Source organism: Roseovarius spongiae, assembly GCF_003651245.1.
In the GTDB taxonomy this organism is placed as follows: Bacteria; Pseudomonadota; Alphaproteobacteria; order Rhodobacterales; family Rhodobacteraceae; genus Roseovarius; species Roseovarius spongiae.
The window spans coordinates 170980-228650 of the sequence record NZ_RAPE01000004.1; the positions used below are offsets into that span (position 1 = coordinate 170980).

Below are 57671 nucleotides of genomic sequence, written 5' to 3' on the forward strand. Positions count from 1 at the left end.
TGCGGGATGTCTTTGACGTGCCCGACCTTGGGGTCACCAATGACGCGATCATCAACGGCACCGCCGGTCCGCAGCCCGACGGGACCGAGCCGCTCGGCCCGTTCACCGCGCAGCGCGTGGATTACTCGCTCGCGCGGTTGTCGCATTACACCGCGACGGATGCGCGGCATTTCCAGAACCACGTCCTGTTCACCAACTACCAGTTCTACGTGACCGAATTCGAGGCCTACGCCCGCGCGGCGCTGGCCGATCCGGACTCGGGCTACACCAGCCTTGTCGGCGTCGACAACGCCGAGATCACCGACCCCGGCGCGCCGTTCGAACAGCCGCTGAAACTGCCGCAGATGCCGACCTACCATCTCAAGCGGGCGGACGGGTCGGGGATCACGCTGGTCAATATCGGCGTCGGCCCGTCCAACGCCAAGACCGCGACCGATCATATCGCCGTGCTGCGCCCGCATGCCTGGATCATGGTCGGTCATTGCGCCGGGTTGCGCAATTCGCAGACGCTGGGCGACTACGTGCTGGCCCATGCCTATCTGCGCGAGGACGGCATACTTGACGCGGAACTGCCGACCTGGGTGCCGATCCCGGCGCTGGCCGAGATCCAGATCGCGCTTGAGCAGGCGGTGGCCGAGGTCACGCAGCTCACCGGCTACGATCTCAAGCGGGTGATGCGGACCGGCACCGTGGCCAGCGTCGACAACCGCAACTGGGAGCTGCGCGATTACCACTCGGGCCCGGTGCAGCACCTGTCGCTGTCCCGCGCCGTCGCGCTCGACATGGAGAGCGCGACAATCGCCGCGAACGGCTTTCGCTTCCGGGTGCCCTACGGCACGCTGCTCTGCGTCTCGGACAAGCCGCTGCAGGGCGAGTTGAAGCTGCCGGGCATGGCGTCGGAGTTCTACAACACGCAGGTCGCGCGCCACCTGATGATCGGGATCCGGGCGATGGAAATGATCGCGAGAGAGCCGCTCGAGCGCCTGCACAGCCGGAAATTACGCTCTTTCCAAGAGACGGCATTCCTGTAAAGGGGAAAAAAGCAGCGAAAAAGGCGTGTTTTCGCCAGTATCGCCGCCACTATTCGTTGTGTTACCCCACAAGATAGCGTTAAATCGCGCTCATGAGGCCCAAGTGACGGGCAGTTGAAGGAGACCATAAAATGGCAACCAAACCGATGACCAAGACCCAGCTCGTCGCGGCCCTGGCCGACGAAATGGACAGCGACAAGAAAACGGCGACCAACGCGCTGGATGCGATCATCAACGTGATCACCCGCGAAGTCAGCAACGGCGGCGCGGTCACCCTGCCCGGCGTCGGCAAGATCTACTGCCGCGAACGCCCCGAGCGCATGGTGCGCAACCCCGCCACCGGGGAGCAGATCAAGAAGGATGCCGACAAGGTCGTCAAGATGACGATCGCCAAGGCCCTCAAAGACAGCGTCAACGGCTGATCCCACACGGTTCACGAGTTTCGGAAAGGGTCGCCACGGGCGGCCCTTTTTGCATTTTGAAGGAACACGGCCGCAAGGGCCGGGCAAGGCTTGCGGGGAAGAATGGCGCGCCGGCGCGGCGCGCCGCGCCGTCCACCGCGGGAAACCGCGCGCGCCCGGCTTCCCTTTCCCGGGGTCATGTGACATTCGGGGCGGGTAGTCTCGCAGGTAGGGGCCTTTCGGGCATGGATATTCGCGCAATCGTCATGGGTCTTTCGTTCGCCTTCATGTGGTCGAGCGCGTTCACCTCGGCGCGGATCATCGTATCCGCCGCGCCCCCGGTGAGCGCGCTGGCCCTGCGGTTCCTGATCTCGGGGCTGCTGGGCATTCTCATCGCGCGCCTGCTGGGCCAGACGTGGCGGCTGACGCGCGGCCAATGGCGCGCGACGATCATCTTCGGAATCTGCCAGAATGCGCTTTATCTCGGGCTGAACTTCGTCGCGATGCAGACGGTCGAGGCGTCCCTGGCGGCAATCATCGCGTCGACTATGCCGCTGCTGGTGGCGCTGGCGGGCTGGCTGGTGTTTCGCGAACGCCTCGCGCCGCTGGCGGTCTGCGGGCTGATCGCGGGGGTCGTCGGGGTGGTGATCATCATGGGCAGCCGCATGTCGGGGGGCGTCGATCTCTATGGCGTGACGCTCTGCGTCATTGGGGCGATCGCGCTGACGGTGGCGACGCTGGCGGTGCGCGGCGCGACCTCGGGGGGAAATTTCCTGATGGTCGTGGGCTTGCAGATGCTGGTCGGCAGCGCGGCGCTGTCCGTGGTCGCCGTCGCGACCGAAACGATCCATATCGCCTGGAGCTGGGAGCTGATCGCCGCCTTCGCCTACACCACGCTGGTGCCGGGGCTGGCGGCGACGCTGGTGTGGTTCCTGCTGGTCGAGCGGATCGGCGCGACCCGCGCGGCGACGTTCCACTTTCTCAACCCGTTCTTCGGGGTCGCCGTCGCCGCGCTGATCCTGAGCGAACCCCTGCGTATCTACGACATCATCGGCGTGGCGGTGATCATGGCAGGCATCCTCGCGGTGCAGGTTTCCCGCCGGGATGTCGCGCGACGGGCGCGCGCGGGCTGAGAATGCGCGACGGGCGTGCGGGCTGGGATCAATCGCCCGCTTGCCGGGTCGAGCAGGACCGCATTTCCATCAGGTCGGTCGCCGGATCGAAACTGTCGGCCTGCGCCGCGGCCCACCAGTCGGCGTAGATCGTTTCCTGCGGCGCCTCGAGCAGCACGCCGCGCGGCAGGAACGGATGCAGCCGATCCAGCGTGCTGGCGTTTTCGGGGCCGGCGCGGTGCATCAGGTGGTGCGGGCCGATCTCGTTTGGATGGGTGAGCCCGGCGCTCGCCACCATGTCGACCAGCGCATCGATCGTCTTGGCCTGGAATCGCGCGGCGCGGGCGCCCTGCACCTCGGGGATAAGGCCGCGCTGGCGGCTGGCGTTCTGCGTCGTCACGCCGGTGGGGCAGGTGCCCAGATGGCAGCGTTGCGCCTGGATGCAGCCGATCGAGAACATGAAGGCCCGCGCCGCGTTGCACCAGTCGGCCCCGATGGCGATGTTTCGCGCGAGCCCCATGCCGGAGTAGACCTTGCCGCTGCCGACCAGGCGGATCCGGTCCTTGAGCCCGCACCCGACCAGCGCGTTGCGCATCAGGATCAGCCCCTCGGTCAGCGGCATGCCGACCCAGTCGGACAGTTCTACCGGCGCCGCGCCGGTGCCGCCCTCGCCGCCGTCGACGACGATGAATTCGGGGATGATCCCGGTCTTCATGATCGCCTTCATGATCGCGAAGACCTCGTAGGGTTGTCCGATGCAGAGCTTGATCCCCACCGGCTTGCCCCCTGACAGGTCACGCATCTTCGCGGCGAATTCCAGCATCCCGACCGGCGTCGAGAACGCGCTGTGGCTGCGTGGCGACAGGCAGTCCTCGTGCGCGGGTATCTTGCGTACGCGGGCGATTTCCTCGGTCACCTTGGCGCCGGGCAGAAGGCCGCCATGGCCCGGCTTGGCGCCCTGGCTCAGCTTGATCTCGGTCATCCTGACCGCATCGTGCTGCGCGCCGTCCGCAAAGGCGTCCGCATCGAAGCGTCCGTCGCGGTCGCGCGCGCCGAAATAGCCGCTGCCTAGTTCCCACACGAGGTCGCCGCCGTGCGCCAGGTGGTGTTCGCTCAATCCGCCTTCTCCGGTGTCGTGATAGAATCCGCCCTTTTTCGCCCCGATGTTCAGCGCCTTGATCGCGTTCGCGCTGAGCGAGCCGAAACTCATCGCCGAGATGTTCAGCACCGAGGCGGAATAAGGCTGCTTCGTCTGATCGTTGCCGACCTCGACGCGCGGCGCGGGATCGGGGTTCTCCGTCGCGGCGATCGAATGCATCACCCAGTGATAGGTCGCGTCGTTGGTGTCGCGCTCGGTGCCGAAGGGCTGCGTATCCGTCTCGCCGCGGGCGCGGGCATGCACGAGGCCGCGCGCGTCGAAGGAGAACGGCGTGCCGTTCAGGTCGTCCTCGACGATATAGCGGCGCAGATAGGGGCGCAGCAGGTAGAACAGCCAGCGGATGCGCCCGGCAACCGGGTAGTTGCGGGTGATCACCCAGGTGCGCTGATAATAATCCGCGATTCCCAGCATGGCCACCGGCAGCGTCGCCAACAGCAGCCAGAACCAGCCGGCATGGACCGCGACGCCCAGCACCAGCGCAAGAACCGAAAGGACGGCGGCGGTGACGGGAATGATCGCGCGTTTCAGGATATCGGCCATGTTTGTCCTTCGTGTTCTCGGTGGCGGCGCCAAGATAGGTAGCAGTTTGGCCGTGCTCCGCCACCGGTTTCCGCAATGATCCGCACTTCGCCTCGGTCGCACAACACGCCTGCGCGCCGGGTCGCCTCGGCAAAGACCGTGCTCGCCCGCGGGCCTTGTCTGCGCGGCGGCGGTGCGGTGGTCGTGGATGTCCGCGACGTAGAGGATCGTGTTGCGCGGGGTGAAGTCAGGCTTGGGCCGGCTCGGGTTCCGGGATCAATCGGGGCAGGTCGAGCAGCCGCGTCTCGCCCCCCAGCGACAGCGCCGCGGCGCAGATCAGACCGCGGGCGCGGAAGGCTTCGGCCTGACGCAGGCCGCGCGCGAGTGCGGCGGCGACTTCGACCGGGGTGAGCGGACCGACATCCACCGTCACCAGCCGCGCGCCAAGGTCGCTGTCCTCGAAAACCTCGCGGGCTGGGCGCCGCCGGATCGCTGGATGTCCCGGCAGGTCCACGGCGTTGGCGATCAGAGTGGCCGCGGCGTCGGCCATCGCGGCGTTGCGCGCAAGCACCGTCACCGACTCCGCGATTCCCAGAGACTGGCTGCGCCCGCGCCAGCCGGAGGTGGCGACCCCGCGCGCCGGGTCATCAAAGCCGATCCGCGCCCGTGCGGGCGGTTGCATGGCGATCGCGGCGGTCAGGCTCTGCCCCGGCCCGACGTGAAGCGCGCCGTCCCCGCCATTGTTGACATAGGCGGTGTCGATCCCGCCCGCGCCGACCAGCGCTGCCAGCACCGCGTCGGCCCCGGCCCCGGCGACGGCGGCCATCGGGGTGATGAATTCGTTGAACGGCGCGGTCGCCTTCACCATGGCCCGCGCGACCCGTCCATTGGGCGTCGGACCTGCCGGCGCGCGCAGGCGCGGCAATTCCGCCGCCAGCTCCGTCAGCAGCGTGTCGAACCGCGCGGCCGCGCGGCGCAGCCCCTCGGCGCGGCCCGGACCCGTGACGCCGACGATCATGTCGATCGGCCCGTGATGCAGGTGCAGCCGCCCACCGGGCAGCGCGGTGATCTGCGCGCCGCTCATCGCCGGTCCTTCGCGCGCACCGTGCGCAGGTCGCTGCCGTATTCGCCGCCCTTCTCGATGATGTCCGCCACGCTGCGCACCGCAGCGTCATGCCCGCCCAGGGCGCGATACTCGGCGCGCGGCAGGGTGAATTCCAGCGGCGCCACCAGCGCGGGGGTGGGGACGTAGCCGAACGACCCCTCTGGCATGGTCGAGACGTCCACCATGATCGTGATCCCGCCGCCGGGCCAGACATATGCGGGCGCGCCGCCGCAGGTCACGCGCGTCGCCCCGCCCTGCACCGAGCGGGTCAGCCGCACCGGATTGCGCGTCACGCCCGAGCGCAGCGATCCCCCCGCGCCGGCCTGGAACATCACCGTGCAGAGCGCGGGTTCGCAGTTCTCGGCGATCAGATCCACCGACGCCTGCAACGCCTCGGGCAAGGGTTCGGGCCGCGGCTGCAGCTCGTCATCGAGCACGTAATATCCGTGATGCTCGCCCGTGGTGGAAACCATCAGAAGCGTGAGACCGGGCCGCGCGCCCTTTTTCGCAAGCCAGGGGTTCAGGATGTCGAGCGGGTCATCAATGTCCGTGCCGCCCCAGCCGCGCCCCGGCTCGGCCACCTGGAAATAGCGCCCAGGGGTCGAGCGCCGCCCCTTGATGCGGATACCCGTGTCGGCCCAGCCAAGCACCTTGCCCGCCTGGTGTTCGCTCACCACGCCGGTAATGTGGTCGTCCACCACGACCACCTCGTCGACCAAGCCCTGCCATTGCGATGCGAACATCCCGATCGTGGCCGAGCCGCAGCCGACGCGCATCCGTTCCTCGCGCACGCCGTCCACGACGGGCGCGGCGCCGGCCTGCACCGTGACGGTCGCGCCGTCGTCTATGGTCAGCTCCACTGCCTCGCCGTTGCAGAGCCGCAGGAGCGCGTCGCAGGTCACGCGCCCCTCGGGCTTGGACCCGCCGGTGAGGTGCTCAACCCCGCCGAGCGATAGCATCGGGCTGCCGTATTCGGCGGTCGTGACATGGCCGATCGCCTCGCCCTCTGCGCGCACGATGGCGCGCTCTTCGCCAAGATGGCGGTCGGTGTCGATCTTCACCTTGACCCCGCAGTAGGAAAAGATCGCCTCGGTCACGACGGTGACGAAATCCGCGCCCGCGACCTCGCGGCTTACGATGAATGGCGCGGGCTTGTAATCCGGGTAGGTCGTGCCGGACCCGACGCCGCTGACGAAGACGTCCGCATCGCGCACGCGCTCTCCGTCCCAATTGGCGGTCAGGAACGGCTTGAGGTCGTCGCCCGCCGCAACCCTACGGTCCAGTAGGGTAAGCGGGTCGGTGCGCACGATCCGACCCTCCACATTGCCGTAGCGGTCGCACGCGCCAAGCCTGCCGGGCGCGATGTAGCACATGACCGGACAGGCGTCGCATCTGATCTTGTCGTTGCTCATCGCGCCGCCCGGATAGCCGCCAGCACGCGGTGTGGAAGCGCGGGCAGGGTGGTGATGCGCGCGCCCGTGGCGTGGCGGATGGCGTTCAGGATCGCGGGCGCGGTGGGGATCAGCACATGCTCGCCCAGCCCCTTCGCGCCAAGCGGCCCTTCGGGGTCCGGCTCCTCGATGAAGATGGTCTCGATCAAGGGCATGTCGCCGGTGGTCGGGATCAGGTAGTCGTGCAGGTTCTCGGTGCGCCCGGGAATGAACTCTTCCATCAGCGCCATGCCGAGCCCTTGGGCGATGCCGCCCTGCACCTGCCCCTCGGCCAGTTGCGGGTTGATGACGCGGCCCAGGTCATGCGCCGCCGTCATGCGGGTGACCTTCACCGTGCCGAGCGTCGCGTCGACCGCCACCTCGGCGATCTGCGCGCCGTAACCATAGACCGCGTATGGGATGCCCTGCCCGTCGGCGTCGAGCGGCGTGGTGGGTGGGTCATAGGTCTCTTCGGCGGCGATGGCGTATCCATTGGCGTCCGGTGCGATGTCGCGCAGGTCGACCCTGCGCTCGCCCGCGCCGTCGCGCATCAAAAGCGTGCTGCCTGCAAGCGTGATCCGCGCGTCCGGCCCCATGTTTCCAAGGGTCAGGATCGCAGCGCGTAGCGCCGCGCCCGCCTGCAACGCCGCCTTGCCGGTCACGTAGGTCTGGCGCGAGGCCGAGGTCTTGCCGCAATCGGGCGTCAGCGCGGTATCGGGGCCGATCAGACTGAACTGATCCACCGGCAGCCCCAGCGCCTCGGCGCAGATCTGGGTGATGACGGTATTGCTGCCCTGCCCGATATCGGTCGCGCCCTGGTGCAACCGCAGCGCGCCCTCGGGGGTGATCCCGACGCGGATGGTCGACGGGTTCGGTAACCCGGTGTTGCCGCAGCCATACCAGCAGGACGCGACCCCGACGCCATGCCGCCACGCGCCGCCCCCGGCATTGGCGGCCTCGGCGCGCGCCAGCGCGTCGGCCCACGGACGGGTGAGCGCATCGAGACAGGCGGAGATCCCGACGCCCTGCACTTCCTGCCCGCAAACGGTGGCCTGCCCGCTTTGCAGCGCGTTGAGCCGGCGAAACTTCAGCCGGTCGATGCCGCATTGCTGCGCGAGATCGTCGAACAGCGTTTCCTGAAGGATCGCCGCCTGTGGCACGCCAAAGCCGCGAAACGCGCCGGATATGGCGGAATGACTGTGCCGCGCATCGGCCTCGGCGTGGTAGTGCGGAATGAAATACGGCCCAGACGCATGGACAGGCACGCGCCCCGCGACGGTCGGCCCCCAGCTTGCATACGCTCCCGTATTGAACGCGCCCTGAAAACGCATTCCGGTGATGCGGCCCGTCTCATCCGCGCCGATGGCGGCGCGCATCTTCGCCGGGTGCCGCTTGGTGGTCGAGGCCATGCTCTCACCGCGGGAGTAGATCATCCGCGCGGGCCGCCCGGTGCTCAGCGTCACCAGCCCGATCAGCGGTTGCAGCGACAGGTCGAGCTTGGAACCGAACCCGCCACCGGCCGCAGCCGGGATGATGCGAACCCGCTCGCGCGGCAGCCCCAGCACGGCTGCCGTCGAGTCCCGATCCATGACCGGCGCCTGCGTGCAAGCCTGAATGACGAGCGTGTCGCCCTCCATCCACGCCGCGCCGGCCTCGGGCTCAATATAGGCGTGCTCTATGTAAGGGGTTTCGGCGCTGCCCTCGACCACGTGAGCGGCGCTTTCCAGCGCAGCGTCCGCATCACCGCGCCGCACCCTGCCGATTATCAGCAGGTTGTCGGGGCGCGGGGCGTGCACATCGCATTCGGACATCAACGCCCACTCCACCGGAAAGCGGTCGAGGTCGAGCGATTCGATCACGCTTGCCTCGCCCGCCACCAGCGCCACGGCCTCGCCGCGCAGGCGGGCGTGGCGTTCTGCGAGCGCGGGTTGATCGGCAAAGGAGGGAATGACGCCAAAGCGGTTCTCGCCGGGAATGTCGGCGGCGGTAAAGACCTGTACGCCCTCTCGTGCGGCCCAACCGGCCAGATCGCCGAAGGTAAACCATACGGGTGCGTCTGGCGCGCGGATCGCCCGGACCAGAAACGCACCTTCGGGGCAGTGATCCGCGCCGAACACCTCGGCCCCCGTGACCTTGGGTAGCCCGTCGAGCCGCGGGAGGGGCGCGCCCACCGCGCCCACCGCGCCGGCGGGCGCTGGCGCGTCGTCGCCGTTCACGTCGCAGACCGCGTCGATGATCCGCGTATAGCCGGTGCAGCGGCAGAGCACGCCGCCCAGCGCCGCCGCCGCCTCGGCGCGCGTGGGATGCGGATTGCGCGCCAGCAGCGCCCGCGCGGTCATCAGCATCCCCGGCGTGCAGATCCCGCATTGCGCAGCGCCATGCCGCAGGAAGGCGCGCTGCAAGGCGTCCGGTTCCCGCGTCGCCTCGATCGTGGTGACCGCGCGCCCCGCCACCTGCGCCACCGGCGTGAGGCACGCGCAGACCGGCGCCCCGTCGAGCAACACGGTGCAGGCTCCGCAATCGCCCGCGTCGCAGCCGACCTTGGTTCCGCGCAGGCCGAGATCCTCGCGCAGCACTTCGGACAGCCGCCGACCGGGGGCAACCGGCAGCGCATGGGCGGCGCCGTTGACGCTGAGCGTGAGCGTGGTCAGCGCGCGGTTCATGACCCGGCCACCAATTCGGCCAGCGCGCGGCGCACCAGTTCGGCGGCCGCGTCCATGCGATAGGCGGCGTCGGCGCGGATATCGTCGATGGGGGCAAGTGCGGGGCGTATCAGGGCGTCCGTGACGACAGCCGCAAGGCGCGCATCCGCGGGCGCGCCGATCAGCGCCGCCTCCAGCGCCGTCAGCCGCACCGCGACCGCGCTGCACGCGCCCACGGCGATCGCGGCCCCGGCGATGCGCCCCTGCTCGATCACCAGCCGCGCGGCGACCATCGCGATGGAAATCACCAGGTACCGCCGCGCGCCCAGCTTCTCGAAGCGGGATATGCCGCGCGTCGCGTCCGCGGGAACGTGCAGGCCCGTCACCATCTCGCCGGGGGCGAGCGCGGTTTGACGCGGGCCGGTCACGAACGCCGCCAGCGGCATCCGGCGCGCCCCCGATGCGGAGGCAAGTTCCACCTCAGCGTCAAGCGCCAGCAGACAGGGCGCTCCGTCGGCGGCAGGGGAGGCGTTGCAGATATTGCCCGCCAGCGTGGCGGCGTTCTGTATCTGAAGAGATCCGACCTCGACCGCCGCCTGTTTCAGCATGTCGAAGGCGGGGGGCAGGTCGGCCGCGACAAGGTCGCTCCATGTCGTTGCGGCCCCGATATGCACGCCGTCCGCGTCCCGCGTCGCGCAGCGCAGCGCATCAACCCCGGTGATGTCCAGAACCGGTCCCGGCAGCGCGCGCGCGCCGGTCGCGGCGAAGAGGTCCGTGCAGCCCGCGGCGAGCGTGACCGGGCCGCGGGCAAGGATGTCCAGCGCCTCGGTCATCGTTTCCGGTCGGTAATAGCCTGGCGTCTGCACGCATGCCCCCAACGGTATGGTACCGTGATCGTGCGCGCGGGGGGTGCGGGCTGTCAACTCCGCCCGGGTGTCCGGCGCGCGAAACGATCCGGTTCAGGCAAGCGCGGGTCTGGGCGCGCGCGGGTGGCGGGTGCGCAGCAGGATCGTCAGGATAATCGCGATATTGAGGAAGTTCCACGCGATGCCGTTCAGGAACGCCGCCTGATAGCTGCCGGTGATGTCGTAGATCCAGCCCGACATCCAGCCGCCCAGCGCCATGCCAAGCACCGTCGACATCATCACGAAACCGACCTGGCGGCCCGCCTCGCGGCCGGGCATGTATTCTCGCACCACCACCGCGTAGCTCGGGACGATCCCGCCCTGCGCCAGCCCGAAGATGGCCGAGACCACGTAAAGCGACACCAGCCCGTCGAAGGGCAGGTAGAAGAACAGCGCAACGCACTGCAGCGCAGAGCCGATCAGCAGCGTGCGCACCCCGCCAAGCCAGTCGGCTAGCAGCCCCGACGTGAGCCGCGACACAACCCCGCCCAGCAGCATCAGCGACAGCATCTGCCCGCCGACCATCGCGCCGAAGCCCAGATCAACGCAGAGCGCCACGATATGCACCTGCGGCATCGCCATCGCCATGCAGCAGCCGATTCCGGCCAGCGCCAGCAGATATTGCAGCGTGCGCGGGCTCATCCCCGCGCTGCCGGCGCGCTCGCGCGAAATCGCGTCCGAGCGCAGCGTCGCCGCCTCGGGCACCCGCCGGCGCAGCAGCAGCGACAGCGGAATCACCGCCGCCGGAATAGCGACCGCCAGCAGCAGGTAAACCGCGCGCCAGCCATCGTCCGCCAGCACGTTGCTCAGGATCAAGGGCCAGATCGCGCCGGACAGGTAGTTGCCGCTGGCGGTGATCGCCACGGCGATGCCGCGCCGCTTGAGGAACCAATGCGACACGTCGGCGATGAGCGGGCCAAAATTCGCCGCCGTGCCAAGACCGATCGCGACATGCAGAAGCGACAGCACGGTCGCCGAAGGGGTGGCCGCCGCGAGCGCCATGCTGACCGCGATCAGCGCCGCCGTTCCCGACAATGCGAGGGTGACGCCGAACCGGTCCACCATCCGCCCGATCAGCAGGTTGCCCAGCGCGTAACCCACCATCAGCATGGTGTAGGGTAGCGACGCCTCGGCCCGGTCCAGCCCGAATTCGGCCTGCACCGCAGGCATGACGATGACGATCGCCCACATGCCGACATTGCCCACCGTCGCGATCAGCAACGATATGGCGAGACGCAGCCAGGAATAGCGGCTGTCAAGGATGTCGGCGTCCGTCATGGCCGGACGTTAGGCCGGGGCCGCGACAGTGTCGAGAGGCGGAATGCCGAGCGGCGCGTCGCCGATCCGGGCCCCCTTCGCTCAGGTCTTCGCGTCAGGCATGAACCCCTTGCGGCCCACAGGTTCATAGGCCTCGAACCCCGCGCGGCGCGCGTCCTTCGGCGAATAGATGTTGCGCAAATCGGCCATGCGGGGATGGGCCATCTTTTTGGCGATGCGTTTCAGATCAAGCGCGCGAAACTCGTTCCACTCGGTCAGCAGAACGATCAGGTCGGCGTTGTTCGCCGCCTTGTAGGGATCGTCGAGCCAGCTGACGCCGGGCAGCAGCGCCTCGCCCTCGCGTTTGCCCTGCGGGTCGACCACGCGCACCTTGGCCCCGCCGCCCACCAGCGCGGGCACGATGGTCAGGCTGGGCGCGTCGCGCATGTCGTCGGTGTTAGGTTTGAACGTGACGCCGAGAACCGCGACCGTCTTGCCGTTGAAGCTGCCGTCGCAGAGGTCGAGCAGCTTGTCGGTCATGCGGCGCTTGACCTCCTCGTTGACGCTGACGACCTTCTCGGTGATCTGCATGGGCAGGCCGTGGTCCTGCCCGATCCGCGCCAGGGCCTTGGTGTCCTTGGGGAAACAGCTTCCGCCATAGCCCGGACCCGCGTGCAGGAACTTGTTGCCGATCCGCCCGTCAAGGCCGATCCCGTGGCTCACCCGCTTCACGTCCGCGCCGGTGCGTTCGCAAAGGGCGGCGATTTCGTTGATGAAGGTGATCTTGGTCGCCAGGAACGCGTTGGCGGCGTACTTGATCATCTCCGCGGACTCCAGATCGGTCGTCAGGATCGGGAAATCGCGCAGATACAGCGGGCGGTAGATCTCTTCCATCACCTCGCCCGCGCGCTCGGACTGCACGCCGACGACGACCCGGTCGGGCTTCATGAAATCGTCGATCGCCGCGCCTTCGCGCAGGAACTCGGGGTTGCTCGCCACGTCAAAATCCAGGTCGGGCCGCGCCTTTTTCACGACCTGTTTCACCAGCCGGTTGGTCCCGACGGGCACGGTGGACTTGGTCACGATCACCACGTAATCGGTCGCCGCCTTCGCGATCTCCTCGGCGGCGGCCATCACGTAGGTCAGGTCCGCATGCCCGTCGCCGCGCCGCGTGGGCGTGCCCACGGCGATGAACACCGCCTCGGCCCCGTCGACCGCCGCTTGCAGATCGGTGGTGAACGAGAGCCGCCCGGCCTCCACGTTCCTGGCCATGAGCGTGTCGAGCCCCGGTTCGAAGATCGGCACCTCGCCACGTTCGAGCATCTCGATCTTGGCCGGATCACGGTCGACGCAGACCACGTCATGTCCGAAGTCGGAAAAGCACACGCCGGAGACGAGGCCGACATAACCGGTTCCGATCATCGCGATTTTCATGCACTGCCCTCACGCCGATTTTTGTGCAACCTTGTGCGTCAGGGCCGGTTTCGAGTCAACGGTCGCGGCCGGGCAAGATTATTCGCCGAATAACCTTATCCGAAAAAATTCTCGAAATTTTCTTCCCCGTAACCATGCGATCGCCATCGGGAGCCGCGCAGGGCCGCCTGGCGCCCAACCCCGGGGGCTTTCCCCGCGCGCAGCGGCGCTGTATCACCACACGCAATCACCCCGGAGGACGCGCATGACCCGACAGCCCACCCCCACCGAGATCGCGCGCGACGTGCTGGGCATTGAGGCGGACGCGCTCTTGGCGATGCGCGACGCGCTGCCGGACGGGTTCGACGCGGTGGTAGAGCTTCTGCTGGGCGTCAAGGGGCGCGTGATCGTCTCGGGCATGGGCAAATCGGGCCATGTGGCGCACAAGATCGCCGCCACGATGGCCAGCACCGGTACGCCCGCGCAGGCGGTGCATCCCGGCGAGGCGAGCCACGGAGACCTCGGCATGGTCACGCCCGAGGACGCGGTGATCCTGATCTCGAACTCGGGCGAGACGCGCGAACTGGCCGATATCATCGCCCATACGCGGCGCTTTTCGATTCCGCTCGTCGGGATCACACGCAACGCGGGCAGCACGCTGGCGGGACAGGCCGATCACCTGTTGCAACTGCCCGACGCGCCCGAGGCCTGCGGCATCGGCATGGCGCCCACCACCAGCACCACCTGCACGATGGCGCTGGGCGATGCGCTGGCGGTGGCGCTGATGAAGTTGCGCGGCTTCGAGCGCGAGAACTTCCTCGCCTTCCATCCCGGCGGCACGCTCGGCGCGCAGCTCCTGACCGTGAGCGCAGTGATGCATGCGGGCCACGAACTGCCGGTCGTGCGCGAGAATACCGGCATGGGCGAAACGCTGATCGAGATGACCGCCAAGGGCTTTGGCGTCGCCGCCATCGTCGAGTGCGGCAAGCTCACCGGCGTCATCACCGACGGCGATCTGCGCCGCAATCTCGCCCATCTGATGGAGCGCGAGGCCGGCGAGGTCGCCACCCGCGGCCCCCGCACCACCCGCCCCGACGCGCTGCTGTCCGAGGCGCTGGGCGTGATGAACGCCAACAAGATCTCCGCCCTTTTCGTGGTCGACGAAGACGACGCGCTGCTGGGCCTCGTGCATATCCACGACGCGCTGCGCGCCGGCGTGGCGTGAGATCGGTGTGAAGCTGCTCGCGTAGAGGCCGTTACGAAAACTGAGAACGCGTCTTTCGTCTTTCACCCCCAATAAAAAAACGGCGACGCCAAGGGAGGAGAGGCGCCGCCGTTCAATCGCCACCGGCTCAGGGGAGGAGCGAGCGGGTGGTGTAGGGTCGGGCCATGTCGGCCCGGATCGTTAGGGCTGCGACCCCTAGGAGGAGGAGCGGGGCCGCAGCCATGTCGGATGCCCCTGGGGAGGAGGAGCGGGACACCCGATCGCGTTACGCCTCTTGGCGTGTTCCGTAGACGCTGTCATACGCCGTCGCGCGGATGTTGCCGCGCGACAGGCCGAGATCGGCCAGCTCGCGCGCGGTAAGCTGCGACAGTTCGTTGACGGTTTTCCTGTAGGCGCGGCGGCGCGCCACGGCCTGTGCGACATTGCCGATCAGTGCGGCTGCGCCATTTGCATGGCCGGAGCGCCGGATCAGGGCATTGGATGCGATAATCATCGGTCTACCTCTTTCATCTTGCGGGGCCAGCCATCGGGGCGGCCGCTCGTCGTGTTCGCTTGTGCCCCCTAGATAGCCGAATGCTGCACTTGCACAATCCCCCTGCGGCTCAATGCCGCTATGCGGCAATTGCATAAGTGAAACTGACCTAAGGTAAGGCGAACAAACGGGTTTACGGGTGCGACAGGGTCGCCCCTTGTCCCCTTGGGGAAAAACCGTCACCTATTGCGGCAATAGCAAGAGGAGATCGGCCATGAGTGTGACCCGCGCGCAGGTAGAGGCCCGGCTGGCGGAACTGGACCTGCCGGACGGGGGCGATCTGATGTCGCGCGACATGGTGCGCGCGCTCAGCGTAGAGGGCGGGCATGTCCGCTTCGTGATCGAAGCCCCCAACCCCGAAATCGCCCGCCGGATGGAGCCGCTGCGCGCCGCCGCCGAACGCGCCGTTTCCGCACTGGCCGGGGTGGAGAAGGTGAGCGCCGCGCTCACCGCGCACGGCCCTGCGGCCAAGGCGCCGCCCGCCGCCGGCGGCGAAACGAAAGAGCCGCCCAGCCTCAGGATCGGCGGCCACCCCAAGCCGACGCAGGCCAGCCTGAAACCCGCCAGCGTGAAATCCATTCTCGCCATCGGCTCGGGCAAGGGCGGCGTGGGCAAATCCACGGTGTCCTCGAACCTCGCCGTGGCGCTGGCGGGCGCGGGGCGCCGCGTCGGTCTGCTCGACGCCGACATCTACGGCCCCAGCCAGCCGCGCATGATGGGCGTGAACAAGCGCCCCGCCAGCCCTGACGGCAAGATTATCGAACCGCTGCACGCGCATGGCGTCACCATGATGTCCATCGGCCTGATGCTCGACCCGGACAAGGCCGTGGTCTGGCGCGGGCCGATGCTGATGGGGGCGCTGCAACAGATGATCTCACAGGTCAACTGGGGCGAGCTCGACGTCCTGATCGTCGATCTGCCGCCGGGCACGGGCGACGTGCAGCTCACGCTCTGCCAGAAGGCCGAACCCACGGGCGCCATCGTCGTCTCCACCCCGCAGGACGTGTCGCTGCTGGACGCGCGCAAGGCGATGGACATGTTCAACACGCTCAAGACGCCGGTGCTCGGCCTGATCGAGAACATGAGCACCTATGTCTGTCCCGAATGCGGGCACGAGGCGCATATCTTCGGGCATGGCGGCGTGCAGGCGGAGGCGAAAAGGCTCGACCTGCCCTTCCTCGGCGCGCTGCCCATCGACCTCGAGATGCGGCTCGCGGGGGACGCGGGCACGCCTGTCGCCGCCGGAAACGGGCCGATGGCCGAGGCCTACGCCGCGCTGGCGCAGCGGCTGATCGACGGCGGCATCGCCTGAAATTTCAGGTGCGACGCATCCGGCGCAGCGATCCGCGGTTGCATGACCGGGGGTCGTGCGGTTAAATTTCCCCACACCGGCGGTGGGGGCGCTACCGGACTGGTGAGTCGTGCGCATGCAAAAATTGATCCTCGGATTCCTGTTGGCCGCAACCCTGGCCATAACCCCCGGCGCGCCCGACGCCGCCGCCGCCGAGGCGCCCCGGCGTATCCTCGTGATCGGCGATTCGATGCTCGCCGCGCACCGGCTCTCGGGCCGCGCGGTGAGCAATGCGCTCGCCGGCGCGCTAGAGGCCCGCGTGACGGACCAGTCGATGATAGGCGCGCGAATCATCTACCGGCTGCCGATCTCCGGCGCGGTGCTGGGGCTCAATATCGGGCGGCAGTATCGCACGGGCGACTGGGACTGGGTGGTGGTCAACGGCGGCGGCAACGATTTGTGGATGGGTTGCGGCTGCACCCGGTGCCATCGCCGGATGGACCAACTGATCAACACGGCCGGCACCGGCGGGGAGATCGCCAAGCTGGTGGTGAAACTGCGCAAGACCGGCGCGAAGGTCGCCTGGGTCGGCTACCTGCGCAGCCCCGGCGTCGGCTCGCCGATCGAGCATTGCCGTGACGACGGGGATGAACTCGAACGCCGCATCGCTCGGCTGGCGGGGCATCTCGACGGGGTCTATTTCGTCTCGATCGCCGACCTGGTGCCGAATGGCGATCGCAGCTACCACGGCGCCGACATGATCCACCCTTCGCTGAAGGCCAGCCGCGAGATCGGGCTGCGCGTGGCGCGCACCATCCTGCGCGCCGAGGCCGGACGCTGAAGACTTTTCCCTGAAAAGTCTTGGCAAATCTCTTCTGGGAAGAGATTTGGCCGTGGGCCTATTCCGACGGCCGCTCGACCGCCACCAACCCCAGCCGACGCGCCGAGGACAGCGACAGGACCCCGCTGTCGAGCCCCTCGGGCGCCTGGTAGCGGCGCACCGCGGCGCGGGTGGGCGCGTCCATCTCGCCGGTGATCGTCCCGCGGTAAAGCCCGCGCGCCCGCAGCGCGCGTTGCAGCGAGGCCACGAATTCGGGCGTCCGGTCGGCGGCGCAAGGGGTTTCGAACCATGTCACCCTGCGGTCCTGTACGATGGCTTGCCGCGTCTCGGTCCGGTAGGCCGCCGGTTTGACGACCGTGCCGTCCTCCAGCACCTCTGCGGGTTGCAGCATCACATGATCGGTCACGGTCTCGATTACCGCGGGGGTGACCGCCTTGCCCCAGCAGGTGCCCGGTGCGGCGCCGGGCGGCGCCTCGGCCGCGCTCGGCAGGAGGTCCGGCTCTCCGGCGTCGGGCGACGCGGCGTCGCACGCCCCGAGCAGGCTCGCCGCCATCAGCAGCGGTGGAATTTGTCGGATCATCTGCGCGTCGCCCCGGTGCGGTCTCAGGCCCCGGACGTTAGACGCTTTCCCGGGGCTGTGAAAGGCGCGCGACCGCCAAGGCCGTGAAACCGGGCCAGTTGGCGAAGGATCGCCGCCATTCTTTGCGCGAAATGGCGCAGATTGCGCTGGTCTGCCACGGGCAGGTTCACTATCAGGTTGGCCGAGAAATGCAGCGAGAGGAGCCGCGACCATGGCGAAGATCACCTATATCGAGCATAACGGCACGGAGCATGTCGTCGAGGTGCCCAACGGCATGACGGTGATGGAAGGCGCGCGCGACAACAACATTCCGGGAATCGAGGCCGATTGCGGCGGCGCCTGCGCCTGCTCGACCTGCCATGTCTACGTCGCCCCGCAATGGGTGGACAAGCTGCCGCAGAAGGACGACATGGAAGAGGACATGCTCGACTTCGCGTTTGAACCTGACCCCGAACGCTCGCGCCTGACCTGCCAGCTCAAGGTGACGGACGCTCTCGACGGCCTCGTGGTGCAGATGCCCGAAAAGCAGATCTGACGCGCCGTTTGCGGGTGACGCAACGGGACAGACTGTCTCCTTTACCGGGACATCAAATCGCTGGGTGATCCCGGGCACGGCCGGGGGCGGCGGCGCGGCCGTCGCTCACAACGCCCGCCAGCCGATGTCGCGGCGGCAGAAGCCTTCGGGCCAGTCGATGCGGTCCACCATCGCGTAGGCGCGCTCGGCCGCCTCCTTCAACGTCGCCCCACGCGCCGTCACGTTGAGGACGCGCCCGCCGCTGGCCACCATCTGGCCGTCTGCGCGCGCGGTGCCGGCGTGAAACACCATCTGCGTGCTGTTTTCCGGGCAGGCGTCGAGCCCGCGGATCACGCTGCCCTTGGCGTAATCGCCGGGATAGCCCTTCGCGGCCATCACCACGGTCAGCGCGTGATCGTCGGCCCAGTTGACCGGGCAGTTCCCCAGCCGCCCTTCCGCGGCGGCGTGCATGAGGTCGAGCGCCTGCGCGCCGAGGCGCATCATCAGCACCTGGCATTCCGGATCGCCGAAGCGCACGTTGTATTCCACCAGCCGCGCGCGGCCCGCCTCGATCATCAGCCCGGCATAGAGCACGCCCCTGAAGGGTGTGCCGCGGCGCGCCATCTCGGCCACGGTGGGGCGGACGATCTCGTCCATCGCGCGGGCCTCGATCTCCGGCGTCAGCACCGGCGCGGGGGAATAGGCGCCCATGCCCCCGGTGTTGGGGCCGGTATCACCCTCGCCCACGCGCTTGTGATCCTGGGCGCCGCCGATGGGCAGCACCGTCTCGCCGTCGCAGAGCACGAAGAGCGAAGCCTCTTCGCCGGTCATGAACTCCTCGATCACCAGCTCGGCCCCAGCCTGTCCGAACTCACCGGCGAACATGTCGTCGATGGCGGCGTGGGCCTCGGCCACGCTCTCGGCGATGATGACGCCCTTGCCCGCGGCAAGGCCGTCCGCCTTGACCACGATGGGAGCGCCTTTTGTCTGCACATATTCCTTCGCCGAAGCTGCGTCGGTGAAGTGCCCGTAGGCGGCGGTCGGGGCCCCGGCGGCGTCGCAGATTTCCTTGGTGAAGCTCTTGGACGCCTCGAGCCGCGCCGCCGCCGCCGAGGGGCCGAAGGTCAGCACGCCCGCATCGCGCAGCCGGTCGGCCACGCCGGCGGCCAGCGGCGCCTCGGGGCCGACGATCACCAGGTCGATGGATTCCTCCTCGGCAAAGGCCGCGACCCGCCCCGCATCCATGATGTCGAGCGCGGCGCATTCCGCGATGCCGCTGATGCCCGCGTTGCCGGGCGCGACGATCAGGCGGTCGCATTTCGGGTTCTGCAACACCGCCCATGCAAGCGCGTGTTCACGTCCGCCGCCGCCGAGGATCAGGATATTCATGCCGCTCTCCTTGCGCCCAGGGACCGCCAGCGGCCCCGGTGCTTCTCATAGGGGCCGGCAATTCCGCGCGCAAGACGTGCAGCCGCAGGAACATGGCCGCGCGGGCCGCGTTGGATCCCAAGTGACACACCGGAAAACAATGGAAAGGAAAGTTCGATGCCTGACATTTCCAACAAGAAGATCGCCATCCTCGCCACCAACGGCTTTGAGCAGTCCGAGCTGGAGCATCCCCGCGACGCGCTGCGCAATGCCGGGGCCGAGGTCCATGTCATCGCGCCCGGCGGCAGCGAGATCCGCGGCTGGGACGAAGACGACTGGGGCGATAAGGTCAACGTGGACCACACGCTCGACGCAGTGAAATCCGCCGACTACGACGCGCTGGTGCTGCCCGGCGGGCAGATCAATCCCGACCTGCTGCGCGTTGATGAGGACGCGGTGCGCTTCGTGCGCTCCTTCTGGGAGGCGAAGAAACCCATCGGCGCCATATGCCACGCAGCATGGCTGCTGATCGAGGCCGAAATCGTCGAGGGGCGCGAGCTGACCTCCTACCATTCGGTTCGCACGGACGTCGAGAACGCCGGCGGCAACTGGCGCGATGAGGAAGTGGTCGTCGATCAGGGGCTGGTGACGAGCCGCAACCCCGGCGATCTCGAGGCGTTCAGCGCCAAGCTGATCGAGGAGATCAGCGAAGGGAAACACCGCGACCGCGCGGCCTGACCCCCTTTGCTTCCGCGCCGGGATGGGGCAATCATGCGGTCATGTCCGATCTCATCGACGACCCCGTTCCGGGGCGGAACATCCCCGAATACACCGTCTCGGAAATCTCCGGGGAGGTGAAGCGCACGCTGGAAGGCGCCTTCGGGCGCGTGCGCGTGCGCGGCGAGGTGGGCCGCGTGTTCAAGGCCCGCTCGGGCCACCTCTATTATGACGTCAAAGACGACCGCAACGTGCTGGCCTGCACCACCTGGAAGGGGCAGTTGGCGCGGCTCTCCGTCATTCCCGAAGAAGGGTTGGAGGTCATCGTCACCGGGCGGCTGACCGCCTTCGGGCAGCAATCGAAATATAACATGAACGTCGAGGAGGTCGCCGTCGCCGGCGCCGGCGCGCTGATGGCGATGCTGGAAAAGCGCAAGGCGGCGCTGGCCGCCGAGGGGCTCTTCGCGCCCGAGCGCAAGCGGCGTCTGCCCTACCTGCCCGAAATCATCGGCGTCGTCACGTCGCCTTCGGGCGCGGTGATCCGCGATATCCTTCACCGCCTGCGCGAGCGGTTTCCGCGGAAGGTGCTGATCTGGCCCGTCGCGGTGCAGGGCGCAAACTGCGCGCCCGAGGTCGCGCGCGCGATCCGGGGCTTCAACGCGCTTACTCCGGGAGGGGCGTTGCCGCGGCCCGACCTCATCATCGTCGCGCGCGGCGGCGGGTCGATCGAGGATTTGTGGGGCTTCAACGAAGAAATCGTCGTGCGCGCGGCGGCGGAGTCGGCGATTCCGCTGATTTCCGCCGTGGGGCATGAAACCGACACCACGCTGATCGACCACGCCGCCGACCGGCGCGCGCCTACGCCGACCGCCGCCGCCGAACTGGCGGTGCCGGTGCGGCTTGAGCTGATGGCGTGGCTGGACGGGATGGACGCGCGGCTGACCCGCGCGCTGAGCGGCGCGGTGGCGCAGCGCGGGCAGCGGCTACGCGATCTCGCGCGCGCCCTGCCGCGCGCCGACAGCCTGCTGGACGGTCCGCGCCAGCGGCTCGACCTCTGGGCCGAGCGTCTGCCCGCGGCGCTGATCCGGGGCGTGCATATCCGCCGCGTCAAGCTGTCGGAAACCAGCGGCAGCCTGCGCCCGAGCGTGCTGCGGCGCGGCCTTCAGGCGGATGCGCGGCGGCTCGAGACGGCGGCGGCGCGGCTGACCCGGGTGGCCCCGACGACCGGAATCGCGCGCCAGCGCGAAGAGCTGACCCGCGCCGCCGCGCGGCTGGATGACGCGGGGGCGCGACAGGTGCGCGGCTGGCGCGATCGGCTGACCGCGCTCGACCGGCTGCGCGAGACGCTGGGCTACAAGGCGACGCTCGCGCGCGGCTACGCGGTGGTGCGCGGCGAGGGCGATGTGGTGACGACCCGCGCGGCCGCCGCCGCCGCGCAGGCGCTCGAAATCGAATTCGCGGACGGACGGCTGAACGTGGGCGGCGGCCCGAGGGCGAAACCGAAGGCAAAAACAGACAAGCCGGAGCAGGGATCGCTGTTCTGATCGGCGTCACGAGCTGCTTTCACATTTCTGTGTCACGAACGATCCAACACAAAACCCCGATATTGTCTGTCCCCCGCCCCAGTTGCGCCTGATTGTCCCGGCATATCTCACGCCAACAAGACGGAATCAGAGGTATGCGCAGATGGATCGCCTGACAGAAATGGAGGCCTTCGCCACGGTGGTGGATCAGGGGGGCTTCACCGATGCCGCGCGCAAGATGGGGATCTCTAAATCCGCCGTGTCCAAGCATGTCTCGTCGCTCGAGGCGCGGCTTGGCGCGCGGCTCTTGAACCGCACCACGCGGCGCGTCAGCCCGACCGAAATCGGACTTGCCTATTATGACCGGGCGCTGCGCGTACTGAACGACGCCGGTGAGGCGGACGCGCTCGTCAGTTCCATGCAGAGCGATCCCTCGGGCCTTCTGCGAATCAGCGTGGCGACCGATTTCGGCGTCAATCACCTGAGCCCGGTGCTGGGCACGTTTCTTGACGAATTCCCTGACATCACCGTCAACATGGTGCTGAACAACCGCTACGTGGAGCTGATTTCCGAAGGCTTCGACATGGCGATCCGCATCGGCGAGCTCGAGGACAGCACCCTGCGCGCCCGCAAGCTGACCGAGACGACGAAACGGATGATCGCGGCGCCCTCCTATATCGCAAAGTACGGCCGGCCCCAGAAGATCGACGACCTGAACGAGCACAAGCTGCTGCATTATTCGAGCCAGTCGGGCGGCAGCGTGTGGAAGCTGACTGCGCCCTCGGGCGAGAAACGCCAGGTGCGCACCGCCGGCGGGCTGTCGGTGAATGACGGTCAGTCGCTGTTGAACGCCGCGATTTCGGGGCTTGGAATCGCCTACCTACCAAGCTTTCTCTACGCCGAGGCGATGGCCAAGGGGCTGGTCGAGGACGTGATCCCCGACCTGCCGGTCGAGACGCAGGGCATCTACGCCGTCTACCCGCCCGGCCGGTTCACCCAACCCAAGGTGCGCGCCTTCATTGATTTCCTGGTTCACGCCTTCATGGACAAGGGACCGACCGACTGGTGACATGACTTTCCTCCCCCGCCCGCATGTCAGGGCCAACTGCCCCGGTCGCCCGTTCCCGCGACCGGGGCTTTTTCTTGGCCGGGGTGCGTGCGGCTGATGGCGCGGGTCGCGCACAAGGATTGTGCGCGCCTTCGCCTTGCCCAAAGGCCCCGCGTGCGTCACATCAATGGGCGAGAAAAAAACAAAAGGTCATTTCATGTCCAAGCCCAATCTCCTGCTCATGTCCGGATCGCTTCGCCAGGCGTCTTACAACAAGAAACTGCTGCGCGAGGCGGTGCGCGCGTTCGGAGAGGCCGAAGCGGTGGAGGCGGATCTGAATCTGCCGCTTTATGACGGCGATCTCGAATCAAGGGGCCTGCCGCCGGGGGTGGTCACGCTGATGGACCAGGTGCGCGACACCGATGCGTTACTGATCGGGGCGCCCGAGTATAACAAGGGCATGTCCGGCGTGCTGAAGAACGCGACCGACTGGCTGAGCCGCGCGAAGCAATCCGTGCTCAAGGACAAGATCGCCGTGGTGATGTCCGCCACCGGCGGGCGCACGGGCGGCGAGGTGGCGCATTTCATGACCGTGAACAACCTGATCCAGTTGCAGGTGCAGGTCGTGCACGGGCCGCTGATCCTTGTCGCCAAGGCGCAAGAGGAATTCGGCGAGGATGGCCGCTTGAACAACGAGTTCCTGCAGGGTCAGCTTCGCGACCGGATGGCGCGTCTGCGCGCAATGCTGGCGTAGGCCGGGCTTGGGCCCGGCGCGACCGCTCAGCCGGACCGATTCGCATCGAAGGCGGCGATGTCGGCGTTGCGCGTCCGGCCCGAAATGATATCGGCGACCCAGCGCCCGGTCTTCGGTCCGCCGGTCAGGCCGATATGCTGATGTCCGAAGGCCGCGATGACGCCGCTGCCGCCGATCTCTCCGATAAGTGGGAGGCAATCCGGTGTCGATGGGCGGAATCCCATCCATTCCTCCGCCGTTTCATGTTCCAGGCCTGGGAATACCTCGGCAATGCGGCGACGCATGAGGGCGTAGGGCGCGCGCGATGGCGGCGCCTTGGTGTTGCCCAGCTCGACCATGCCGGCGCAGCGCAGTCCGTGGGCCATGGGGGTCGCCACGAACTTGCCGGCTGTTATCATCAGCGGCGTTCTGGGTTTCACCGATGACGCGCTGAATTGCAGATGGTAGCCGCGCTCAGCGACCAGCGGCGCCCTGATCCCGAGCTTGCGCGCCAGCGGCTCGGACCAGATGCCCGCCGACAGGACCACAGCGTCACAGCTGAGCGCGCCGCGATCGGTGACGACCTCGGAAATGCGCCCGTCCGTGAGCGTCACGTCGCGCATCTCGGCCTGCATGTAAGCGCCGCCCTCGGCCTCGAACACGCTCGCCAGATCGGCCATGTATGCGCCCGGATTGGAGATATACCCGTGGTTGCGCAGCATCGCGAGACATTGCTGGGTCGGCGCAAGCGACGGTTCGGCCTCCTGCACTGCCGGGCCTTCGATCACCTCGGGGATGAACCCGGATTCGCGCTTGAGCGCCCAGTCATAGGCGTCCGCGTCGAACGCCGCGCGATTGCGGTAGACGAAACCGAAATCGCTACCGGAGATCCATTTCTCCGCGCCTGTGCCACGGGCCAGGGCGCGGTGCTGGTCGACGCTGTCATGCAGAAGATCGTAGAGCGCGGCAGAGGTGGAGCGCGTGCGCGAATCGGTGCTGTTGGAAACGAACTTCGCCAGCCACGGAACGAGCCGGGGAAGATATGCGTATTGCAACCAGAGCGGCCCGTCCCGCGACAGCAGGTAGCCCAGCCCGGCGCGCGCGATCCCGGGCGTGTTCATCGGCACGATGCCCCATTCCGCAAGCAGCCCGGCATTGCCCTGCGAAGCGCCCGCGCCCGGATAGTCGCGGTCGATCAGCGTGACGGAATGGCCCGCGCGGCGCAGCCAGATGGCCGAGGAAAGCCCGCAGATGCCTGCGCCGATGACGATGACGGTTCGTGTGGTCATGTTGGCTCGTACCCTTCACAAGATCGCCCCACCTAACCGCAGCGATGCGCGCGCGGCAAGTCAGCGCAGGAAGAACAGAACGCTCATCACGAGGCCGACCAGAACGATAAAGATCCGCAGGTGGTTCGGGTTGGCGATTCTCCGGCTCAGTCCCGCCCCCATGAGCCCGCCCGCCGTGGCCGCCAGCGCGACGGGCGCGGCGGCCTCCCAGGCGATCACGCCGGCGGGGATGAAGGCCAACACCGGTATCAGCGACAGGATCACCGACAGCGCGTTCTTCAGCCCGTTCATCGCGTGCAGGTCCGAGTAGCCCAGCAGCCCGAACGCGGCGAGCAGCATGATCCCCAGCCCGCCGTTGAAATACCCGCCATAGATCGACACCGCGACCAGCACGACGAAGGACAGAACGGGCCCCGCATCGGGCAGACCCCGTGCGCGCAGGCGCCGGATCAGCGCGGGGCCGGCGGCAAACAGCGCGGTGGCGAGCAGCAACAGCCACGGCACGATGCCCGAGAACACCGCGTCCGACGTGAGCAGCAGCAGCGCCGCCCCCGCGAGGCTGCCGATTCCCGAGGCGATCACGATCCCGCGCAGCGACAGACGCCCCTCGGCGCGCAGGTCGCGCCGGAATCCCCAGGCGCTGCTGAGATAGCCCGGCAGGGCCGAAAGCGTCGCGGTCGCGTTGGCCGCGACCGGAGGGATGCCGACGAAGATCAGCGCGGGCAGCGTCAGGAACGTCCCGCCCCCCGCGATGGCGTTGAGCACGCCGGCGGCGAAACCGGCGACGACCAGCAGGGCGAGATCGGCCAGCGTCACAGCAACGGCCCCAGGTAGAGCCCGAGCAGCAGCAGGCAGAAGAGGCTCAGCGCGAGGTTGAACCCGCGCCGCCAGGACGGCGCCTCGGCCAGCCCGAGATAGCGCGCGAGGATGATCCGCGCCTTCATCAGCGCCAGGAACAGCACCAGTGTCCCGGTGACGCGCGGATCAAAGCCGAGGTTCACCAGTTCGGCGACGATGGTGGTGGCGCCGCTCAGCACAAGCAGGGAAATCCACGCGAAGGTCAGTTTGTCGGGTCTGGTCATGGTCACGCCAACAGGTAGACGACGGGGAAGAGCAGCACCCAGACGAGATCGACCATGTGCCAGAAGGCGGCGCCGGTCTCGATGTTCTCGGGCGAATCGCGCCACGCGATCAAGAGCAGCACGAGAACGCCCGCGATCACGTGGGCGGCGTGGAACCCGGTCAGCAGGTAGTAGAACATGAAGAAGGGGTGGGTTTCGTAGGTGATTCCCTGCGCCGCCTTGTCGGCGTATTCGATCCACTTGATGACCAGGAACGCCACGCCCAGGAGCGCCGCGCCGATCAGGGCCAGCCGCGCCGCCACGCGGCGGGTCGCATTGCGCCATTTCAGGGCGAGCGCGGCGAGAAACCCGCTCGAGATCAGGACGATCGTGTTGATCGCCGCGCCCACGCGATGCAGATGCGTCTGCGCCTCGGCAAAGCCGACGGGATCGGTCAGCCGCACCGACAGGAAGGCGGTGAAGCCCGCGCCGAAGACCAGCAGTTCGCTGATGATCAGCACCCAGATCAGCAGGTCGCCCGGCAGTTCCTCGAGCAGCGAGGGCGTTGGCGTGTGGGTCATGGTCGTCTCCGAACCCGGAACGGTCGATGCCCTAGCGCGAAGGCGCGGCCCCTTCAACCCTCCGGGCACGCATGCGAAAACCCCCGCCCTGCGAACAGGGCGGGGGTTGAAATCGGCCGCCCGACGGGCGGGCGTCGCTCAGCCCTGGCGGGCCTTGAAGCGGCGCTGGGTCTTGTTGATGACGTAGACGCGGCCTTTGCGGCGCACCACGCGGCAATCCCGGTGCCGGTTCTTGAGCGAACGAAGCGAGTTGCGAACTTTCATCGTCGTCTCCTCCTTTGTGCGGCGCGGGCCAGCGCCTTTGGGTTTGCGGGCGTCCCGGGCGGACCCGGAACAGTGGATTCATGGTGGGCGATACTAGGTTCGAACTAGTGACCCCTTCGATGTCAACGAAGTGCTCTACCGCTGAGCTAATCGCCCATGAATGCCGGCCTGGACATGCGCCCCAACGAATAGGGGCGCGGAAGTCCGCGCCGGTGGCCGGTCTATAAAAGAACGCGATGCGGGGATCAAGGGCTTTTGGTTCGGGAAAAAAACGCGCTATCATGAAGGCCGCACCGATGAAAGTTGCCCGTCACACGATGCCCGAGATCGCCTACCACCTGATTGAGCCGGAGCGGCGCACCACCGGCACGGTGTTCGCATCGCCCCATAGCGGGCGCGACTACCCTGCGGATTTCCTCGCGCGCACGATTCTCGACGCCAGCGCGATTCGCAGCTCGGAAGACGCCTTCGTCGAGCGGCTGTTCGACGCGGCGCCCCGCATGGGCGCGCCGCTGCTGCACGCCACAGCGCCGCGCGCCTTCGTAGACCTCAACCGATCGGCGGACGAGCTCGACCCGGCGCTGATCGAGGGCGTGCGCGCAAACGGGCATAATCCGCGCTTGTCCTCGGGGCTCGGGGTGATCCCGCGAGTGGTCTCGAACGGGCGCGCGATCTATGCGGGCAAGCTGTCCCGCCAGGAGGCGGATCGGCGGATCGTGACCTGCTGGCAGCCCTACCACGCCGCCCTGGCCGCGGAACTGGAGGCGGCGCATGCGCGCTTTGGGCAGGCGATCCTGATCGACTGCCACTCGATGCCGCATGAGGCGATGGACCAATTCACCCAGAAGGGCGCGCGCCGCCCCGACGTGGTGCTGGGCGACCGGTTCGGCGCCTCGGCGAGCGGCGCCATCGTCGATCGGATCGAGGCGGCGTTCCGCGCCGCGGGCCTGATGGTGACGCGCAACACGCCCTTCGCGGGCGCCTACGTGACCCAGCGATACGGCCGCCCGTCGCGCGGGCGGCACGTGGTGCAGGTCGAGATCGACCGCGCGCTCTACATGGACGAGCGCCGGATCGAGCCGAACGCGGATTTCGAGGCGTTCCGCGCCCTTCTGACCGGGGTGATCGCACAGATCGCCGAAATCGGCCGTCCCCGCGAACAGCGGCTGGCGGCGGAGTAACGCGCCGGCTCCTTCGCCCTTGCGGGCGGCCTCGCCCGTCAACGCAGCGCGCGGCCCTTGCGGATGGCGTCGTGTCCGAACCTTTGGCGAATCGCGTCGGTCGCGCGCTCGGCGTCGCTGCGCGCGCGCGCCTGCGGGTCGAGCAGATCGCCCGAGAGATCCGCGCCCGCCTCGTCCAGCAGGTCCGAGAGGCCGATGCCGATCAGCCGAAACGGCGCCTGTGCCAGCGCGGGGCCGAGCAGCCCGCGCGCGGTGCGATAGATGACGTCGGCCATCTGCGTCGCGTCCCGCAACGCGGTGCGGCGCGTCAGGGTGCCGTGATCGGCGCGCTTCAGCTTCAGCGTCACGACCCGCCCGGCGAGTCGCCGCGCCTTGGCCCGGTCCGACACGTTCTCCGCCAGCCGCCAGACATGCCCGTCGAGAATGTCCGGATCGCCGGTATCCTCGGCAAAGGTGGTCTCGTTCGAGATCGACTTGACCGGCGCGCGGGCATTGACGCGGCGACGATCCTGCCCGCGCGCCAGATGCCAGAGCCGCTCGCCCATCGCGCCGAACCGCGCGACGAGGTCGGTCCGCTCCCAGCGCAGCAGGTCCGAAAAGCTGCGGATGCCTGCGGCCTCGAGCGCGGCCTGCCCGGCCTGCCCGACGCCCCAGATCATGCGCACCGGCTTGTCCCGCAGGAAATCGGCGGTCTCGGCCTCGCCGATCACCGAGAATCCGCGCGGCTTGTCGAGGTCCGAGGCGATCTTGGCCAGGAACTTGTTGTGGCTGAGCCCGATCGAGCCGGTCAGCCCCAGCTCCCGCGACATCCGCCGCACCAGCCGCGCGAGCATGACGGCGGGCGGCGCGCCGTGCAGCCGCTGGGTGCCGCGCAGGTCGAGAAACGCCTCGTCGAGCGAGAGCGGCTCGATATCCGGGGTCAGCTCTTCCATCATCGCGCGGATCTGGCGGGACACGCCGGCATAGACCTCCATCCGGGGCTTCAGCACCACCGCGTCGGGACAGAGCCTGAGCGCCTGAAACATCGGCATCGCCGAGCGCACGCCGCGGATCCGCGCCACGTAACACGCAGTCGAAACGACGCCGCGCCGCCCGCCGCCGATGATCAGCGGCTTGCCCGCGAGCGATGGGTCGTCGCGCTTTTCCACGCTGGCGTAGAAGGCGTCGCAATCCATGTGCGCGATGCCGAGATCGTAAAGCTCGGGATGCGACAGCACGCGGGGGCTGCCGCAGGCCGCGCAGCGGCGCGTCGCGGGCGCGAGTTCGGTCAGGCAGTCTCGGCAGAATGCGGGCATGGCTCGTTTCGGATCAGTGCGCCGGGGTCAGTATATACCAGCGGACCGGCGGCCCCAACTCCGGCGTGGCGACATAGTTGTTTCACCAAGAAATGCCGTGGCCCCGCCGCTTCTTCTTGCCGGAAATATCCTCGCTGAAGGCATGAGGACTCTCTGAAGCCGCCCCTGGCTCAGCCAAGTTCGGCCAGCACGGACGCGGCGGCGGTCGCGGGGTCGTCCGCGGCCCAGATCGGGCGGCCGACGACGATGTGGTCGGCCCCGTCCGCGACCGCCTGCGCAGGCGTCGCGACGCGCTTCTGATCACCGAGCGCGCTCCCCGCGGGGCGCACGCCCGGCGTCACGATGAGCTTGCCGGCGCTTTCGGGCAGGGCGCGGATCGCCGCCGCCTCCTGCGGGGAGGCGATGACGCCGTCGGCGCCGGCTTCCATCGCGCGCGCGGCGCGCTCGACCGCGATGTCGGCGACGTCGCCCGCCTGCATCATCCCGGCGTCGAGATCGGCCCGGTCGAGCGAGGTGAGGACGGTCACCGCGAGGATCCGGAGCGGTTTTCCCGCCGCGCCCGCCTTGGCCGCCCGCACCACGTGCGGATCGCCGTGAACGGTGAGCAGGTCGATGTCGAATTGGGCCAGCCCGCGCACGGCGTTTTCCACCGTCGCGCCTATGTCAAAGAGCTTCATGTCGAGGAAGATGCGCTTGCCATGTTCTTCGGCCAGTTCCTGCGCGAGCGCGAGGCCCCCGCCGGTGAGCATGCCGAGGCCGATCTTGTAGAAACCGACCTGCGGGCCGATTCGTTGGGTAAGCGCAAGCGCGTCGAGCGCGTTGGGCAGGTCGAGCGCGACGATCAGCCGGTCATCGGAGGCGGTCATGTGAAATTTCCCTGTTGAAAGGCGCGCCCCTACATCGCGGCAGGACACGGCAGGGTCAAGACCTGGGGACGCGCGCATTGTGGCGGCTGCTGATCCAAAGAATCGTCCCGGTCATCCCCGCGGGAAGCCCCGGAAGACCTTGCGAGCGGTCGTCAGGCCGCGTGACGCCCCATCAGCCGATCGATTATGGAGCCGCGCGCCGTGCGCCGGGGGGCGGTCCCGGCTGGGTCGGCGCGGCGGGTGAGCCGCAGACCCGGATCATGCGCCCGGTGCAGCGCGCGCGCCTTTTGCGCCAGGCCTCGGGCGATAATGCCGAACTCCGCGTATAGCGACGCGGTCACGTGCACCGGGTAGGCGTAGGATTGTCCGCCATCGCTGATCTTGACCAGCGTTTCGAATGCGCTGGTCTCGGGATTGTAGCGGACATTATCGAACTGGATTTTCTCGATATACAAGGCACTGCTCCTTCTATGGCGGGTCTTCTCCAAACCCCTGAGGCCCTTGTGGATAAAGCGGACCTTCCTGTGGATAACTTAGGAATCGGCGGCAAGGTTCCATGCGTTGGCGCTTAAAAATCGCGTGATCGGGGGATTTTGGGCGGGTCTTCTTGAACGGTTCGGGCGCGCTCCCCATTTTCGATCCAAGGGTTCCGACCGCGCATGCCTAATGCTGGGTGCGCAAGTGGAATGACGCTTAACAGAAGGAGAAAGGCGATGGACTTGAACAAGTTCACCGAACGGTCGCGCGGTTTCATCCAGGCGGCCCAGACGATCGCGATGCGGGAGAGCCACCAGAAACTGGCCCCCGAACATTTGCTCAAGGCATTGATGGACGACAGCGAGGGGTTGGCGAGCAACCTCATCAAGCGCGCGGGCGGCGATGCGGGCCGCGTGGTGCAGGCGCTTGACGCGGCGCTGGCGAAAATCCCGCAGGTCAGCGGCGATGCGGGGCAGACCTACATGGATCAGCAGACCGGCAAGGTTCTGGCCGAGGCCGAGAAGCTGGCCGGCAAGGCGAAGGACAGTTTCGTTCCCGTGGAGCGGATGCTGACCGCGCTGGCGGTCGTGCGTTCGCCCGCCAAGGAGGCGCTGGAGGCCGGCGACGTCACCGCGCAGAAGCTGAACGAGGCGATCAACGACATCCGCAAGGGGCGCACCGCCGACACGGCCAGCGCCGAGGATGCCTACGAGGCGCTCGAAAAATACACGCATGACCTGACCGCCGCCGCCGAGGAAGGCAAGATCGACCCGATCATCGGCCGCGACGACGAGATCCGCCGCGCCATGCAGGTGCTGAGCCGGCGGACCAAGAACAACCCGGTGCTGATCGGCGAACCCGGCGTCGGCAAGACCGCCATCGCCGAGGGTCTCGCGCTGCGCATCGTCAATGGCGACGTGCCCGAAAGCCTCGCCAACAAGCGGCTGCTGGCGCTCGACATGGGCGCGCTCATCGCCGGGGCGAAATACCGCGGTGAATTCGAAGAGCGGCTGAAGGGCGTGCTGAACGAGGTGACCGCGGCCGCGGGCGAGATCATCCTCTTCATCGACGAGATGCACACGCTCGTCGGCGCGGGCAAGGCGGACGGCGCGATGGACGCCGCCAACCTCATCAAGCCGGCGCTGGCGCGCGGCGAGCTGCACTGCGTGGGCGCGACCACGCTTGATGAATACCGCAAGCACGTGGAGAAGGACGCGGCCCTCGCCCGGCGGTTCCAGCCGCTGGTGATCGAGGAGCCGACCGTCGAGGACACGATCAGCATCCTGCGCGGCATCAAGGAGAAATACGAGCTTCACCACGGGGTTCGCATTTCCGACAGCGCGCTGGTGACGGCGGCGACGCTGAGCCACCGCTACATCACCGACCGCTTCCTGCCGGACAAGGCCATCGACCTGATGGACGAGGCCGCAAGCCGTCTGCGCATGGAAGTGGACAGTAAGCCCGAGGAGCTCGACGCGCTCGACCGGCAGATCCTGCAAATGCAGATCGAGGCCGAGGCGCTCAAGAAAGAGGACGACGCGGCATCCAAGGATCGGCTCGACAAGCTCGAGAAGGAACTGGCCGAATTGCAGGAACGCTCAAGCGAGATGACCGCGCAATGGCAGGCCGAGCGGGACAAGCTGGCCTCTGCGCGCGACCTCAAGGAGCAGCTCGACCGCGCGCGGATCGAGCTTGACCACGCCAAGCGCGCGGGCGACCTGGCGCGGGCTGGTGAGCTTAGCTATGGCGTGATCCCGGGGCTGGAAAAGCAGCTCTCCGAGGCCGAGAAGGCTGAAGAGGACGGCGTCATGGTCGAGGAAGCCGTGCGTCCTGAACAGATTGCGCAGGTGGTCGAACGCTGGACCGGCATCCCGGTGGCCAAGATGCTCGAGGGCGAGCGCGAGAAGCTGCTGGGCATGGAGGCCGGGCTGCATCGTCGCGTGATCGGCCAGGACACCGCCGTCAAGGCGGTGGCGAGCGCCGTGCGCCGCGCGCGTGCCGGCCTGCATGACGAGGGGCGGCCGCTCGGCTCGTTCCTGTTCCTCGGGCCTACGGGCGTCGGCAAGACCGAGCTGACCAAGGCCGTGGCCGAGTTCCTCTTTGACGACGACCAGGCGATGGTGCGCATCGACATGTCCGAGTTCATGGAGAAACACGCGGTCGCCCGCCTGATCGGCGCCCCGCCGGGCTACGTGGGCTATGACGAGGGCGGCGTGCTGACCGAAGCGGTGCGGCGCAGACCCTACCAGGTGATCCTGTTCGACGAGGTCGAGAAGGCGCATCCGGACGTGTTCAACGTGCTGTTGCAGGTGCTCGATGACGGGGTGCTGACCGATGGACAGGGCCGCACGGTCGATTTCAAGCAGACGCTGATCGTGCTGACCAGCAACCTCGGCGCGCAGGCGCTCAGCCAGTTGCCCGAAGGTGGGGACATGGCGCAGGCGCGGCGCGACGTGATGGACGCGGTGCGCGCCCATTTCCGGCCGGAGTTCCTGAACCGGCTGGACGAGACGGTGATCTTCGACCGGCTGGGCCGCGAGGACATGACCGGGATCGTGGACATCCAGCTCGCGCGGCTGGCCAAGCGGCTCGCGGGGCGCAAGATCACGCTCGAGTTCGACGAAGGCGCCAAGAAATGGCTGGCCGACGAAGGCTACGACCCGGTGTTCGGGGCGCGCCCGCTCAAACGCGTGATCCAGCGCGCGGTGCAGGATCCGCTGGCCGAGATGCTGCTGGCGGGCGACGTGCTTGACGGTGCGACCGTGCCGATCACCGCTGGGGCCGAGGGCCTTATCATCGGCGACCGGATCGGCAGCACGGACCGGCCCAAGCCGGATGACGCCGTGGTGCATTGAGTATGGAACGGGGGCGCGTCGGCGCCCCCTTTTTCGTTTCGCGCACGCCCGGCGGGCTACACCCTTCAATCCGGGCGGGAGGTAACGGTTCCTACAGTGGTTTTCTGTCCCCCAAATGTCCCGCAACTGGAAACAATAACCACAATTTCATTGATATGTTGCGAGGATTCAAAGCTGCGTTCTATAATGCCCGAAAAATAACGCGGTGCGCCGATAGCGCCGCGACACAGGCAGAGCGCGAGCACCGTTATGAGCGAACAGGCCGACGACACGACCCCGGAGTCCCCCCGCTGGCTCGACGACCTGCGGCCCGGCGCGGAGGGCGAGGGGTTCTTCGAGAAGAATCTGCGCCATTCTCTGATGTTCGTGCGCCGGCCCTCTGACCGGCTGCTCGTCACCTTCGACAACCTCAGCAATGTCGGCGACGATTCCGTCACGCGCGAGCCGTGGGCCTACAAGTTCGCGCAGGACAATGGGCTGTCGCACCTGGGCGTCATGGCGCATGTGAGCGACTGGTATCGCGACGCCGATCTTATCCAGCGGTTCGAGGCGCTGGCGGCGCAGGGGTTCTTTGACGGCTACAAGCGGGTGGTGTTCGCGGGCGTGTCGATGGGCGGCTACGCGGCGCTGGCCTTCTCGAGCTTCGCGCCGGGCGCGCATGTGGCGGCGATCAATCCGCAATCGACGCTCGACCCCGACCTTGTGCCATGGGAGACACGATACGAGAACGGCCGGCGGCAGGACTGGACGCTGCCGCTTTCCGACGGGGCCGCGCAGACCGCCAAGGCGGGGCGGGTCAATATCTTCTATGATCCCTATTTCGAACTGGACCAGAAACATGTCGACCGGTTCAGCAGCGACGACAATATCCGCATCTTCAAATGCTGGTTCTCGGTCCACAAGACGGCCGTGTTCCTGCGCAAGATGGGCGCGCTCAAGCCGGTGATGGAGCGGGTGATCTTCGACGAGCTGACCGAGGCGGAGTTCTACCGGCTCTACCGCGCGCGGCGCAACCTGCCGTGGTATCGCGGGTCGGTCTCGGGCTACTTCCGCGACAAGGGGCGCGAGGATCTCGCGACGCATTTCGACAAGACCTTCCGTCGTCGCCTGCGCAAGCGCAAGAGGCGGTTGGAGGAAGAGGCGCAAGCCATCGCGGGTGAGGATGGCGCTGACGCCGCGCCTGCCGACGCAGCGCCCGCCGCGCCGGTTGATGTCAGCAACCAGCCCAAGATCAAATCGGCCCGCATGCCCGAGGACGGCAGCGGCGCGAGGATCATCGCCCCGGCCAATGCCGGGCGCAACGCCCCCGCGGGCAAGGGGGGCGACCGGCGGCTGATCGTCACCACGATGAAGAACGAGGGGCCGTTCATGCTTGAATGGGTGGCCTATAACCGCTCCATCGGGTTTAGCGATTTCCTGATCTACACCAACGATTGCGACGACGGCACCGACCTGATCGCGAAGCGGCTCGAGGCGTTGGGCCTTGCCGAGCATCGCGAAAACCCGTTCAAGCCCGGCGGCAGCCCGCAGCGTTCCGCGTTGAAGGACGCCGGCAAGCAGGCGATCGTGCAGAACGCCGACTGGCTGATCTGCGCGGATTGCGACGAGTTCCTCAACATCCGCGTGGGCAAGGGGCGGCTTGACGATCTGTTCGCGGCGGTCGGGGATGCGGACGCGATCTCGGTCTGCTGGAAGCTCTTCGGCAATAGCGGGCGGATCGACTATGAGGATCGCCCCGTGATCGAGCAGTTCGACCGCGCCTGCGGCGAGGACGAATTTCCCAATTACCGCGCGCTGGGCATGAAGACGCTGGTGCGCAACAACGACAAGCTGATCAAGCTGCGCATCCACCGTCCCGCCTTCCACCTCGATCGCGGCGATATCGCCTGGGTCGATGGCGGCGGGCAGCCGATGCCGGACCCGTATCTGGGGCAGGGGTGGAAGGCGTATGAAGGGTTCCGCCACGATTTCGCGCGGCTGCACCACTACGCCGTGCGCTCGGTCGACAGTTTCCTGGTGAAACGCGACCGGGGGCGCACCAACCACGTGGGCGACGACCAGGGCGTCACCTACTGGTCGAACATGAACTACAATGCCGAGCAGGACATCTCGATCCACAGCCGCCTGCCGGGGCTGCGCCGCGAGATGGCGAATCTGCTGAAGGACGATGAGCTCGCCCGGCTGCATGGCGCCGCCGTCGATTGGCACCGCGGCAGGATCCAGGCGCTGAAGGAACGCGACGGCTGGGAGGCGTTCCGCACCCAGATCGCCGGGATCAACGCCGCGCCGGAATTGCAGGAAAGCTGAGTGCGATGGCCAAGGGCGGCGCGCCTTACGTTGTGGTGCATGGCGGCGTGCACAAGACCGCCACCAGCCATATCCAGTCCATCCTGCAACGCAACGCCGGGCGGCTGCGGAAAAGCGGCGTCTACTATGTCCATCACCGTGACACGCGCAAGGAATATACCGTTCCGGCACAGTTGAACGGCTACGAGAAGCTGGGGCTGGAATACCGCACCAAGGTGCCGGACAAGGAGTTGGCGAAAAAGGCGACCAAGTTCTTCCGCAAGATCGGCGCGGGCGCGGGCGAGCGAATCGTTCTCTCGGACGAGAACATGCCGGGGCATAGCGGGCATTGCGTGCGCTCGGGGCATCTTTATAGCCGGGGCAGGACGCTGATCCCGATCTTCGCGCAGAACATCCCCTATCCCGTCACGGAGGTGCATATCGCGCTGCGGCACTACGCGGATTTCTTCGCCTCGACCTTCATCGAGTTCCTGCGCTCGGCCAAGGGCGAGAACGTTATCCCCGAGGCGCAGATGAAGCGCGCGGTGCTGTCGAACCTGCCGAGCTGGACCGGCTTTGTCGACCTCGTGCTCAGCTGCTTTCCCGAGGCGGAAATGACCGTCTGGCGGCACGAGGATTTCGGCGCCCTGTCGGAGCGGGTGATCGGCAACCTCATCGGTCCCGGGTTCGACATCAACACGCTTGCCGAGCCCAAGCGCAAGCGCGGTCGCCCCTCGGCCAGCCACCGCGCGGTGCAGGAGCTGCTGATCGCGATCGAGCGCGAAGGGGGCGACGCGGCGCTGGCGCGGCGGGTCGAGATCCAGGACGCCTATCCGCGCGGGCCGGACTATCCCGGATACGACCCCTGGAGCGCGGCCGAGCGCGCGCATCTGGGGCGGCTCTATGAAAAAGACCTGACCGAGATCGCAATGCGCAAGCGGGTTACGCTGCTCGCCCCGTGAGGGCGGGGACGAGCACGCTTTGCGCAAGCGGGTCGGGCTCCAGCGCGAGATCGGCGTATTCCGAGCGGTCGTAATGCCAGCTTTCGGAAATCATCCGGCAATGGAAGAATCCGCACCCTTCCTCGACCTGATCGGGCACGCCCTTCAGGCCATGGGTGCGCCAGCTCTTGCCCAGGTGCGGCCCGCGCGGCAGCAGGCACCACTTGGGATACATGGGCTCTTCCTCGCCCGAGTGCCGCATCGTGTGCGCGCCATGCATCATCGGCGCGCCCGGTTCCGGGTAACGCCAGCTGCCCGGCAGCGTCAGGAAGCCGGCGTCGGTATCCGCGGCGATGTCGAACACGGTTGCGCCCTTGGGCGTGTAGGCCATTTCGTCGATATCCATGTTCAGCACGCCCGCCGCGTCCTGAAGGAAGCGCAGGCGCGTGATCTCGAACACGCCGAATTGCAGGTAGCGCGCGCTGGTCAGTTCGCGGCCAAGCCCGATGGGACCATACTGGAACGGGGCCGGAACCACGTCGAATGTCGCAAGGCCGTCGATCTTGTCCAGCACCTCGGCCAGCGCGTCGGCGTGGTAGATGTCCGAGGCGTTGTCGAACAGGACGATCGCTTCGACCCCTTGGGTTTCGACATGAAACCGCGCCCAGTCGCGGACCCATTCCAGCGTGTTGTTGCGCGACAGGGTGAACATGGCGCGCCTATCGGCATAGCGATGCAGGTTGTCCGGCGCGATGGCGATGCTGAAGGACAGTTGCGGGTGGGAGATGCCGAGCGTGACCGGCGTCCTGACCGGCGCGGTGATCTCGAGGATCGAGGCGCGGCGCGACTGGCTGATTTCGCGCATTTTGGCCGGAACGCCGTCCAGCGTCAGCGCGGCGCGTTTCAGGAAGCGGCGGAAGGTCTGCTTCAGCGGCGGTCCGACTGCATAGACCGTGTCCGGAGCGCCTGAGCGGAAAACGTCGTAGAACAGCGTGGCGTCGTCGAAGGCGCGCTGTTCCCGGTCGCTCCATTCAGCGAAGCCATGCGGCGCGTCCCGGCGGAGGAAGCGCGACGGCATCACGCAAAAGGATAGCGGTGTGATCGGTTGACTGCTCATCTCTGCCCCCATCTGATCGCGGGTGTTTGTCGGATATTAACCCAAAACACATGATGCGGGAATCCTCATGATGGAGGTAACCGGCTGTTTCGACGCTCTGGACGGGGGCGCGCGAAAAAAATTGCGCGAAACAGGGCGAGCGTCTAACATGACAGGGCGAAAACAACCCGGCAAACGGGGACGCAAGAGGCGCCACAGGCAAACAGGGGCAGTCGCACATCATGAGTAAACTCCACCATATCGGCATGCTCTGGGTCGAAGGCCCGCTCAGCTATGTCGAGCAGCTCTGCGTGCAGTCATTCCTGGACGTGGGCCACGAGGTCACGCTTTATCATTACGGCCCGGTGTCGAACGTGCCCGAGGGCGTCGCCGTCGTGCATGGCGACGCGGTCCTCAAACGGGACGAATTCATCCAGCATGGCCGCACCGGGAGCCTCGCGCTGTTTTCCGACGTGTTCCGCTATCACCTGCTGACCCAAGGCGAGCGCATGATCTGGGCCGATACCGACGCCTATTGCATGAAGCCGTTCAAGACCGAGACCGGCCATTACTTTGGCTGGGAGAGCGAACACCATATAAACGGCGGCGTTCTCGGTCTGCCGCCGGACAGCGCCGCGTTGGCCGGTTTGCTGGAGATGTCGGGCGATGAATACGGCATTCCCTTCTGGTACGGCGACACCGCGAAAGAAAAGCTGCGCGCGCGCGCCGAGGCGGGCGATCCGGTGCATGTGAGCGACCTGCCCTGGGGCGTCTGGGGGCCGCAGGCGGTCACCGCCTGGCTTCAGCGCACGGGCGAGGACAAGCATGCCTTTGCGCGCGACGTGCTCTATCCCGTGCCGTTCGACTTGCGCCGCAAGATGGTGAAAGCCGGCGGGCGCAAGGCGGCCGAGAAATGCCTGACCGAGCGGACCACCTCGATCCATCTCTACGGGCGGCGCATCCGCGAGTTCCTCGCCAGCCGACCGGCGGGGCTGCCGGACGAGGGTGGGCTGATCGACGCGCTGCTGAAGAAGCACGGGATCGACCCGCACGCGGCGCCGGTGATCGCGGCGAAGACCACCGAAGACGTTACGGGATAAGGAAGCGGGCGCATGCTGGATGCAGGACCGGGCCGGAAGGGCAGGAAGATGGAGAACCTCACCGATCTTGCGGATCGTTACGGATCGGACAAGGGATCGGCCAAGCACCGCTACACCGAACTTTATCACATGCTGTTTCACCCATACCGGCAGCGCAAGATCACTTTCCTGGAGATGGGCCTGCTGATCGGCGGCCCCGAGCACGGCGTCGACAAGGACCGCAAGACGGGCGACCTGCCATCGATTCGCATGTGGCTCGAGTATTTTCCCAAGGCGCGTATCCACGGCTTGGACGTATCGGATTTCTCGTGGTTCGAGGACGAGCGGTTCACCTTCCACCGCTGCGACATGGACAGCCGGGATGAAATCGCCCGCGCCGCCGCCGACATCCCCGCCCCGGACATCGTCATCGACGACGCCAGCCACGCGAGCCACCACCAGCAGAACGCCTTTCTGGAAATCTTCCCGCGCCTGAAATCCGGCGGTCTCTACGTAATCGAGGATCTGCGCTGGCAGCCCGACACGTACGAGGTCGAGGGGATCACCAAGACGGCGGCGCTTCTGCGCTCTTATATAGATGAGCGCGCGTTCACTCATTCCGACCCCGAGGTCGCGGCGCGGTTCAATGCGCTGAGGCCTCAGATATCCGCCTGCATCGTGCATCCCGTGCGCTACCAGAAGAAGCGCAAGGACCAGGTGGCGGTGATTCACAAACGCTGAACTCAGCACCCGAGTCGGAGCGAAGACGGGAATCGGCGCGATGAGTCGCCGGATTCGCCGACTCGGGGGCGCGACTCGGGCCGCGAATCCCGCCGAGTCAGCCGCGCGGCAGGGGTGAGTCCCGGATTCCCGCCCCCCATGAGGCCAAGATGTGCTATGTAACCCCGGGTAAACGCGGTAAGAAAGTTGCCCGAAACCGACTTGAATCGTAATTTTTAGGACATAACCCCCTATTTTTGCTGAAAAAACAGGTTTTCGGCAAAAAACATCATCTTTCCCGAAAAAAGGGGTTGCGGGTCCGGGGTCCAAACCGTAAATACCACCTCACCGGCGGCGCAGAGATGCACACACCGGGACGCCAGAGGCCGGACAGACGATGATCTGACAAGGCAGACGGCGGAAAAAATTGAGGCAGATAAGGCGGGTCGCGCTAAGAGTTTGAGCGCAGCCGGTTGATTTTGTCTCGGGGCCCTCGGGTTCCACGCTCTTTGAAATTGATGATATCTGAAGAGATATGTGGGCGGTTTGGTTCATTCGATGAACAGACAACTGCACATATATCGCGCTACTAGGGGCAACCCGATGATGTAGTGTCAGCTTCACTGTTTGGACGGTTTCCGGTTTCTTATGAAACCAGAAGCACAACAGACAGTATGTTCCGACCTTTGCCGGTCGGAACGCATATGTGCAGAGGTTCGAACGTCAAGGATAAGCTGGCAACAGCTTTTCAACTTGAGAGTTTGATCCTGGCTCAGAACGAACGCTGGCGGCAGGCCTAACACATGCAAGTCGAGCGCGCCTTCGGGTGAGCGGCGGACGGGTTAGTAACACGTGGGAACGTGCCCTTCTCTAAGGAATAACCATTGGAAACGATGACTAATGCCTTATACGCCCTTCGGGGGAAAGATTTATCGGAGAAGGATCGGCCCGCGGTAGATTAGATAGTTGGTGGGGTAACGGCCTACCAAGTCTACGATCTATAGTTGATTTGAGAGGATGATCAGCAACACTGGGACTGAGACACGGCCCAGACTCCTACGGGAGGCAGCAGTGGGGAATCTTAGACAATGGGCGAAAGCCTGATCTAGCCATGCCGCGTGAGTGATGAAGGTCTTAGGATCGTAAAGCTCTTTCGCTGGGGAAGATAATGACTGTACCCAGTAAAGAAGTCCCGGCTAACTCCGTGCCAGCAGCCGCGGTAATACGGAGGGGACTAGCGTTGTTCGGAATTACTGGGCGTAAAGCGTGCGTAGGCGGATCAGCAAGTATGGGGTGAAATCCCGGGGCTCAACCCCGGAACTGCCTTGTAAACTGTTGGTCTAGAGTTCGAGAGAGGTGAGTGGAACTCCGAGTGTAGAGGTGAAATTCGTAGATATTCGGAAGAACACCAGTGGCGAAGGCGGCTCACTGGCTCGATACTGACGCTGAGGTACGAAAGTGTGGGGAGCAAACAGGATTAGATACCCTGGTAGTCCACACCGTAAACGATGAATGCCAGTCGTCGGCAAGCATGCTTGTCGGTGACACACCTAACGGATTAAGCATTCCGCCTGGGGAGTACGGTCGCAAGATTAAAACTCAAAGGAATTGACGGGGGCCCGCACAAGCGGTGGAGCATGTGGTTTAATTCGAAGCAACGCGCAGAACCTTACCAACCCTTGACATAGACATCGTACTTTCCAGAGATGGATCGGTCAGTTCGGCTGGATGTCATACAGGTGCTGCATGGCTGTCGTCAGCTCGTGTCGTGAGATGTTCGGTTAAGTCCGGCAACGAGCGCAACCCACATCCCTAGTTGCCAGCAGTTCGGCTGGGCACTCTATGGAAACTGCCCGTGATAAGCGGGAGGAAGGTGTGGATGACGTCAAGTCCTCATGGCCCTTACGGGTTGGGCTACACACGTGCTACAATGGTGGTGACAGTGGGTTAATCCCCAAAAGCCATCTCAGTTCGGATTGGGGTCTGCAACTCGACCCCATGAAGTCGGAATCGCTAGTAATCGCGTAACAGCATGACGCGGTGAATACGTTCCCGGGCCTTGTACACACCGCCCGTCACACCATGGGAGTTGGGTCCACCCGAAGGCCGTGCGCCAACCTTTTCGAAGGAGGCAGCGGACCACGGTGAGCTCAGCGACTGGGGTGAAGTCGTAACAAGGTAGCCCTAGGGGAACCTGGGGCTGGATCACCTCCTTTCTAAGGATGTTTCTAGTTATCTCGAGCTTGCTCTTGATCGTGAAACACTTAGCAGATCGGCAATCAAAGCCGGTCACATCAGTTGAATTCGCTTGCGAATATCAACTTGGGCCGAGCCGTCCTCATATCTCTTCAGTCAACTTCAGGCCTACCGGCCTGTCTGGGTCGGTAGCTCAGGTGGTTAGAGCGCACGCCTGATAAGCGTGAGGTCGGAGGTTCAAGTCCTCCTCGACCCACCACCGTCATACTTTCGTGCAGCGAAAGATGACGATCTCGGGTTTCGGCGTATCGCCTACGGCGAAGCCACCCTTAGGGGCCTTAGCTCAGCTGGGAGAGCGCCTGATTTGCATTCAGGAGGTCAGGAGTTCGATCCTCCTAGGCTCCACCATAACCCGATTAGATCGCTAAGCAGTCCAGACTGCTTAGCCGTCCAATCGGACAGGTTGAAAGCATCGCTTTCGACCACTTTAACATCGTAAAGAGAGATACAATAACGACACTGCTGGTGGCTGTAAGTACGCAGCCATCTCGGTTTGGTTCCGCCTCCGGGCGGAAGGCGTCTTGCAGGGCTGCTTCCTCAACCCTCCTGGCGTATCCCTGCCGAAAGCGGCGGTGTTGTCCAAGTCAAGTACACTAACCCAGGTTCGGATCCGCAAGGATTTGAACCGAAAGTCTGGCCGCCACGACATGCGGCCAGGCGGGAAAGTATGACTTTTGGTTCAGAATAAGGGCTGTGGTTTCTTACCAGCTTCCACGGCCGCGGCAGACTACGGTCTGTCTTTTTCTGGATCAAATCAAGCGCGAAAAGGGCGTTTGGTGAATGCCTTGGCAGCAAGAGGCGATGAAGGACGTGATACTCTGCGATAAGCCGCGGTGAGGTGAGAATAACCTTTGACCCGTGGATTTCCGAATGGGGCAACCCACCTGATACCGTGTTATTATTGCTCTTCGGAGCAGCTAATAATGCGGTGAAGCAGGTACTTATAACCTGAATACATAGGGTTATAAGAGCAAACCCGGAGAACTGAAACATCTAAGTACCCGGAGGAAAGGACATCAATTGATACTCCCCTAGTAGCGGCGAGCGAACGGGGACCAGCCGAGCCATGAATGTGACTAGAACGTGTTGGGAAGCACGGCCATAGAGGGTGACAGCCCCGTATAGGAAACATGATTGGACGTATTAAGTAGGGCGGAACACGTGAAATTCTGTCTGAAGATCGGAGGACCACCTTCGAAGGCTAAGTACTCCTTGCTGACCGATAGTGAACCAGTACCGTGAGGGAAAGGTGAAAAGCACCCCGACGAGGGGAGTGAAACAGTACCTGAAACCGAACGCCTACAATCAGTCGGAGCTTGACTGGACTCTAATGACAATCTGTTCCATTAGGTTGGGTAACCAACAGAATGGGCAGGAAAGCATGTCGGATTTTGCCGTTGTTACCGATGGAACCTTCGCTGTTATCGGCCTCGTCCTGGGGTTGATCAACATGGGCTTCAATCACTGCCCGAACGAAGGTTGCCTCGCGAAGAACGAGCGCCAAGGTTATGTCTCGGCTTCGGTCGGTGACGTGGTCTTTCAGGAAAACTCCATCGGTGAAGAGATTTACCTTCGGAAGCAGACCGGGATGGCGCGCGGCCCCTTCCAGTTCACCTACGGTGCTTCGGTTACCGAAGACGGTGGGTTCTGGATCGGTCTCGGCAACACGACGACATACACGACCCCGAACGAACGGTGGTACGCACAATTTCACGCGATGCCCGGGCTGTACAGCAAGGGCGGCGACGTGGGGCTGGGTGGACCGATCCAGTTCCGTTCCGGGATCGAGGTCGGATACGCCAACAAGCAAGGCGTCCGCATGGGGCTGAGCATCGACCACAGGTCGAACGCCGGCATCTACAGCAACAACCCTGGACTCGAGACGGTTCAGTTCAGGGTGTCGATCCCCACCAAATGATCTTCGGCCGCGAGGCCGTGACGATTGTCATTAGTGTCCAGTCTTGTGACGGCGTACCTTTTGTATAATGGGTCATCGACTTGGTCTATCTAGCAAGCTTAAGCCGGTAGGTGTAGGCGCAGCGAAAGCGAGTCTTAATAGGGCGAATGAGTTAGATGGATCAGACCCGAAACCGAGTGATCTAGGCATGACCAGGCTGAAGGTAAGGTAACACTTACTGGAGGGCCGAACCCACACCTGTTGAAAAAGGTCGGGATGAGTTGTGCCTAGGGGTGAAAGGCCAATCAAACTCGGAGATAGCTGGTTCTCTGCGAAATCTATTTAGGTAGAGCGTCATCCGAATACCCTCGGGGGTAGAGCACTGGATGGGTAATGGGGCCCCACAGGCTTACTGATCCTAACCAAACTCCGAATACCGAGAAGTACTAGATGGCAGACAGACTGCGGATGCTAACGTCCGTAGTCGAGAGGGAAACAACCCTGACCTACAGCTAAGGCCCCCAATTCATGGCTAAGTGGGAAAGCAGGTGGGACGACCAAAACAACCAGGAGGTTGGCTTAGAAGCAGCCATCCTTTAAAGATAGCGTAACAGCTCACTGGTCTAAACAAGTTGTCCTGCGGCGAAGATGTAACGGGGCTCAAGCCATGAGCCGAAGCTTAGGATGCCGTAAGGCATGGTAGCAGAGCGTAGTGTGACATAGTTCCTAGTCTCTTTAGCGGTTTCGGCCGTTACGGAGACAAGGAGCTTTCGATGAAGCCGGCGCGTGAGCGATCCGGTGGAGAGATCACTAGTGAGAATGATGACATGAGTAGCGACAAACAGTGTGAGAGACACTGTCGCCGAAAGTCCAAGGGTTCCTGCTTAAAGCTAATCTGAGCAGGGTAAGCCGACCCCTAAGGCGAGGCCGAAAGGCGTAGTCGATGGGAACCAGGTTAATATTCCTGGGCCAGATGGAAGTGACGGATCGTGAAGGTTGTTCACCCTTATCGGATTGGGTGGGCCGCTGATCGGTCCCTGGAAATAGCTCCATCGCTAGATCGTACCCTAAACCAACACAGGTGGACCGGTAGAGAATACCAAGGCGCTTGAGAGAACGATGTTGAAGGAACTCGGCAAAATACCTCCGTAAGTTCGCGAGAAGGAGGCCCAGTTTCTACGCAAGTATTGGCTGGGGGCACAAACCAGGGGGTGGCGACTGTTTACTAAAAACACAGGGCTCTGCGAAGTCGCAAGACGACGTATAGGGTCTGACGCCTGCCCGGTGCCTGAAGGTTAAAAGGAGAGGTGAGAGCCTTGAATTGAAGCCCAGGTAAACGGCGGCCGTAACTATAACGGTCCTAAGGTAGCGAAATTCCTTGTCGGGTAAGTTCCGACCTGCACGAATGGCGTAACGACTTCCCCGCTGTCTCCAACATCGACTCAGCGAAATTGAATTACCTGTCAAGATGCAGGTTTCCCGCGGTTAGACGGAAAGACCCCGTGCACCTTTACTACAGCTTCGCACTGGCATCAGAATTGGGATTTGCAGGATAGGTGGTAGACTTTGAAGCCGGAACGCCAGTTTCGGTGGAGTCGCCCTTGAGATACCACTGTTCGCACTTTTGATGTCTAACCGCGGTCCGTTATCCGGATCCGGGACCCTGCGTGGCGGGTAGTTTGACTGGGGCGGTCGCCTCCTAAAGCGTAACGGAGGCGCGCGAAGGTTGGCTCAGAGCGGTCGGAAATCGCTCGTTGAGTGCAATGGCATAAGCCAGCCTGACTGCGAGACTGACAAGTCGAGCAGAGTCGAAAGACGGCCATAGTGATCCGGTGGTCCCGAGTGGAAGGGCCATCGCTCAACGGATAAAAGGTACGCCGGGGATAACAGGCTGATACTGCCCAAGAGTCCATATCGACGGCAGTGTTTGGCACCTCGATGTCGGCTCATCTCATCCTGGGGCTGGAGCAGGTCCCAAGGGTACGGCTGTTCGCCGTTTAAAGAGGTACGTGAGCTGGGTTTAGAACGTCGTGAGACAGTTCGGTCCCTATCTTCCGTGGGTGTAGGATACTTGAGAGGAGTTGCCCCTAGTACGAGAGGACCGGGGTGAACGTTCCACTGGTGGACCAGTTGTCGTGCCAACGGCAGTGCTGGGTAGCTATGAACGGACAGGATAACCGCTGAAGGCATCTAAGCGGGAAGCCCCCCTCGAAACAAGGTATCCCTGAGGGCCGTGGTAGACCACCACGTCGATAGGCCGGAGATGTAAGCGCAGCAATGCGTTCAGTTGACCGGTACTAATTGCCCGATAGGCTTGATTTGATCCAGTAGAAGCCGGACCCCGGCCGCTACGATCAATCGTCATGCGCACGAAACGGTGTGCCTGACTTGGACGTTCGTTGGTTTTTCTCGGTTTGGTGGTCATAGCACAAGCGAAACACCCGGTCCCATCCCGAACCCGGCCGTTAAGCGCTGTCGCGCCAATGGTACTGCGTCTCAAGACGTGGGAGAGTAGGTCGCTGCCAAACCTAGTAAGACCAACGAATGACTGTATCTCTCTTCGATGTCGCCCCGGCATGAACTCAACTTCGGGGCCCACAATTGGCGCGGGATGGAGCAGCCCGGTAGCTCGTCAGGCTCATAACCTGAAGGTCGTAGGTTCAAATCCTACTCCCGCAACCACCGAAATCTGACTCAAGATCGACAAGGCCTCCTTTTGGAGGCCTTTCGTCGTTTTGGGTCGGTCATTTAGCCAGATCCGGGAGGCCTCCCCCCGGATCTCGATGGCCATGCCATGCTGGGCATCTTTGTCCGGCGACAGCCGTACTTCGCCCAAGAGCGCCTTGAGCAAGGTGTTAGCTTCCACCATATGGTCGCACCCGGTCAAAAGGTCCTCGATACGCTCGACTTGGTGGCGGTAGACTTTTTCCAGCTCTGCGGCGGTTGGCAGTTTTGTGCTTTCGGTCGAGGCTGCGCTCTTTGAGATTTCTGCCCGTAACTCGTCGCGCTCTGCTTCACGCGACGCCAGTCGAGCCAGAAGGGACTCACCCGCCTCCTCGCTCTCGAGGCGATCCAGCAGCCTTTCAATGGCAGCCTCTATACGTTTCAGGCGCCCCTCCAGCGCAATGCGGCGCGCATCGTCCTCTTTGGGATCACGCGCAAGCAGCATTTTCACCTCCGCAGCAAATTGCCCAGCGAAGGCTGGGGTAATCAGGCCGTGGCGCAACCGGGCAAGTACCCGATCTTCCACCCGCTCGCGAGTGATCGTGCGGCTGTTACCGCATTCTTGAGTGCCTTGGGTCTTTCGGATGTAGCAGCCATAGCGCTCTTTTGCGACCAGTGTGAAGCCCCCGCCACAGCACCCACATTTCAGCAAGCCGTTGAGAAGGTAGCGGGCTCGATGGCTGCCATTGAGCGGTGCTGTCTTTCCCGCATAGAGGGCGTGTGTGCGCTCCAGGCGATCTTGTACCTTGTTCCAGACATCGTCATCCAGAATCGCAAGGTCAGGCGCCTCACCGTAAACGATGTCATCTACGGCAGCGGGGCGTGAGATGCGATTTCCGGTCTCCGCGTCGCGCATGAAGCGATTTCGACCGTATACGATGATGCCGACATAGGCTTCGTTGCGCAGCATGCCGTCACGCTTCTTTGCGTTTCCTCTTATGGTGCTGTCATTCCATTTGCCGCCGGACGGGGAAGGAATACCATCTTCATTGAGCTGTGCCGCGATCTTACGTGGCGAGATCCCGTCGGCGTAATCGTCGAAGATGCGGCGGACAATGTCGGCTCTTTCCGGTACAATCTCGCGATTCAGCTCTTTTTTGCTGCCGACGACACGATAGCCGTAGGCGAGACCCGCAGCGACGCGACCGTCGCGGGTCTGTCCCTTCTGGCCCCTTCGCACCTTGTCGGCTGTTTCCCGCGACTGGTGCTCGGCGATGGCGCCAAGGAAAGGGACGAGCTTCCAATCGAACTTTCCGCCATTTGATGCATAGAGATCGACACCACGGCCTTCAAACCAATCCGCGATGACGCTGATGTCCGCCGCGCGCCGTCCTATTCTCTCAATCCCCTCAACGATGACTGCGGACACATCGCCCTCAGCGACACGCTCTTTCATTGAGGAAACGCCTGGGCGCGAGCGCAGGAGAGAGCGACCGCTCAAAGCGTGGTCTGAGAATTCGCCCACAATCTCAAAGCCAAGCTTATTTGCAGTTTCGCGGCCGAGTGCAAGCTGATGCTCACAAGACTGGTCGTTTTGCTTATCGCTCGAATACCGGGCATAGAGTACCACCTTTGCTCGACCGGAATTGGAGCCACGCTGGGAAGGTGCGGCCGCGGCGCGGCGGGCCTTGCGGTTTTCCGTGCTCATAGTGAGGACTCCTTGCGAGTTTCGGCGACATAAGCCTTAGCAATCACTGAGACGAAATTCGACAGGGCGATTTCTACCGATTTTTCGCCCCCCGGATTGTCATTTGCGGCGGTGAGGGTGGTCTTTCTGGGCTGATATTTCATGCTTGCTTCCTCTTTGCATTGCTCTGCCGCCGGTGGCGGGGCGGCGCGGTTTCGCGGACGCCTTTTTGACGCCTGACGAGGAAGTGGAACGGTTGCTGCGAGCGCAGCCGGATATTTGCACAGGGTTCGATATCTCGAAAATTTGCGCGACGAGGCAGCGGGTGAGCACGCCGGAATCTCATCAGGGTGCCCGAGAATTCCGCCGGGCAGCCTGCGTGTGCGCTTTCTCAGATACTTGGCCGGGCCTTTTCAATTTTTGCACGCCACTGTCCGAGTTCTGGTTCCATTGCAGCAGGGGAATGCAGCAGAATTGGAGCGCACGTCGGCTCCTGTTAATTGCTCCTGCCGAGGCGCAATGTACGCTTCGGCAGGGGCGCGAATGTTTTGATTCATCCACCGAAGCGCCGGTTGACGATGCGCTCGGCCGCAAGGCGATACTCCAACACCCGCAGCATCTCGCGAAGAACACGCAGATTGCCGAGACATTGGGCGATCTGATTGCCGCGCGGGGTCAGAACCCGCTCATGTACGATGGTGCCGATCGCGCCCTCTTCCGGATCGTTGCGGCCGTGAAACACCGGGACGACTTCCTGCGTTTCTTGCTCGAGTTCTCCATCGAGGATCGAGATAACGAGATCGAGTGCCTCGCACCCGTCATGTCGAAGCAGCCTGTCCTCCGAAAGGCTGTTCATGGCGCGTCGGATCGCGTGCGGATTGTCATTCGTCCCGGCAAATTCGGCGGATGTTGCCGTCTCGGCGACATGGCTGATTCTTTCGAGAGTGCGCGCGCAGAGTTCCTCGAGAGGCAACCCGTGTAAAATCTTCTTCATGACCAAACTCCTGGTATCGCCATCGCGGAATGCAGTGGCTTCAAGACGCCGGCCAAACGGCCGGCGGAGTGGTCATGCTGCGGACGAATGGAAGAGCTCGCGCTGAACGACATCGCAGCCCGGATGCTCTTCGGCAATCGCAAGGAGGAGGTCGAAGAGCCGATCTGCGAGGAGACAGGCCTTCTCGACGCGGGGATCCAGGATGTACAGCCCCGCGAAGCGCGCGGTTTCTTCGCGTTCGGGATCGCCGACAAAATCGAGCATCAACAACCTGTGGAGCCAGACCAGTTCATGCTTAACGAACTTCGTCAGCACGACACTCTTCGCAATATCCGCGATGAGCCGGAGGCAGCGGCGATGCGCCGCCGGTCCGCCGAACATCGCGGCGGCGTTCAGCATCGCCTCATCGTGCTCGTCGAAGAAATCCCGGGTGAGCTCGAGCGCGCGCTCACCGCCCGAAATACGCAATAGTGCCGGTTGAATGGACATCGGATGCCTCTTGTTCACGCCGCCGTTCGTGGCGGTCAAGTCCCCGGCAGAGCCTCCTTTCGAGTTCCGGGGGGGGGCGCTGGCGTTCCGGTAGCAGCGGAGGGTTGAATAGCCAGCGGATTTCTACTTCTTTTTCCAGGCGCTGCATTTCTGTCTGCCGCGCTCTCGCAAGACCGAGCGCGGCAGACAGGAATGCTCCCACGCCTTGTCTTTCTCTCATTCTCGCGAAGGTTGGCGGCTCCGACGGACAGGGTCAGCAACCGAGAACCACGCTTGAATGCGGCGCCAATCCATCCCGTGCGGATTTCATAGACTTCTTTTCACCGCCCGGGTTCTCTTCTTCCGCTTGCCAGCTGACCTTTCAGACTGCGCCGCAATCGTCATCCGCGCTTTTTCCCAGATCGCTTGCGCCGCCGCCCCTTCGCATTCGGCGCGATAGGCCTCACCAGCTTGTCGGGTGCCATGCCCAAGATGCGCGGCAATGACATCTGCCGCGTGGGCAGGATTATGACGCCGCATGTAATCTGCAGCGAGTGTTCTCAAATCATGCGATGGCACGCCAATCGCAGCCCTGGTCAACTCAGTCGGCAGGTTGCGATACGGCTCCCTGTCATCAAGCGTCAGCCAATTGCGGCCGACGAGTCCCTGGTAGCGGACATGGACCAGCCGATCAGGGCGGCCATCGAGAATCCACTCGTCCAGAATCTCGCAAATCTCGGGCCAGATCGCGCCAGTTTCCGTGCTGGCCCCCGTCTTCTCCTGCTCCCATTCGGCGCGCCAGGTTCCGTCGACATCCCGGACAATCTGGTTCCCGAACCGCCAGGAAACGAGATCGCCCTTGCGCGGTGGCTTGTTGACAATGACCGCGCAGACGACCGCCTGCTGCATGCAGCGGCGGCGCGCCGCACTGTGGGCCGGCAGGTCGTGAGCGCGTTCCCGGAGTTCCCTGATCTTGTCGGCTACATGCGCATACCCGCCGCGTTCCATCAGTTCGGAAATCCTTTCATACTTGTTCTTCTCGTCGAGCGCGGCCTGATCCCGCAGGTCGCGCGTGATGACCTGCATCGCGGAAAGGCTTTCCTCGGCAACTCCGCTCTTGGCGCCCAGAGCAATCAACCCCTCGATATAGTTCGCGGCCGTGACGGGCTTCACGCGCCGGTCCTTGTCGGGATGAAACAGGAAGGCCTCTGATAGCTCGCAGGCGGTGATAAACCCATGCTTGTGCGAAGCGAGGCCCTCTGCGACGAGGGCGGCGCACCGGTCGATACTCGCGAGATAGCGCTTCCGCGTGCTGGGCCTGATCGGCGACGCGACCAATTTGGGCTTCATCCGCCGCCATGCGGTCGGCCAATTTTCTCCGACGGCCGTCTCCGCCTTCGACACAACCCTCGCGGCCGGTTTGCGTCGCCGGGCATACCATTCGTCGCTGACGATCCTGGCCGGCGCGGTGGACACATGCGGCGCGTATGCTGCGAGAGTCCGAAGCAGACACCGAAATGTCGTTTCAGAGGCAGCGGCGGCGCGGTAAGCTTCAGCGGCCGGCATGAGAGAATTTCCCCTGCTGTCCCGAACGGCGGTCCAAAATCGCCCCATCACATGCGCCGCACCGGCCGCGAGGTTTGGTGCGTCCTCGATCATCGCGCGCCGGATGGCCGCCGGCGCGTCCTTCAGAATTGTCGCGAGATCAGCTCTCATTTCAGGTCCTCCTTTTCATGCGTGCAAAGATGTCGGGATGTTGCGCGAGCAGGGACTCGCGAACGGCGACCGCTGCGGCTTCGCCGCTGTCTTTGCCGTAATGGCGGCGCGCGACCTTTTCGGTATTGGCCAGCACCGAGGCCACGTTCGCAAAATCGCCGGGCCTGACAGCCAGCATGAGAGTCGCGAGCGCGTGACGGCACTGATGCGGTGTCAGGCCAAGCCCGAGCTGCCGGTCGCCCAGATCCCAGAGCTCCATGATTGCCGCGACGGACATGCAGCCCGACGGCAGGTTCAGCGCGGATTTGCGCAGCCGCGGAGCAGCGGTTCCCGGAAACAGGTAGGGTGACGTGTCGATGCCGCGGAGCTTCATCAGCTTCGGCCGATCGACCCGGTCCCACTGCCAGAGCACCTTGGCGTCGTCTCCGAGCACGTTGACGACCAGAGTTTCCCCATTCTTGACCTCGCCACCGGAAAACCGGATCTCGGCATGCTCCCCGTCGACGATCCAGGTCAGATTGCGCGGGCATTTCTTCACCGCCTTGCGGCGGGTCATGAACAGGTTAGCCGGGCGCAGCGCCCGGCTGACCTGCACGGCGTAGGCCGCGGCACAGGCAGAGAGCCGTAATGCGCGCTCGCGTGCGAAGTCGGCTGATGCGGGTCCCAGTCTCTCGGACGAGATCGCGCTGAGTCGCGCCGGGGCGTTGACAAAAGCCGCCGCGAGATGCGGGGATTTGCGCAACCGGTTGCAGATCGTCTCAGCATCGGCGGTCATCTCGATCGGCGACAGCACGTAGTCCGCGTTGAACATCCGCACGAGATTGATCTGAGCGAGGATCTCGGGATCGCGCAGGCCGTGTCGGGCAATCGTGGTGAGATTGGTGAAACGTGACCAGAGTGTCGAACTTTCGTCCGCATTCTTGAGAGTTACGGCCGACGCGCTTCGGGCGATCTGCGCATCACAGGCCGCCTCCAGCGCATCGGTCGTGAAGAGGTCTCGCAAGGTCCCGAGACCGGCAAATGCGGACTCAGGCGAGTAGCTTTCGCGGAGCAACCAGGTTGTGGCCTGCCGGTAGCCGGCAAGCGCGGAGTCGATGTTCTTGGGTGTGCGCTTCTTCTTGCCGACGCGCGCGGCGATCTCTGCATCGACTTCGACGGCGGGTCGGCCGAGAGCCAACTGCTCCTTGGCCCACTTTCTGAGGTCGGCGGGCTGGCGCAGGGTCTGGCGAAAAATCTCCTCGGCGTCGGCGCGGAAGGGTGCGGGCAGCGACTGCCACTCGATGCGTCGAGCCCGGTCTGTCGCAATCGGAACGACGAAATCCTGACGCGGCAGCAGATTTGCAAGCTCCGGCCACCGATTGTGGCCGCGCCGGAGCTCCGCAATCCGCTGCGCGAATTTCCGCAGCGATTTGCGCCCGTCAGGGGTCGCGTCGTGCCAGAGGCGGTCGAATTCTTCCTGATCGAGATCCGGCAGAGCAAGCTGGGCCCGCGCCCGCACCAGCAAAAACGGCCGGTGCGTGTTGGTGGTGAAGAGAGCCCCGCGATCAAGGAAGCCCTCGTGGTCGGCGATGAAAGCGATCGCCTGATTGTAGCCTGCGCGGGCGGCGCTGTCCGGGCTCACATGCCCGCGTGCCAAGAGAAACCGCTCCAAAGCGGAGCGGATGCGCGAATTGCCGCGGTTGCGAGCTGTCTCGAGGTCATTCGACCGCGACACCGCGCCATAGGGCGATGCCGCGACCACCCGCTCGAAATAACCGAGATCCGCCGGGATCAGATCCAACTCCTCGTCGGTCAGGTCGAGCCGCCCGGCGACCTTCTCGATCTCGTAGATCGTATACCGGCCCTCGCCGGATTCTTTTGCCCATTCCAGAAAGTCCGGAAATGTCAGCGCTGTGGCATCGGTCAGTGTTCTGTCATGTTTCATCTTTTCGATCTCCAGGTTCGGGGCCTGCGGGCCGCCTTCACGAAAGAAGGTGGCTCGGAAGGCCCGGGCCATGGACCTCAACCAGTCCTTTAAGGAGATCGCGCCCGGGGAGCCATTTCGCACGACCAGTCGCAATTTTCCCGCGTTTCGCAGGATCGTCCCTGAACATAACGCCGATTTATGTTTGGGGGCCGGTGTGCGACGGCACAAGCATTCCCGCCCGTGTCGCATTGGCGCAGGTCGCATCTGTGCGACGCGCAAGCAGCCATCACGCCCACCAACCCTGCGGCAGATCGACCCCCCGGAGCTTCAACCAGTCGGTCACGTCATGGGGGTTGCAGCGCACGGCTCCGAAGACATTGCGCGTCGGCAGCCCGTCCTCGATCCACCGCTCGACAGTGCGGACGCTGACCTGTAGCGCCTCCGCAATAGCCTTTTTCCCGATCAGGTCATCCTGATAGCGTGGGATCCGCGCGCGCTTGGGCATCGCCCCGTCTTCGCAGGCCCAGACATCCGGCCATGCCAGGCGGTAGACCCTGCCGATCCGGATCGCATTGATGTCGCCGTTCCGGATCTTGCGTCGGATCGTGTCTGGTCTCAGCCCGAAATGACTGGCAACATCTTCAACTGAAAGCATGTTTTTCCTCCTCAGGTTATTCCTGAGAGGGAATTAGTCCCCGCGCGCGTGGCCCTGAAATGCGGGAATCCACGACCAAAGGTGCCCTGTCTCAATTAGGAATAACAATTGGTGCCCGGCACCTTTGCTGGCGCGACAGCGATCACGCAGTCGTGAACGGGTGCGTTTTTGCGCGACAGCGCCTGCGCCCAAGTCCTCCGAAATGGAGGCAGCAATGAAGCACGAAGAACAAATCAAAGCAGCAGCCCTGCTCCCGCGTTGGTCGACACCAGCCGAGGCGAGAGCCCAGCTCGATGAGGAAATCGATCGCTTGGTGAAAGCAGCAGCCGAAGCGACCGCCCAGCCTGACGCTGCTCTTGCCCTGCGGGTCACGGCCGGCTTGGGAAAAACCGCGACGGCGCTGCGCGTCATTGCACGCTACGGTGATGCACTTCTGACCCGGGGCCATGTCTTGATCTACGTGCCGACGCTCGATCTCGCGGAGCGCGCACATGCCGACTTCCGCGCCCTCGCGCCCAGGTTGCCGGCCCGTGTCCTGCGGGGGCGTGATGCCCTCCGCCCAGACAACCATGATGAAAAAATGTGCGCGCGGGCCGATATCGCAAGAAAGATCTCCGGGCTCGTGCCGTCGGTGACGCAGGCGCTCTGTCGCGGGCTGGATCCGAATGGCGAATTCGTCCAATCACCCTGCGCCAAGGGATGCCCCTATCTTGCGCAGAAGGACGTAACGGGTCCGCATGTCGTTTTTCTGTCGCATGCCTATCTGGCGCTCGATCCTCCTGTCGACCACGACTACCCGGTCGTCCTACGGGTCATCGATGAGAAGGTCTGGCCGACCCTTACTCGCACTTCGCATCTCGCGATCGACGATCTCATGCGCGCCCCGCTGGAACCCTTTCCGGAATCCCTCCATGACAGCCTCTCGCGGGCCAAAGCGGCAATTGTCGATGGGCTGCAACGCGACCTGCCGCTTCACGACCACCTGAGGAACTCAGGGATCGATACAGGGCAATTGCAGCGTCTCTCGCAAGCGGAAGGCCAGGCGCGATGCCATCTCGATATCAGCCCCTGGCAATCCCCGGAAACAGTCAATTTCTGCGTAGAGACCTTCGACAGGAAATCCTTTATCGCATCGCGCCAGCGGCAACGAATTCTCGAACGTCTGGCCGAAAAAGAAGCGGGTCACTGTGTCGGGGTGAAATTGCTCGATCTGACGATGGTTGGGGGCTCAAAATATGTGATCCAATCCGCCAGCATTGATGAAATCGAGCGCGATGCGCCGCTGCTTCTTCTTGATGCCGATGCCGATCCCGACATCACCGACCGCATCGCTCCCTCTGCGGCCTTCGTCTCGATCCAGTCGCCACCGATCGCCGACATCGTCCAGGTCTCCGATCTGACCCTGTCGAACAGCTGGCTGCTGCATCCGATAAAAGGGGCTGAGAGGCGGGCCGCCGTGCTCACGATCCTGAAGCGCGAAGTCGACCGGGCCGCGGGTGGTGGCGTCCTTGTCGTCGCGACAAAGTCCATTCTCACGGCGCTGCACGGGGATGTTGGCAACACGGTGGCTGACACCGATGAGGAGACCCTCAGGCAACCGCTTCTCGGCGCTGCGCCGCGCTGGTTCGGACCAAGGACCCAAGGTGTCAATGATTTCGCCGAGTATGCGGCCGTCGTTGTCATCGGCCGTCTCCAACCTGCTATCTCCGACATCGAGGCATCGGCGCGAGCGGTATTCGCGCAGGATGATTTGCCAATCGAAGTGCACGCTTCTGGACCACTTCCTGCCGCCGATGCACAAATTTTCACGGCCGATGGATCCCTCCGAGAAGCCCCCTTGCGGATGCATCCAGATCCGCGCGCGCAGGCCATCCTCGCCCAGTCACGCGAATGCGCCACGCTGCAGGCGATCGCCCGGCTTCGGCTCGCTTCTCCGACCCGCAACAAGCGGGTCGTGATCCTGAGCAATCTCCCGCTCCCGAATTTCCCCATCACGCGCCTGTCGACATTCGCCGCGTTCGAGCGGGATCTGGAACATGAACCCGATTGGCAGGGATTTGTTCGAATAGAGAAAGCCCTGCGTGCGACGATGGAGCGGCCGGTGCGCGGAACCCGGCTAACGGCGTCCGGGCTTGCGGCGGACCTGCCGCGAGACTTCCAATCCGAGGCCAGCGCCAAGCGTTTCCGGCGGGGTCGTCCGACATCGGATCTGGTTTCGCTCTGCCAGCGCGTCGCAGCAGTCAACGGCTGGCAGATCACGCCCCTCCTGCTCAGACGATCTGCTGGGGGCAAGCCCGTGCCTGCGATCATTCTCGACGATCTCGGTGCGCCGCTTTCGATGGCCGAAAGCCTGTGGCCAGATCTTACGCCGGAATTCGCGTGACGCACCAAGAAATTTCTTCCGCTCATGGCGATCGAACCGATCTTCTTCGTAGCGGCCATGACCGCCGCTTTCACAAACCCACTTTCGCAAAGACTTTGCGAAACTAACCAAAGGAAAATCCATGACTGAGAAAAGAACCGGCCGTCCCCCGAAATACACCGAGGCACAGGTGCTTAAAGGCATCGAACTGGTCGAGCAAGCCGGCGGAGCGCCGACCGGGGACACCGTGAAGAAGACGATGTGCGCGCAGCTGGGGGTGCCCGGCGGGATCAATGCGCAGAGCCTCGACAAGGAGGTCGAGCGCCTCCTCGAGGAGCGGCAACACCAGCGCCGGGAGCGGCAGGTCGCGGCGCTGCCCGAAGTAAGTCGGGCTGCCGTGAAGGAGATCGGCGCGATGGTCGAGACGGCGGTGCTGCATCACCTTGGCCAAGAACTGGAAGGTCTTCGGACGATCGCCGGAAAAAGGGTGGCGGCTCAAAATATCGATCTCAGCAATCAGCGCGTTCAGATCCGCGACCTCCTGTCCAAGATCGATCATCTGGCGGAGGAGATCGCCGACCTCGGCCATGCCAAGGTTGAGGGAGAGGAACAGCTGACGAAGGCGCAGGCCGAGAATGCCGCCTTGAAAGCGCGGATCGCAGACTTGGAGAAGGAACAGGATTTTCGTTCACAGATGCTGGCCGTAATGAAGGAGACGTTGGAGCAACGGCCCGAAGTAGCCGACTGATATCGGGGAAGACCACCGGCGTAGGCGCATGGGATTTCCTGGCACACACCGATGCCTTGCAGATGGATGCGACCCAGTGAACGATCTGCCTACCTCACGATGAGAAAATCAGGGGGAATTGGGGCACAGGGCTACGAAAGGGGTGTTCGCTGCTCCACATTTTTGCAGTGTGGCGGTCCGGCGGCGGTAAAGAAGGATTAGTGCCATGGTGGAGCACACACTCTTCTCGATCCGCGGTGCAACGCTGGGTTCATCGGCCCCTTTCAAGTTCCCGGTCAGCCAAATCAGAAAGAAACTCCGACACGGGCGCCACCCCCGACATCCACAAGAAATCCCGGGCACGCGTTGCTGCCACATACAAGAGATGGCGCTCGGTGGTCATAATCTCGTCGAGATGGGCCTCGTCCCGGGCCGTGAGCAACCGCGACTCGTCGGGGATGACGTCATGTGCAAGCCGGGGCACGGCAACGGCCCGGAATTCGGCGCCCTTGGCATCATGCATGGTCATCACATGAATATTCATTGCATCAAGAGCCGCCATCTGGTCCGACGACCGAACGAGAATGGCGATTTCCTCGCGTTCCACTCCGGCGTGCAACAGGGTGTCTACCCAGGCCTCAAGTTCTTCGCGTTCGGATTCGGGGGTGTCGTAAACCCGGATCGTCGGCACCGGGCCATCGAAAACGGATGTGACACCGAGGCGATTCTCCTCGGCGCCGTCCGCCTCGACCAGGGTCTCGGGCAGCAAGGTGTCGCTGCGTTTGCGGATCTGATGCGAGGTGCGGTAGTTCACCTTCAGACTGCGGGAGCGGCCACGCACATCGACACCGGCTGCCGACCAGGGAAATGGTGCGCGGAATATCCGCTGGCCGATATCACCGGCGAAGAACAACCCGTTGGGCCGCGCGCCGAACATGGCCCCCAGCAGCATCAACTCGGCCACCGAGATATCCTGCGCCTCGTCGACGATCACATGCGTGA

Annotated in this window: 46 protein-coding genes, 4 tRNA genes, 3 rRNA genes and 1 pseudogene (2 of these 54 only partly in view); 26 read left to right on the plus strand and 28 right to left on the minus strand. The window is 64.7% G+C overall.

All coding sequences use genetic code 11. From position 1 onward, the window contains the following. The 3 genes from D6850_RS14395 to D6850_RS14405 all read left to right on the plus strand — a co-directional run. Window positions 1-1031: the 3' portion of an AMP nucleosidase gene (locus D6850_RS14395; protein ID WP_121168199.1), read on the plus strand. The gene continues 451 nt to the left of window position 1, outside the view; the window shows 1031 of its 1482 coding nt (coding positions 452-1482); the start codon falls outside the window, past its left edge; its stop codon occupies window positions 1029-1031. A gap of 131 nt (window positions 1032-1162) precedes the next feature. Then, complete coding sequence (locus tag D6850_RS14400) at window positions 1163-1453, plus strand: HU family DNA-binding protein (protein WP_121168201.1); 291 nt, start codon at window positions 1163-1165, stop codon at window positions 1451-1453. 224 nt (window positions 1454-1677) lie between these two features. Beyond that, window positions 1678-2565 (plus strand): DMT family transporter, encoded by an 888-nt coding sequence (locus D6850_RS14405; protein WP_121168203.1) that lies wholly within the window; start codon window positions 1678-1680, stop codon window positions 2563-2565. A 28-nt stretch (window positions 2566-2593) separates the two neighbouring features. Here the strand turns inward: D6850_RS14405 and D6850_RS14410 are convergent, their stop codons facing one another. The 7 genes from D6850_RS14410 to D6850_RS14440 all read right to left on the minus strand — a co-directional run bounded on the left by D6850_RS14410 (window position 2594) and on the right by D6850_RS14440 (window position 12995). Next, window positions 2594-4243, minus strand: coding sequence for an FMN-binding glutamate synthase family protein (locus tag D6850_RS14410; RefSeq protein ID WP_121168205.1), 1650 nt, complete (start codon window positions 4241-4243; stop codon window positions 2594-2596). Between the two features lie 226 nt (window positions 4244-4469). Then, entirely contained in the window at window positions 4470-5306 is an 837-nt protein-coding gene (locus tag D6850_RS14415) for a UPF0280 family protein (RefSeq protein WP_121168207.1), read from the minus strand. Continuing rightward, on the minus strand, window positions 5303-6739 hold the full coding sequence (locus D6850_RS14420) for a 6-hydroxynicotinate reductase (protein ID WP_121168209.1): 1437 nt from the start codon (window positions 6737-6739) through the stop codon (window positions 5303-5305). The genes D6850_RS14415 and D6850_RS14420 overlap by 4 nt, the downstream gene beginning before the upstream one ends. Continuing rightward, a complete protein-coding gene (locus tag D6850_RS14425) occupies window positions 6736-9420 on the minus strand; it encodes a molybdopterin-dependent oxidoreductase (protein WP_121168211.1) in 2685 nt (894 codons plus the stop codon). The genes D6850_RS14420 and D6850_RS14425 overlap by 4 nt, the downstream gene beginning before the upstream one ends. Continuing rightward, complete coding sequence (locus D6850_RS14430; RefSeq protein WP_281272597.1) at window positions 9417-10265, minus strand: FAD binding domain-containing protein; 849 nt, start codon at window positions 10263-10265, stop codon at window positions 9417-9419. The genes D6850_RS14425 and D6850_RS14430 overlap by 4 nt, the downstream gene beginning before the upstream one ends. A 93-nt stretch (window positions 10266-10358) precedes the next feature. Beyond that, window positions 10359-11582 (minus strand): MFS transporter, encoded by a 1224-nt coding sequence (locus D6850_RS14435; RefSeq protein WP_121168215.1) that lies wholly within the window; start codon window positions 11580-11582, stop codon window positions 10359-10361. Window positions 11583-11663: 81 nt separating this feature from the next. Further along, window positions 11664-12995, minus strand: a complete 1332-nt coding sequence (locus D6850_RS14440; RefSeq protein ID WP_121168217.1) for a UDP-glucose dehydrogenase family protein — start codon at window positions 12993-12995, stop codon at window positions 11664-11666. A 244-nt stretch (window positions 12996-13239) separates the two neighbouring features. On the opposite strand from D6850_RS14440, the gene D6850_RS14445 reads away from it, so the two are divergent. Further along, entirely contained in the window at window positions 13240-14199 is a 960-nt protein-coding gene (locus D6850_RS14445; protein WP_121168219.1) for a KpsF/GutQ family sugar-phosphate isomerase, read from the plus strand. 265 nt (window positions 14200-14464) lie between these two features. On the opposite strand, the gene D6850_RS14450 is transcribed toward D6850_RS14445, so the two are convergent. Then, window positions 14465-14692, minus strand: a complete 228-nt coding sequence (locus D6850_RS14450; protein WP_121168221.1) for a DUF1127 domain-containing protein — start codon at window positions 14690-14692, stop codon at window positions 14465-14467. A 253-nt stretch (window positions 14693-14945) separates the two neighbouring features. Here D6850_RS14450 and D6850_RS14455 point away from each other — a divergent pair, with 253 nt between their 5' ends. Both D6850_RS14455 and D6850_RS14460 read left to right on the plus strand, forming a co-directional pair. Further along, entirely contained in the window at window positions 14946-16043 is a 1098-nt protein-coding gene (locus tag D6850_RS14455; protein ID WP_121168223.1) for an Mrp/NBP35 family ATP-binding protein, read from the plus strand. A 115-nt stretch (window positions 16044-16158) separates the two neighbouring features. Next, window positions 16159-16863: an SGNH/GDSL hydrolase family protein gene (locus D6850_RS14460; RefSeq protein WP_121168225.1), complete on the plus strand. Its 705-nt coding sequence runs from the start codon at window positions 16159-16161 to the stop codon at window positions 16861-16863. Window positions 16864-16921: 58 nt separating this feature from the next. On the opposite strand, the gene D6850_RS14465 is transcribed toward D6850_RS14460, so the two are convergent. After that, complete coding sequence (locus D6850_RS14465; RefSeq protein WP_245964198.1) at window positions 16922-17443, minus strand: peptidoglycan-binding domain-containing protein; 522 nt, start codon at window positions 17441-17443, stop codon at window positions 16922-16924. Window positions 17444-17654: 211 nt separating this feature from the next. On the opposite strand from D6850_RS14465, the gene D6850_RS14470 reads away from it, so the two are divergent. Continuing rightward, window positions 17655-17978, plus strand: coding sequence for a 2Fe-2S iron-sulfur cluster-binding protein (locus tag D6850_RS14470; RefSeq protein ID WP_121168227.1), 324 nt, complete (start codon window positions 17655-17657; stop codon window positions 17976-17978). A gap of 105 nt (window positions 17979-18083) precedes the next feature. Here D6850_RS14470 and purD read toward each other — a convergent pair whose 3' ends face one another. Beyond that, the gene (purD, locus tag D6850_RS14475; RefSeq protein WP_121168229.1) at window positions 18084-19346 is read right to left on the minus strand and encodes a phosphoribosylamine--glycine ligase; all 1263 of its coding nucleotides are present in this window, start codon (window positions 19344-19346) and stop codon (window positions 18084-18086) included. Window positions 19347-19502: 156 nt separating this feature from the next. On the opposite strand from purD, the gene D6850_RS14480 reads away from it, so the two are divergent. The 4 genes from D6850_RS14480 to D6850_RS14495 all read left to right on the plus strand — a co-directional run bounded on the left by D6850_RS14480 (window position 19503) and on the right by D6850_RS14495 (window position 23367). Further along, a complete protein-coding gene (locus D6850_RS14480; RefSeq protein WP_121168231.1) occupies window positions 19503-20063 on the plus strand; it encodes a type 1 glutamine amidotransferase domain-containing protein in 561 nt (186 codons plus the stop codon). Between the two features lie 41 nt (window positions 20064-20104). Then, window positions 20105-21586 (plus strand): exodeoxyribonuclease VII large subunit, encoded by a 1482-nt coding sequence (xseA, locus tag D6850_RS14485; protein ID WP_121168233.1) that lies wholly within the window; start codon window positions 20105-20107, stop codon window positions 21584-21586. A gap of 142 nt (window positions 21587-21728) precedes the next feature. Further along, window positions 21729-22634, plus strand: coding sequence for a LysR family transcriptional regulator (locus D6850_RS14490; protein WP_121168235.1), 906 nt, complete (start codon window positions 21729-21731; stop codon window positions 22632-22634). Between the two features lie 196 nt (window positions 22635-22830). Beyond that, on the plus strand, window positions 22831-23367 hold the full coding sequence (locus tag D6850_RS14495; protein ID WP_121168244.1) for an NADPH-dependent FMN reductase: 537 nt from the start codon (window positions 22831-22833) through the stop codon (window positions 23365-23367). 26 nt (window positions 23368-23393) lie between these two features. Here the strand turns inward: D6850_RS14495 and D6850_RS14500 are convergent, their stop codons facing one another. The 6 genes from D6850_RS14500 to D6850_RS14525 all read right to left on the minus strand — a co-directional run bounded on the left by D6850_RS14500 (window position 23394) and on the right by D6850_RS14525 (window position 26697). Beyond that, window positions 23394-24635 (minus strand): NAD(P)/FAD-dependent oxidoreductase, encoded by a 1242-nt coding sequence (locus tag D6850_RS14500; RefSeq protein WP_121168246.1) that lies wholly within the window; start codon window positions 24633-24635, stop codon window positions 23394-23396. A gap of 60 nt (window positions 24636-24695) precedes the next feature. Then, window positions 24696-25451, minus strand: a complete 756-nt coding sequence (locus tag D6850_RS14505) for a sulfite exporter TauE/SafE family protein (RefSeq protein ID WP_342769541.1) — start codon at window positions 25449-25451, stop codon at window positions 24696-24698. Further along, complete coding sequence (locus tag D6850_RS14510) at window positions 25448-25717, minus strand: cytochrome C oxidase subunit IV family protein (RefSeq protein WP_121168248.1); 270 nt, start codon at window positions 25715-25717, stop codon at window positions 25448-25450. The genes D6850_RS14505 and D6850_RS14510 overlap by 4 nt, the downstream gene beginning before the upstream one ends. A 2-nt stretch (window positions 25718-25719) precedes the next feature. After that, window positions 25720-26277: a cytochrome c oxidase subunit 3 gene (locus D6850_RS14515; RefSeq protein ID WP_121168250.1), complete on the minus strand. Its 558-nt coding sequence runs from the start codon at window positions 26275-26277 to the stop codon at window positions 25720-25722. Between the two features lie 138 nt (window positions 26278-26415). Next, window positions 26416-26541 carry a type B 50S ribosomal protein L36 gene (gene ykgO / locus D6850_RS14520; RefSeq protein WP_005850168.1) on the minus strand — a complete coding sequence of 42 codons (126 nt, stop codon included), beginning with the start codon at window positions 26539-26541 and terminating at the stop codon, window positions 26416-26418. Window positions 26542-26622: 81 nt separating this feature from the next. Then, window positions 26623-26697 (minus strand) — tRNA-Val (locus D6850_RS14525). Window positions 26698-26858: 161 nt separating this feature from the next. Here D6850_RS14525 and D6850_RS14530 point away from each other — a divergent pair. Beyond that, on the plus strand, window positions 26859-27722 hold the full coding sequence (locus tag D6850_RS14530; protein ID WP_121168252.1) for an N-formylglutamate amidohydrolase: 864 nt from the start codon (window positions 26859-26861) through the stop codon (window positions 27720-27722). 38 nt (window positions 27723-27760) lie between these two features. Here the strand turns inward: D6850_RS14530 and D6850_RS14535 are convergent, their stop codons facing one another. The 3 genes from D6850_RS14535 to D6850_RS14545 form a co-directional block, all read right to left on the minus strand. Next, complete coding sequence (locus D6850_RS14535) at window positions 27761-29017, minus strand: DNA polymerase IV (protein ID WP_121168254.1); 1257 nt, start codon at window positions 29015-29017, stop codon at window positions 27761-27763. A 170-nt stretch (window positions 29018-29187) separates the two neighbouring features. Further along, on the minus strand, window positions 29188-29883 hold the full coding sequence (pyrF, locus tag D6850_RS14540; RefSeq protein ID WP_121168256.1) for an orotidine-5'-phosphate decarboxylase: 696 nt from the start codon (window positions 29881-29883) through the stop codon (window positions 29188-29190). 152 nt (window positions 29884-30035) lie between these two features. Continuing rightward, complete coding sequence (locus D6850_RS14545; RefSeq protein ID WP_121168258.1) at window positions 30036-30338, minus strand: hypothetical protein; 303 nt, start codon at window positions 30336-30338, stop codon at window positions 30036-30038. Between the two features lie 258 nt (window positions 30339-30596). Between D6850_RS14545 and clpB the strand changes: the two genes are divergently transcribed. The 3 genes from clpB to D6850_RS14560 all read left to right on the plus strand — a co-directional run bounded on the left by clpB (window position 30597) and on the right by D6850_RS14560 (window position 36463). Beyond that, window positions 30597-33215 (plus strand): ATP-dependent chaperone ClpB, encoded by a 2619-nt coding sequence (gene clpB, locus D6850_RS14550; protein WP_121168260.1) that lies wholly within the window; start codon window positions 30597-30599, stop codon window positions 33213-33215. 249 nt (window positions 33216-33464) lie between these two features. Then, window positions 33465-35522, plus strand: coding sequence for a glycosyltransferase family 2 protein (locus D6850_RS14555; protein WP_121168262.1), 2058 nt, complete (start codon window positions 33465-33467; stop codon window positions 35520-35522). Between the two features lie 5 nt (window positions 35523-35527). Next, the gene (locus D6850_RS14560) at window positions 35528-36463 is read left to right on the plus strand and encodes a hypothetical protein (RefSeq protein ID WP_121168264.1); all 936 of its coding nucleotides are present in this window, start codon (window positions 35528-35530) and stop codon (window positions 36461-36463) included. Here the strand turns inward: D6850_RS14560 and D6850_RS14565 are convergent. After that, entirely contained in the window at window positions 36444-37559 is a 1116-nt protein-coding gene (locus tag D6850_RS14565) for a hypothetical protein (protein WP_147438909.1), read from the minus strand. The two genes, D6850_RS14560 and D6850_RS14565, sit on opposite strands and share 20 nt — an antisense overlap. Window positions 37560-37780: 221 nt before the next feature. On the opposite strand from D6850_RS14565, the gene D6850_RS14570 reads away from it, so the two are divergent. From D6850_RS14570 to D6850_RS19735, 9 genes are all read left to right on the plus strand, one after another. Beyond that, window positions 37781-38638 (plus strand): hypothetical protein, encoded by an 858-nt coding sequence (locus tag D6850_RS14570; RefSeq protein WP_245964199.1) that lies wholly within the window; start codon window positions 37781-37783, stop codon window positions 38636-38638. 12 nt (window positions 38639-38650) lie between these two features. Continuing rightward, entirely contained in the window at window positions 38651-39358 is a 708-nt protein-coding gene (locus D6850_RS14575) for a class I SAM-dependent methyltransferase (protein ID WP_245964200.1), read from the plus strand. Between the two features lie 728 nt (window positions 39359-40086). Next, window positions 40087-41553: ribosomal RNA gene (locus D6850_RS14580) — 16S ribosomal RNA — on the plus strand. Window positions 41554-41715: 162 nt separating this feature from the next. Then, window positions 41716-41792 (plus strand) — tRNA-Ile (locus D6850_RS14585). A 73-nt stretch (window positions 41793-41865) separates the two neighbouring features. Beyond that, window positions 41866-41941, plus strand: a tRNA-Ala gene (locus tag D6850_RS14590). 404 nt (window positions 41942-42345) lie between these two features. Further along, window positions 42346-45812: ribosomal RNA gene (locus tag D6850_RS14595) — 23S ribosomal RNA — on the plus strand. A 91-nt stretch (window positions 45813-45903) separates the two neighbouring features. After that, window positions 45904-46018: ribosomal RNA gene (gene rrf, locus D6850_RS14600) — 5S ribosomal RNA — on the plus strand. Together the 16S, 23S and 5S rRNA genes with 3 tRNA genes alongside form the textbook arrangement of a ribosomal RNA operon. A gap of 77 nt (window positions 46019-46095) precedes the next feature. Further along, window positions 46096-46172: transfer RNA gene (locus tag D6850_RS14605), tRNA-Met, on the plus strand. Window positions 46173-46284: 112 nt separating this feature from the next. Continuing rightward, window positions 46285-46473, plus strand: a complete 189-nt coding sequence (locus tag D6850_RS19735) for a hypothetical protein (protein ID WP_245964201.1) — start codon at window positions 46285-46287, stop codon at window positions 46471-46473. A 249-nt stretch (window positions 46474-46722) separates the two neighbouring features. Here the strand turns inward: D6850_RS19735 and D6850_RS19940 are convergent. The 7 genes and pseudogenes from D6850_RS19940 to D6850_RS14640 all read right to left on the minus strand — a co-directional run. Then, window positions 46723-47862: pseudogene (locus D6850_RS19940) on the minus strand (recombinase family protein); the annotation flags it as partial. Then, entirely contained in the window at window positions 47859-48005 is a 147-nt protein-coding gene (locus D6850_RS19540; protein ID WP_166434080.1) for a hypothetical protein, read from the minus strand. The gene D6850_RS19540 and the pseudogene D6850_RS19940, both read right to left, overlap by 4 nt. Window positions 48006-48394: 389 nt before the next feature. Continuing rightward, window positions 48395-48835, minus strand: coding sequence for a hypothetical protein (locus D6850_RS14620; protein WP_121168271.1), 441 nt, complete (start codon window positions 48833-48835; stop codon window positions 48395-48397). 72 nt (window positions 48836-48907) lie between these two features. Then, window positions 48908-49363: a hypothetical protein gene (locus D6850_RS14625; RefSeq protein ID WP_147438910.1), complete on the minus strand. Its 456-nt coding sequence runs from the start codon at window positions 49361-49363 to the stop codon at window positions 48908-48910. A 267-nt stretch (window positions 49364-49630) separates the two neighbouring features. Next, on the minus strand, window positions 49631-51019 hold the full coding sequence (locus D6850_RS14630) for a hypothetical protein (RefSeq protein ID WP_121168275.1): 1389 nt from the start codon (window positions 51017-51019) through the stop codon (window positions 49631-49633). A gap of 1 nt (window position 51020) precedes the next feature. Continuing rightward, a complete protein-coding gene (locus D6850_RS14635) occupies window positions 51021-53015 on the minus strand; it encodes a site-specific integrase (RefSeq protein ID WP_245964202.1) in 1995 nt (664 codons plus the stop codon). 196 nt (window positions 53016-53211) lie between these two features. Further along, window positions 53212-53580 carry a helix-turn-helix domain-containing protein gene (locus D6850_RS14640; protein WP_121168277.1) on the minus strand — a complete coding sequence of 123 codons (369 nt, stop codon included), beginning with the start codon at window positions 53578-53580 and terminating at the stop codon, window positions 53212-53214. A gap of 214 nt (window positions 53581-53794) precedes the next feature. Here D6850_RS14640 and D6850_RS14645 point away from each other — a divergent pair, with 214 nt between their 5' ends. Together D6850_RS14645 and D6850_RS14650 are read left to right on the plus strand one after the other, a co-directional pair. Continuing rightward, on the plus strand, window positions 53795-55963 hold the full coding sequence (locus tag D6850_RS14645; RefSeq protein WP_166434081.1) for a DEAD/DEAH box helicase family protein: 2169 nt from the start codon (window positions 53795-53797) through the stop codon (window positions 55961-55963). Between the two features lie 121 nt (window positions 55964-56084). Continuing rightward, complete coding sequence (locus D6850_RS14650) at window positions 56085-56690, plus strand: hypothetical protein (protein WP_121168281.1); 606 nt, start codon at window positions 56085-56087, stop codon at window positions 56688-56690. A 250-nt stretch (window positions 56691-56940) separates the two neighbouring features. On the opposite strand, the gene D6850_RS14655 is transcribed toward D6850_RS14650, so the two are convergent. Then, a protein-coding gene (locus D6850_RS14655; protein WP_121168283.1) for a 3'-5' exonuclease crosses the window boundary here: on the minus strand, window positions 56941-57671 show its final stretch. It continues 1270 nt past the right edge of the window; only the last 731 of its 2001 coding nucleotides appear in the window; its start codon lies beyond the right edge, outside the window — the gene reads right to left on this strand; the stop codon is at window positions 56941-56943.

Coding starts and splice junctions, on each gene's coding strand:
- D6850_RS14400 (WP_121168201.1), top strand. CDS start 1,163: ATGGCAACCAAACCGATGACCAAGACCCAGCTCGTCGCGGCCCTGGCC.
- D6850_RS14405 (WP_121168203.1), top strand. CDS start 1,678: ATGGATATTCGCGCAATCGTCATGGGTCTTTCGTTCGCCTTCATGTGG.
- D6850_RS14410 (WP_121168205.1), bottom strand. CDS start 4,243: ATGGCCGATATCCTGAAACGCGCGATCATTCCCGTCACCGCCGCCGTC.
- D6850_RS14415 (WP_121168207.1), bottom strand. CDS start 5,306: ATGAGCGGCGCGCAGATCACCGCGCTGCCCGGTGGGCGGCTGCACCTG.
- D6850_RS14420 (WP_121168209.1), bottom strand. CDS start 6,739: ATGAGCAACGACAAGATCAGATGCGACGCCTGTCCGGTCATGTGCTAC.
- D6850_RS14425 (WP_121168211.1), bottom strand. CDS start 9,420: ATGAACCGCGCGCTGACCACGCTCACGCTCAGCGTCAACGGCGCCGCC.
- D6850_RS14435 (WP_121168215.1), bottom strand. CDS start 11,582: ATGACGGACGCCGACATCCTTGACAGCCGCTATTCCTGGCTGCGTCTC.
- D6850_RS14440 (WP_121168217.1), bottom strand. CDS start 12,995: ATGAAAATCGCGATGATCGGAACCGGTTATGTCGGCCTCGTCTCCGGC.
- D6850_RS14445 (WP_121168219.1), top strand. CDS start 13,240: ATGACCCGACAGCCCACCCCCACCGAGATCGCGCGCGACGTGCTGGGC.
- D6850_RS14450 (WP_121168221.1), bottom strand. CDS start 14,692: ATGATTATCGCATCCAATGCCCTGATCCGGCGCTCCGGCCATGCAAAT.
- D6850_RS14455 (WP_121168223.1), top strand. CDS start 14,946: ATGAGTGTGACCCGCGCGCAGGTAGAGGCCCGGCTGGCGGAACTGGAC.
- D6850_RS14460 (WP_121168225.1), top strand. CDS start 16,159: ATGCAAAAATTGATCCTCGGATTCCTGTTGGCCGCAACCCTGGCCATA.
- D6850_RS14465 (WP_245964198.1), bottom strand. CDS start 17,443: ATGATCCGACAAATTCCACCGCTGCTGATGGCGGCGAGCCTGCTCGGG.
- D6850_RS14470 (WP_121168227.1), top strand. CDS start 17,655: ATGGCGAAGATCACCTATATCGAGCATAACGGCACGGAGCATGTCGTC.
- purD (WP_121168229.1), bottom strand. CDS start 19,346: ATGAATATCCTGATCCTCGGCGGCGGCGGACGTGAACACGCGCTTGCA.
- D6850_RS14480 (WP_121168231.1), top strand. CDS start 19,503: ATGCCTGACATTTCCAACAAGAAGATCGCCATCCTCGCCACCAACGGC.
- xseA (WP_121168233.1), top strand. CDS start 20,105: ATGTCCGATCTCATCGACGACCCCGTTCCGGGGCGGAACATCCCCGAA.
- D6850_RS14490 (WP_121168235.1), top strand. CDS start 21,729: ATGGATCGCCTGACAGAAATGGAGGCCTTCGCCACGGTGGTGGATCAG.
- D6850_RS14495 (WP_121168244.1), top strand. CDS start 22,831: ATGTCCAAGCCCAATCTCCTGCTCATGTCCGGATCGCTTCGCCAGGCG.
- D6850_RS14500 (WP_121168246.1), bottom strand. CDS start 24,635: ATGACCACACGAACCGTCATCGTCATCGGCGCAGGCATCTGCGGGCTT.
- D6850_RS14510 (WP_121168248.1), bottom strand. CDS start 25,717: ATGACCAGACCCGACAAACTGACCTTCGCGTGGATTTCCCTGCTTGTG.
- D6850_RS14515 (WP_121168250.1), bottom strand. CDS start 26,277: ATGACCCACACGCCAACGCCCTCGCTGCTCGAGGAACTGCCGGGCGAC.
- ykgO (WP_005850168.1), bottom strand. CDS start 26,541: ATGAAAGTTCGCAACTCGCTTCGTTCGCTCAAGAACCGGCACCGGGAT.
- D6850_RS14530 (WP_121168252.1), top strand. CDS start 26,859: ATGCCCGAGATCGCCTACCACCTGATTGAGCCGGAGCGGCGCACCACC.
- D6850_RS14535 (WP_121168254.1), bottom strand. CDS start 29,017: ATGCCCGCATTCTGCCGAGACTGCCTGACCGAACTCGCGCCCGCGACG.
- pyrF (WP_121168256.1), bottom strand. CDS start 29,883: ATGACCGCCTCCGATGACCGGCTGATCGTCGCGCTCGACCTGCCCAAC.
- clpB (WP_121168260.1), top strand. CDS start 30,597: ATGGACTTGAACAAGTTCACCGAACGGTCGCGCGGTTTCATCCAGGCG.
- D6850_RS14555 (WP_121168262.1), top strand. CDS start 33,465: ATGAGCGAACAGGCCGACGACACGACCCCGGAGTCCCCCCGCTGGCTC.
- D6850_RS14560 (WP_121168264.1), top strand. CDS start 35,528: ATGGCCAAGGGCGGCGCGCCTTACGTTGTGGTGCATGGCGGCGTGCAC.
- D6850_RS14565 (WP_147438909.1), bottom strand. CDS start 37,559: ATGAGCAGTCAACCGATCACACCGCTATCCTTTTGCGTGATGCCGTCG.
- D6850_RS14570 (WP_245964199.1), top strand. CDS start 37,781: ATGAGTAAACTCCACCATATCGGCATGCTCTGGGTCGAAGGCCCGCTC.
- D6850_RS14575 (WP_245964200.1), top strand. CDS start 38,651: ATGCTGGATGCAGGACCGGGCCGGAAGGGCAGGAAGATGGAGAACCTC.
- D6850_RS19735 (WP_245964201.1), top strand. CDS start 46,285: ATGCTGGGCATCTTTGTCCGGCGACAGCCGTACTTCGCCCAAGAGCGC.
- D6850_RS19540 (WP_166434080.1), bottom strand. CDS start 48,005: ATGAAATATCAGCCCAGAAAGACCACCCTCACCGCCGCAAATGACAAT.
- D6850_RS14620 (WP_121168271.1), bottom strand. CDS start 48,835: ATGAAGAAGATTTTACACGGGTTGCCTCTCGAGGAACTCTGCGCGCGC.
- D6850_RS14630 (WP_121168275.1), bottom strand. CDS start 51,019: ATGAGAGCTGATCTCGCGACAATTCTGAAGGACGCGCCGGCGGCCATC.
- D6850_RS14635 (WP_245964202.1), bottom strand. CDS start 53,015: ATGGCCCGGGCCTTCCGAGCCACCTTCTTTCGTGAAGGCGGCCCGCAG.
- D6850_RS14640 (WP_121168277.1), bottom strand. CDS start 53,580: ATGCTTTCAGTTGAAGATGTTGCCAGTCATTTCGGGCTGAGACCAGAC.
- D6850_RS14645 (WP_166434081.1), top strand. CDS start 53,795: ATGAAGCACGAAGAACAAATCAAAGCAGCAGCCCTGCTCCCGCGTTGG.
- D6850_RS14650 (WP_121168281.1), top strand. CDS start 56,085: ATGACTGAGAAAAGAACCGGCCGTCCCCCGAAATACACCGAGGCACAG.